At 74.1% G+C, this 56,098-nt stretch carries 52 protein-coding genes and 1 riboswitch (1 of these 53 cut by a window edge); of the genes, 38 read left to right on the plus strand and 14 right to left on the minus strand.

Annotated elements, in window-relative coordinates; genetic code table 11:
- Window positions 1-1,412 (plus strand): dicarboxylate/amino acid:cation symporter (locus ABKW28_RS01805; RefSeq protein ID WP_348605950.1); only part of this gene is annotated, 1,412 nt, incomplete at its 5' end.
- A gap of 52 nt (window positions 1,413-1,464) precedes the next feature.
- On the opposite strand, the gene ABKW28_RS01810 is transcribed toward ABKW28_RS01805, so the two are convergent.
- The gene (locus ABKW28_RS01810; protein WP_348605952.1) at window positions 1,465-2,247 is read right to left on the minus strand and encodes a DNA-formamidopyrimidine glycosylase family protein; all 783 of its coding nucleotides are present in this window, start codon (window positions 2,245-2,247) and stop codon (window positions 1,465-1,467) included.
- A 104-nt stretch (window positions 2,248-2,351) separates the two neighbouring features.
- Here ABKW28_RS01810 and ligD (ABKW28_RS01815) point away from each other — a divergent pair, with 104 nt between their 5' ends.
- Both ligD (ABKW28_RS01815) and ligD (ABKW28_RS01820) read left to right on the plus strand, forming a co-directional pair.
- Window positions 2,352-3,308, plus strand: a complete 957-nt coding sequence (gene ligD, locus ABKW28_RS01815; RefSeq protein WP_348605954.1) for a non-homologous end-joining DNA ligase — start codon at window positions 2,352-2,354, stop codon at window positions 3,306-3,308.
- Window positions 3,305-4,207 (plus strand): non-homologous end-joining DNA ligase, encoded by a 903-nt coding sequence (ligD, locus tag ABKW28_RS01820; protein ID WP_348605956.1) that lies wholly within the window; start codon window positions 3,305-3,307, stop codon window positions 4,205-4,207. Before ligD (ABKW28_RS01815) ends, ligD (ABKW28_RS01820) begins: the two co-directional genes overlap by 4 nt.
- 3 nt (window positions 4,208-4,210) lie before the next feature.
- Here ligD (ABKW28_RS01820) and ABKW28_RS01825 read toward each other — a convergent pair whose 3' ends face one another.
- Window positions 4,211-4,804: a DNA polymerase ligase N-terminal domain-containing protein gene (locus ABKW28_RS01825; RefSeq protein WP_348605958.1), complete on the minus strand. Its 594-nt coding sequence runs from the start codon at window positions 4,802-4,804 to the stop codon at window positions 4,211-4,213.
- A gap of 92 nt (window positions 4,805-4,896) precedes the next feature.
- Here ABKW28_RS01825 and ABKW28_RS01830 point away from each other — a divergent pair, with 92 nt between their 5' ends.
- Window positions 4,897-5,367 carry a hypothetical protein gene (locus ABKW28_RS01830; RefSeq protein ID WP_348605960.1) on the plus strand — a complete coding sequence of 157 codons (471 nt, stop codon included), beginning with the start codon at window positions 4,897-4,899 and terminating at the stop codon, window positions 5,365-5,367.
- 13 nt (window positions 5,368-5,380) lie between these two features.
- Here ABKW28_RS01830 and ABKW28_RS01835 read toward each other — a convergent pair whose 3' ends face one another.
- Window positions 5,381-6,445 carry an NAD(P)-dependent alcohol dehydrogenase gene (locus ABKW28_RS01835; protein ID WP_348605962.1) on the minus strand — a complete coding sequence of 355 codons (1,065 nt, stop codon included), beginning with the start codon at window positions 6,443-6,445 and terminating at the stop codon, window positions 5,381-5,383.
- A 173-nt stretch (window positions 6,446-6,618) separates the two neighbouring features.
- On the opposite strand from ABKW28_RS01835, the gene ABKW28_RS01840 reads away from it, so the two are divergent.
- From ABKW28_RS01840 to gcvP, 22 genes are all read left to right on the plus strand, one after another.
- Window positions 6,619-7,515, plus strand: a complete 897-nt coding sequence (locus ABKW28_RS01840) for a universal stress protein (protein ID WP_348605964.1) — start codon at window positions 6,619-6,621, stop codon at window positions 7,513-7,515.
- A gap of 9 nt (window positions 7,516-7,524) precedes the next feature.
- Window positions 7,525-8,439, plus strand: a complete 915-nt coding sequence (locus ABKW28_RS01845; RefSeq protein ID WP_348605966.1) for a universal stress protein — start codon at window positions 7,525-7,527, stop codon at window positions 8,437-8,439.
- Window positions 8,436-8,693 carry a hypothetical protein gene (locus ABKW28_RS01850; RefSeq protein ID WP_193668732.1) on the plus strand — a complete coding sequence of 86 codons (258 nt, stop codon included), beginning with the start codon at window positions 8,436-8,438 and terminating at the stop codon, window positions 8,691-8,693. Before ABKW28_RS01845 ends, ABKW28_RS01850 begins: the two co-directional genes overlap by 4 nt.
- Window positions 8,694-8,736: 43 nt before the next feature.
- Complete coding sequence (locus tag ABKW28_RS01855) at window positions 8,737-10,011, plus strand: alpha/beta fold hydrolase (RefSeq protein WP_348605968.1); 1,275 nt, start codon at window positions 8,737-8,739, stop codon at window positions 10,009-10,011.
- A 31-nt stretch (window positions 10,012-10,042) separates the two neighbouring features.
- On the plus strand, window positions 10,043-10,672 hold the full coding sequence (locus ABKW28_RS01860) for a SatD family protein (protein ID WP_348605970.1): 630 nt from the start codon (window positions 10,043-10,045) through the stop codon (window positions 10,670-10,672).
- On the plus strand, window positions 10,669-11,367 hold the full coding sequence (locus tag ABKW28_RS01865) for a hypothetical protein (protein ID WP_348605972.1): 699 nt from the start codon (window positions 10,669-10,671) through the stop codon (window positions 11,365-11,367). The genes ABKW28_RS01860 and ABKW28_RS01865 overlap by 4 nt, the downstream gene beginning before the upstream one ends.
- A 33-nt stretch (window positions 11,368-11,400) precedes the next feature.
- Window positions 11,401-12,657 (plus strand): NADH:flavin oxidoreductase, encoded by a 1,257-nt coding sequence (locus tag ABKW28_RS01870; protein WP_348605974.1) that lies wholly within the window; start codon window positions 11,401-11,403, stop codon window positions 12,655-12,657.
- Between the two features lie 49 nt (window positions 12,658-12,706).
- On the plus strand, window positions 12,707-13,564 hold the full coding sequence (locus tag ABKW28_RS01875) for an alpha/beta hydrolase (protein WP_348605978.1): 858 nt from the start codon (window positions 12,707-12,709) through the stop codon (window positions 13,562-13,564).
- Window positions 13,561-14,193 (plus strand): hypothetical protein, encoded by a 633-nt coding sequence (locus ABKW28_RS01880; RefSeq protein WP_348605979.1) that lies wholly within the window; start codon window positions 13,561-13,563, stop codon window positions 14,191-14,193. The genes ABKW28_RS01875 and ABKW28_RS01880 overlap by 4 nt, the downstream gene beginning before the upstream one ends.
- A complete protein-coding gene (locus ABKW28_RS01885; protein WP_348605981.1) occupies window positions 14,190-14,984 on the plus strand; it encodes a fused MFS/spermidine synthase in 795 nt (264 codons plus the stop codon). The genes ABKW28_RS01880 and ABKW28_RS01885 overlap by 4 nt, the downstream gene beginning before the upstream one ends.
- A gap of 140 nt (window positions 14,985-15,124) precedes the next feature.
- A complete protein-coding gene (locus tag ABKW28_RS01890; RefSeq protein ID WP_193668739.1) occupies window positions 15,125-16,522 on the plus strand; it encodes a hemolysin family protein in 1,398 nt (465 codons plus the stop codon).
- Window positions 16,515-17,582 carry a hemolysin family protein gene (locus ABKW28_RS01895; RefSeq protein ID WP_193668740.1) on the plus strand — a complete coding sequence of 356 codons (1,068 nt, stop codon included), beginning with the start codon at window positions 16,515-16,517 and terminating at the stop codon, window positions 17,580-17,582. Before ABKW28_RS01890 ends, ABKW28_RS01895 begins: the two co-directional genes overlap by 8 nt.
- Window positions 17,583-17,662: 80 nt before the next feature.
- The gene (locus tag ABKW28_RS01900) at window positions 17,663-18,262 is read left to right on the plus strand and encodes a CDP-alcohol phosphatidyltransferase family protein (RefSeq protein ID WP_348605983.1); all 600 of its coding nucleotides are present in this window, start codon (window positions 17,663-17,665) and stop codon (window positions 18,260-18,262) included.
- Complete coding sequence (locus ABKW28_RS01905; protein ID WP_348605984.1) at window positions 18,255-19,151, plus strand: DUF881 domain-containing protein; 897 nt, start codon at window positions 18,255-18,257, stop codon at window positions 19,149-19,151. Before ABKW28_RS01900 ends, ABKW28_RS01905 begins: the two co-directional genes overlap by 8 nt.
- On the plus strand, window positions 19,148-19,480 hold the full coding sequence (locus ABKW28_RS01910) for a small basic family protein (RefSeq protein WP_193668743.1): 333 nt from the start codon (window positions 19,148-19,150) through the stop codon (window positions 19,478-19,480). Before ABKW28_RS01905 ends, ABKW28_RS01910 begins: the two co-directional genes overlap by 4 nt.
- A complete protein-coding gene (locus ABKW28_RS01915) occupies window positions 19,473-20,228 on the plus strand; it encodes a DUF881 domain-containing protein (RefSeq protein ID WP_193668744.1) in 756 nt (251 codons plus the stop codon). Before ABKW28_RS01910 ends, ABKW28_RS01915 begins: the two co-directional genes overlap by 8 nt.
- Window positions 20,229-20,259: 31 nt before the next feature.
- Complete coding sequence (gene gcvH / locus ABKW28_RS01920) at window positions 20,260-20,646, plus strand: glycine cleavage system protein GcvH (RefSeq protein WP_193668745.1); 387 nt, start codon at window positions 20,260-20,262, stop codon at window positions 20,644-20,646.
- Between the two features lie 111 nt (window positions 20,647-20,757).
- Complete coding sequence (locus tag ABKW28_RS01925; RefSeq protein WP_193668746.1) at window positions 20,758-21,318, plus strand: FHA domain-containing protein; 561 nt, start codon at window positions 20,758-20,760, stop codon at window positions 21,316-21,318.
- A gap of 57 nt (window positions 21,319-21,375) precedes the next feature.
- Window positions 21,376-22,068, plus strand: a complete 693-nt coding sequence (locus tag ABKW28_RS01930) for a MerR family transcriptional regulator (RefSeq protein ID WP_193668925.1) — start codon at window positions 21,376-21,378, stop codon at window positions 22,066-22,068.
- A 69-nt stretch (window positions 22,069-22,137) separates the two neighbouring features.
- Window positions 22,138-22,611, plus strand: coding sequence for a bifunctional nuclease family protein (locus ABKW28_RS01935; RefSeq protein WP_193668747.1), 474 nt, complete (start codon window positions 22,138-22,140; stop codon window positions 22,609-22,611).
- 205 nt (window positions 22,612-22,816) lie between these two features.
- A complete protein-coding gene (locus ABKW28_RS01940) occupies window positions 22,817-23,398 on the plus strand; it encodes a MerR family transcriptional regulator (RefSeq protein ID WP_227491680.1) in 582 nt (193 codons plus the stop codon).
- Between the two features lie 90 nt (window positions 23,399-23,488).
- Window positions 23,489-23,598, plus strand: a riboswitch (glycine riboswitch).
- Window positions 23,599-23,671: 73 nt separating this feature from the next.
- Entirely contained in the window at window positions 23,672-26,563 is a 2,892-nt protein-coding gene (gcvP, locus tag ABKW28_RS01945; protein WP_348605986.1) for an aminomethyl-transferring glycine dehydrogenase, read from the plus strand.
- 3 nt (window positions 26,564-26,566) lie between these two features.
- Here gcvP and ABKW28_RS01950 read toward each other — a convergent pair whose 3' ends face one another.
- Entirely contained in the window at window positions 26,567-27,091 is a 525-nt protein-coding gene (locus ABKW28_RS01950; RefSeq protein ID WP_193668750.1) for a hypothetical protein, read from the minus strand.
- Window positions 27,092-27,225: 134 nt separating this feature from the next.
- Here ABKW28_RS01950 and ABKW28_RS01955 point away from each other — a divergent pair, with 134 nt between their 5' ends.
- Window positions 27,226-28,740, plus strand: a complete 1,515-nt coding sequence (locus tag ABKW28_RS01955; RefSeq protein WP_348605988.1) for a CYTH and CHAD domain-containing protein — start codon at window positions 27,226-27,228, stop codon at window positions 28,738-28,740.
- A 387-nt stretch (window positions 28,741-29,127) separates the two neighbouring features.
- On the opposite strand, the gene ABKW28_RS01960 is transcribed toward ABKW28_RS01955, so the two are convergent.
- Genes ABKW28_RS01960 through ABKW28_RS01975 form a run of 4 tightly spaced genes read right to left on the minus strand, consistent with a single transcriptional unit; the run spans window position 29,128 to window position 36,398 of the window.
- Complete coding sequence (locus tag ABKW28_RS01960) at window positions 29,128-30,543, minus strand: metallopeptidase TldD-related protein (protein ID WP_348605989.1); 1,416 nt, start codon at window positions 30,541-30,543, stop codon at window positions 29,128-29,130.
- Complete coding sequence (locus tag ABKW28_RS01965) at window positions 30,543-32,081, minus strand: TldD/PmbA family protein (RefSeq protein ID WP_348605990.1); 1,539 nt, start codon at window positions 32,079-32,081, stop codon at window positions 30,543-30,545. The genes ABKW28_RS01960 and ABKW28_RS01965 overlap by 1 nt, the downstream gene beginning before the upstream one ends.
- Before the next feature lie 10 nt (window positions 32,082-32,091).
- On the minus strand, window positions 32,092-35,211 hold the full coding sequence (locus ABKW28_RS01970) for an SMC family ATPase (protein WP_348605991.1): 3,120 nt from the start codon (window positions 35,209-35,211) through the stop codon (window positions 32,092-32,094).
- Complete coding sequence (locus tag ABKW28_RS01975; RefSeq protein ID WP_348605992.1) at window positions 35,211-36,398, minus strand: exonuclease SbcCD subunit D; 1,188 nt, start codon at window positions 36,396-36,398, stop codon at window positions 35,211-35,213. The genes ABKW28_RS01970 and ABKW28_RS01975 overlap by 1 nt, the downstream gene beginning before the upstream one ends.
- Before the next feature lie 72 nt (window positions 36,399-36,470).
- Between ABKW28_RS01975 and ABKW28_RS01980 the strand changes: the two genes are divergently transcribed.
- The 3 genes from ABKW28_RS01980 to katG all read left to right on the plus strand — a co-directional run bounded on the left by ABKW28_RS01980 (window position 36,471) and on the right by katG (window position 40,287).
- Complete coding sequence (locus ABKW28_RS01980) at window positions 36,471-37,445, plus strand: FAD-dependent oxidoreductase (protein WP_193668760.1); 975 nt, start codon at window positions 36,471-36,473, stop codon at window positions 37,443-37,445.
- Between the two features lie 142 nt (window positions 37,446-37,587).
- Window positions 37,588-37,983: a Fur family transcriptional regulator gene (locus tag ABKW28_RS01985; RefSeq protein WP_193668926.1), complete on the plus strand. Its 396-nt coding sequence runs from the start codon at window positions 37,588-37,590 to the stop codon at window positions 37,981-37,983.
- 78 nt (window positions 37,984-38,061) lie between these two features.
- Window positions 38,062-40,287 carry a catalase/peroxidase HPI gene (katG, locus tag ABKW28_RS01990; RefSeq protein ID WP_307822728.1) on the plus strand — a complete coding sequence of 742 codons (2,226 nt, stop codon included), beginning with the start codon at window positions 38,062-38,064 and terminating at the stop codon, window positions 40,285-40,287.
- A gap of 85 nt (window positions 40,288-40,372) precedes the next feature.
- Here katG and ABKW28_RS01995 read toward each other — a convergent pair whose 3' ends face one another.
- Entirely contained in the window at window positions 40,373-41,206 is an 834-nt protein-coding gene (locus ABKW28_RS01995; RefSeq protein WP_348605994.1) for a formate dehydrogenase accessory sulfurtransferase FdhD, read from the minus strand.
- A 2-nt stretch (window positions 41,207-41,208) separates the two neighbouring features.
- Window positions 41,209-43,707 carry an aminopeptidase N gene (pepN, locus tag ABKW28_RS02000; protein ID WP_348605995.1) on the minus strand — a complete coding sequence of 833 codons (2,499 nt, stop codon included), beginning with the start codon at window positions 43,705-43,707 and terminating at the stop codon, window positions 41,209-41,211.
- Window positions 43,708-43,853: 146 nt separating this feature from the next.
- On the opposite strand from pepN, the gene ABKW28_RS02005 reads away from it, so the two are divergent.
- Complete coding sequence (locus ABKW28_RS02005) at window positions 43,854-45,635, plus strand: hypothetical protein (RefSeq protein ID WP_348605997.1); 1,782 nt, start codon at window positions 43,854-43,856, stop codon at window positions 45,633-45,635.
- Window positions 45,636-45,702: 67 nt separating this feature from the next.
- A complete protein-coding gene (locus ABKW28_RS02010; RefSeq protein ID WP_348605999.1) occupies window positions 45,703-47,418 on the plus strand; it encodes an aminotransferase class V-fold PLP-dependent enzyme in 1,716 nt (571 codons plus the stop codon).
- A 9-nt stretch (window positions 47,419-47,427) separates the two neighbouring features.
- Here the strand turns inward: ABKW28_RS02010 and ABKW28_RS02015 are convergent, their stop codons facing one another.
- Complete coding sequence (locus tag ABKW28_RS02015) at window positions 47,428-48,426, minus strand: NADP-dependent oxidoreductase (protein WP_348606000.1); 999 nt, start codon at window positions 48,424-48,426, stop codon at window positions 47,428-47,430.
- A 210-nt stretch (window positions 48,427-48,636) separates the two neighbouring features.
- On the opposite strand from ABKW28_RS02015, the gene ABKW28_RS02020 reads away from it, so the two are divergent.
- The 5 genes from ABKW28_RS02020 (at window position 48,637) to ABKW28_RS02040 (ending at window position 53,687) form a co-directional block, all read left to right on the plus strand.
- Entirely contained in the window at window positions 48,637-48,780 is a 144-nt protein-coding gene (locus ABKW28_RS02020) for a hypothetical protein (protein ID WP_193668767.1), read from the plus strand.
- A 554-nt stretch (window positions 48,781-49,334) separates the two neighbouring features.
- Entirely contained in the window at window positions 49,335-50,978 is a 1,644-nt protein-coding gene (locus ABKW28_RS02025; protein WP_348606002.1) for a hypothetical protein, read from the plus strand.
- Complete coding sequence (locus ABKW28_RS02030; RefSeq protein ID WP_348606003.1) at window positions 50,975-52,624, plus strand: 3'-5' exonuclease; 1,650 nt, start codon at window positions 50,975-50,977, stop codon at window positions 52,622-52,624. The genes ABKW28_RS02025 and ABKW28_RS02030 overlap by 4 nt, the downstream gene beginning before the upstream one ends.
- A gap of 101 nt (window positions 52,625-52,725) precedes the next feature.
- Complete coding sequence (locus ABKW28_RS02035) at window positions 52,726-53,085, plus strand: metalloregulator ArsR/SmtB family transcription factor (protein ID WP_068123217.1); 360 nt, start codon at window positions 52,726-52,728, stop codon at window positions 53,083-53,085.
- Complete coding sequence (locus ABKW28_RS02040; protein WP_302706351.1) at window positions 53,082-53,687, plus strand: cadmium resistance transporter; 606 nt, start codon at window positions 53,082-53,084, stop codon at window positions 53,685-53,687. Before ABKW28_RS02035 ends, ABKW28_RS02040 begins: the two co-directional genes overlap by 4 nt.
- A 322-nt stretch (window positions 53,688-54,009) precedes the next feature.
- Here ABKW28_RS02040 and ABKW28_RS02045 read toward each other — a convergent pair whose 3' ends face one another.
- Window positions 54,010-54,294 carry a Fe-S cluster assembly protein HesB gene (locus ABKW28_RS02045; protein WP_193668768.1) on the minus strand — a complete coding sequence of 95 codons (285 nt, stop codon included), beginning with the start codon at window positions 54,292-54,294 and terminating at the stop codon, window positions 54,010-54,012.
- Between the two features lie 113 nt (window positions 54,295-54,407).
- On the opposite strand from ABKW28_RS02045, the gene ABKW28_RS02050 reads away from it, so the two are divergent.
- On the plus strand, window positions 54,408-54,884 hold the full coding sequence (locus ABKW28_RS02050) for an OsmC family protein (RefSeq protein ID WP_348606005.1): 477 nt from the start codon (window positions 54,408-54,410) through the stop codon (window positions 54,882-54,884).
- A gap of 4 nt (window positions 54,885-54,888) precedes the next feature.
- Here the strand turns inward: ABKW28_RS02050 and ABKW28_RS02055 are convergent, their stop codons facing one another.
- Window positions 54,889-55,623 carry a peptidylprolyl isomerase gene (locus ABKW28_RS02055; RefSeq protein ID WP_193668770.1) on the minus strand — a complete coding sequence of 245 codons (735 nt, stop codon included), beginning with the start codon at window positions 55,621-55,623 and terminating at the stop codon, window positions 54,889-54,891.
- A gap of 69 nt (window positions 55,624-55,692) precedes the next feature.
- A protein-coding gene (locus ABKW28_RS02060) for an alanine racemase (protein WP_348606006.1) crosses the window boundary here: on the minus strand, window positions 55,693-56,098 show its final stretch. It continues 680 nt past the right edge of the window; 406 of the gene's 1,086 nt are visible here — the last part of the coding sequence; its start codon lies beyond the right edge, outside the window; the stop codon is at window positions 55,693-55,695.

Raw genomic sequence — 56,098 nt, forward strand, 5'->3', positions numbered from 1 at the left:
CTCCCACCCCCACCCGCCGCCTGCGGATGCCCTCCTTCGGTGTCCAGGTGCTCCTCGGCCTCGTCCTGGGCGTCGTCCTCGGCCTCGTGGCCCGCTCGATGGGCCCCGACGGCGCCTCCGCCACCGGTGAGGTCGACCCCAACTGGCTGACCGAGACCCTCACCACCGTCGGCGGCACCTTCGTCACCCTGCTCAAGGCGGTCGTACCGGCCCTGGTCTTCCTGGCGATCGTCGCCTCGATCGCCAACCTCCGCGACGTCGCGGGGGCCGCCAGGCTGGCCTGGAAGACGTTGGCGTGGTTCGCCGGCACCGCGCTGATCGCCGTCTCCATCGGCATCACGCTCGGGCTGGTGCTCCAGCCCGGCTCGCGCACCAGCGTCTCCGCGGACGCGGCCTCGGAGCCCGCGAGCAGCGGGTCGTGGCTGGACTTCCTCAACGGCCTGGTGCCCGCCAACGTGCTGGGCCTGCAGGCCAGCGGCGGCGACGACGGCAGCGTCGCGCTCTCCTTCAACGTGCTGCAGATCCTGGTCGTCGCGATCGCCGTCGGCATCGCCACGCTCAAGGTCGGCGAGGCCGCGGAGCCCTTCCTGGTCGTGGTGCGCTCGGCGCTGGCCGTGGTGCAGAAGGTGCTCTGGTGGATCATCCTGCTGGCCCCGGTCGCCACGGTGGGCCTGCTCGGCAAGGCGGTCGCGACGTACGGCTGGGACGCGCTGGGCTCCCTCGGCGTCTTCACCGGCGCGATCTACGCCGGGCTGCTGCTGGTGCTGCTCGTGGTCTACCCCGTGCTGCTGCGTGTCAACGGTCTCTCGGTGCGCCAGTTCTTCTCCGGCGCGTGGCCGGCCATCTCGCTGGCCTTCGTCTCGCGCTCCTCGGTCGGCACGATGCCGGTCACCGAGTCGGTCACCGAGCGCAACCTGGGCGTTCCGCGCGCCTACTCCTCGTTCGCGGTGCCGCTCGGCGCGACCACCAAGATGGACGGCTGCGCCTCGATCTACCCGGCGATCTCCGCGATCTTCGTGGCTCAGTTCTTCGGGGTCGACCTGGCGGTCACCGACTACCTGCTCATCGTGGTGGTCTCGGTGATCGGCTCGGCCGCCACGGCCGGGGTCACCGGCGCCACGGTGATGCTCACGCTGACCCTCTCGACGCTGGGCCTGCCCCTCGAGGGCGTCGGCCTGCTGCTGGCGATCGACCCGATCCTCGACATGGGCCGCACCGCGGTCAACGTCACCGGCCAGGCGCTGGTGCCGACCCTGGTGGCCAAGCGTGAGGGCATCCTCGACCACGAGGTGTACGACGCTCCGCGCACCGGGGGCTGGGTCCGCGCCGCGGCGGTCGAGGAGGACCGGCCGGCGGCGACCGTGTCGACCGTGTCGACCGGCCCGTCGCTCGAGCCGTCCGCCCGCGTCTGAGCCCGCTCGCCGGGCCCCGTCACCTGCTTCGGCGGGCTCGGCGGGGCCGGGCTCAGGCCCCGCGGGGCTGACAGGCCGGGCAGCGGAACCCGTGCCGGCCGGCGGCGGTGAAGCGCTCGACCGGTCCGCCGCAACGTGGGCACCGGGCGCCGTCGTCGCGTCTGTGCAGCAACCACCCGCGCGGGAAGTCGCGGACCTCTCCCGCGACCGCCCGCTCGATCACCCGGCGCAGCTGGCGGTGCAGCCGTCGTGCCTCGCCGCGCGAGACCTCCGCGGCCGGGGCCCGTGGGTCGAGGCGGGCCTGGAAGAGGACCTCGTCGCTGTAGATGTTGCCCAGGCCCGCCATGCGGCCCTGGTCCATCAGCGTCGGCTTCAGCGCCCCACGGCTCCGGGCCAGCACCGCCCGCAGGCCCGCCAGGTCGAGGTCGAGCGCGTCCGGTCCGAGGTCGCGCTGCGCCACGTCGTCGTCGACGCACCCCACGAGGCCGACCTCGCCCAGCTTGCGCTGGTCGACCAGCAGCAGCCGACGCCCCTGCGAGAGGGCCAGGACGACCCGCGTGTGCCGGGGCAGCTCCTCGTCGGCGGCCCCCGTGGCCAGGTGCCCGGTCATCCCGAAGTGCAGCCGCAGCCGGGGGCCGTCGCCGAGGCCGACGTAGAGCTGCTTGCCGTGCCGGCGGGTGCCGGTCACCCGGCTGCCGGCCAGGGCCCGGTCGAGCTCGGCCGAGGTGGTCGCCAGGACGTCGCCGTCCAGCACGTCGACCCCCTCGATGCGGCGATCGGTCGTGGCCTCGACCAGGCGACGGCGGAAGACCTCGACGTCGGGCAGCTCCGGCATGCCCGACCGGTACCCCACGGGGGCGTCGCCCACACGCATGACTGCGGTTCTTACCGGGTACCAGGAGCGCGACACCAGATCGACCCCGACAGGCAGGAGCACCGATGGCAGGCGTCCCGAGCCCGGCTCTCGCCACGCTGAGCCACGAGCGCTCCTGGCGCGAGGGGTGGATCTACGAGCGCAAGCTCGACGGCCAGCGGGTGCTGGCGGTGCGCGACGGGTCGGGCGCCCGCCTCTACTCCCGGTCGGGACGCGACGTCACGGCAGCGTTCCCCGAGGTCGCCGAGGCGCTCGCCGCACAAGAGGCGCCCGAGTTCGTGGTGGACGGCGAGGTGGTGGCCTTCGAGGGCTCGCGCACCAGCTTCGCGCGGCTCCAGCCACGCATCCACCTCTCGGACCCCGAGCGGGCCCGCCGCACCGGTGTGGCGGTCTGGTTCTACGTCTTCGACGTGCTCGAGATCGGCGAGCGCGACCTGCGGGGCGAGCCGCTGCTCGAGCGCAAGCGTGCGCTGCGGGGCCTCCTGACGTGGCGGCGCCCCCTGCGCAGCACCCCGCACCGGGTACGGGGCGGCGAGGACTGGTTCGCCGAGGTCTGCCGGCGCGGCTGGGAGGGCCTGATCGCCAAGCGCGCCGACGCGGCGTACCCCTCGGGACGCACGGACGCCTGGTTGAAGTTCAAGTGCGAGGCCGGTCAGGAGCTCGTCGTGGTGGGCTGGAGCGAGCCGACCGGCTCACGCGTCGCCCTGGGGGCGCTCCTGCTGGGCTACCACGACGGTGACGACCTGGTCTACGCCGGCAAGGTCGGCACCGGCTTCTCCGAGAGGGTGCTGCGCGACCTCCACGAGCGGCTCACCGACCTCGAGGTGCCCACGTCGCCGTGCACCCGCGGCGCGCTGCCCGGGGCCGGGAGGCGGCGTGGCGGGGTGCACTGGGCACGACCGGTGCTGGTCGCGGAGGTCGCCTTCACGGAGTGGACCTCGGCGGGCCAGCTGCGGCACCCGCGCTTCCTCGGGCTGCGGCACGACAAGCCGGCCGGCGACGTGGTGAGGGAGGCCCGATGAGTGAGGAGGCCGAGGTGGCGGGCGTCCGGGTGACCAAGCCCGCCAAGGTCCTGGTGCCCGGAGCAGGGGAGGCGCCGGAGGTCACCAAGGTCGACCTGGCGCGCTACCACCAGGCGGTCGCCGACCTGGTGCTGCCGCACCTGCGAGACCGTCCCATCTCGATGCAGCGCTTCCCCGACGGCCTCGGCGGGGCGTCGTTCTACGAGAAGAAGGTCCCGGCGCACTTCCCCGACTTCGTGCGCACCGTCGAGGTCGCCACGGGGGAGAGGCCCCAGCGCCAGGTGGTGGTCTCCGACACCCGGACCCTGGTCCTCCTGGCCCAGCAGGCGTGCCTGACCCCGCACGCGTGGCTGAGCAGGGCCGACCGGCTCGAGCGCCCCGACCAGCTGGTCTTCGACCTCGATCCCTCGGTGCCGGGCCTGGCCGCGGTGCGCAGGGCCACCACCCTGGTCGGCGAGCTGCTCGACGATCTCGGCCTCACCTCCGTGGTCAAGACCAGCGGGTCGCGGGGCTACCACGTGGTGGTGCCGCTGCGTCGGCTCCAGGGCTTCGACGAGGTGCGCGACTTCGCCCGCCAGGTCGCGCAGGTGCTCGTCGAGCGCGAGCCCGACCTGCTCACGCTCGAGGCGCGCAAGGACCGCAGGGGCGAGCGGGTGCTCGTGGACGTGATGCGCAACGGCTACGGGCAGACCCTGGTGCCGCCGTACGCCGTGCGCGCCCGGCCCGGGGCGCCGGTCTCGGCCCCGATCACCTGGGCCGAGCTGGGCAGTGTCGAGCCCGACCAGGTGCGGCTGCACGACCTCGACCGACGCCTGCAGCGCGCGGGCGACCCGTGGTCCGAGCTGCCACGCGGCCAGGGCCTCGGCGCGGCCCGGCGGCGGCTGGCCCGAGAGTCGTAGCCCTCACGAGGGGTCGCGCGCGAGATCCTCGTTGGTGCGTCCGCTGAGGACCGACTCGTTCTGCGTCGACGTCGGGCGCCGCCGGCGGTCGGCGCCCTCGTCGTCGACCTTGACCAGCATCCAGGCCGCGTCGTCGCCGCCCATCCGGGTGTGGGTCAGGGCGAAGGCGCCGCTCAGCTTCTCGCCGTGCAGACGGACCTTGAGGTGCCCGGCGTCCAGGGCGTCCTGAGCCTCCTGCGGCTCGCCGTCCCTCTCGGTCAGGTTCTCGTAGGTCCCGGCGTCCCACACCACGACGGTGCCGGCGCCGTAGCCCTCGTCGATGCGGCCCTCGAAGCCGGCGTAGTCCAACGGGTGGTCCTCGGTACGCCGCGCCAGGCGCTTGTCGGAGGGGTCCACCGACGGTCCCTTGGGCACCGCCCACGAGACGAGTACGCCCTCGATCTCGAGCCGCAGGTCGAAGTGCAGGCTCGAGGCGTCGTGGCGCTGGACCACGAACACCGGCTCGTGCCCCGCACCGGCGGGACCGCTGCTGCCCGCCGGCTCGGGGCTGGTGCTCGATCGTCTGTCGCGGTACTCCTCGAGCCTGTCCTGTGCCATGCATGCCCTGTACCCGTCGCGCGGTCCGACGATGCCTCGCGGCCTCGCGCGATACGCCTGCGCGGCCACCCGCCGCAGGGCATGCTGGGGGCATGACGACCACGCGCACGGCCCGTTCCTCCGCGCTCCTGGCCGCGGCCGTGCTCAGCCTGCCGCTGGCGCTGGGCGCTTGCAGCTCCGGCGACGACGTGGAGGCCTACTGCGCCGAGCTGGCCGACTCCGTGGACGAGCTGGGCGCGCTCGGCAGCGGCGGCGACGTCAGCTTCGGCGAGGTCGCCGACGCCTTCGACCAGCTCGGTGACGCCGCCCCCGACGAGGTCGCCGAGCAGTGGCAGACGCTCAACGAGGGCTTGGCCGAGGTCGAGGACCGGCTCGACGAGGCGGGCCTGAGCATGGACGAGCTCGACACCATGATGAGCGGCGAGGGCGACCCGGAGGCCGACCTCGAGAAGCTGGAGGCCATGGGCAGCGCGCTCGAGGGCCTCGAGGGCGAGGAGCTGGACGCCGCGGGCGAGGAGATCGAGGAGCACGCCCTGGCGGAGTGCGACATCACGCTGGAGTGAGGGGCCGGCCGGGTCAGGGCCGGAACCCGTCGTTCGGCACCACCACGGCCCGTCCCGAGACCGTGCCGCTGGCCAGGTCGCGGTAGGCCTGGGCCGCGTCGGCGAGCGTGTACAGCGTGGTGTGCGACCGGAGCAGCCCGCGAGCCCCGAGGTCGAGCACGTCGACGAGCTCGCGGCGGTTGCCCCAGTAGGTCGACTGCACGCTCGCCTCGTAGGGCACCCCGAAGAAGGAGACCGGCAGGGTCCCGCCGCCGAGGCCCACGATGGTCAGGTCGCCGAGCTGGCGCAGGCACGCCGCGCCGGTCGCCAGGGTCTCGTCGGAGCCGACCATGTCGAGCACGACGTCGACGCCGACCCCCTGGGTGGCCTCCCGCACCTCGGCGACCAGGTCGTCACCGGGCGCAAGAGCGAGGTCGGCTCCGCACTCCAGGGCCAGGTCGCGGGCCGAGCCGCGCGGGTCGACGGCCACGACCCGTGCCGCGGTGGTCGCGCGGAGCACCTGCACGCACAGGTGGCCCAGGCCGCCGACCCCGATCACCAGCGCGGTCGCGGTCGGGCCGAGCTTGGGCCACGAGCGGCGTACGGCGTGGTAGGGCGTCAGGCCCGCGTCGGTCAGCGGCGCGGCGTCGGTCGGCTCGAGGCCCTCAGGCAGCGCGACCACGTGCCGGGCGGCCGGCACCAGGAGGAACTCCGCCATCCCGCCGTCGAGGCCCAGGCCGCCGCCGCCCCCCGGCACCGGCGCCAGGTCGGGGCGCTCGCAGTAGGTCTCGAGGCCGTCCAGGCAGCGCCGGCAGGTCCCGCAGCCCCACGCCCCGACGACCGCGACGGGCTGCCCCGGCTCGAGCCCGCGCACGCCGGAGCCCAGCGTGTGCACCCAGCCGGCGTTCTCGTGGCCGAGCGTGAACGGAGGTCCCCACGGCAGGGCCCCCGCCTCGAACTCGTGCATCAGGTGCAGGTCGGAGTGGCAGGCGCCGGAGGCTCCCACCTGCACCAGCACCTCACCGGGGCCCGGCTCGGGCACCGCCACCTCCTCCAGCTCGGGCTCGCTGTGCCACTGCTTGAGACGTAGTGCCTGCATGCCGGTCCTCCCCGCGTGCGTCCTGGTCGCGACCCCTCCACCCTGGTGCCGAGCCGGGCCGGCCACCCAGGGCCCAAGGCACGCGCAGCCGTGGACCTTGGTCCCTGTGGCGGGCGCCGGAGGACCGTGAGGCTGGAGCCGGACCCAGCCGGGTCGGACCCCAGGAGGCCCCGATGAGCCAGCCCACCCCTCACCCCGTCGTCGTCGCCCTGGGCGAGCAGCCGGCCGACGCGGCCCTGGCCTTCGCCGTGGACGAGGCACGGCGACGAGGGTGCGGCGTGCACCTGCTGCACGTCGTGCACGCCCTCCCGCAGGGGCCCGAGATGGTGCTGGTGCAGTCGGTCGACGTCGAGGCGATCGGCCGCCGGAGCCTGCGCGAGGCCCTCGACCTGTGCCGTGGCATGGCGGGAGAGACGATCCCGGTCACCGGGCGGCTGCTGCTGGGCACCGTCGTGCACGAGCTCGTCGACGCCGTCGCCGACCTCGAGGCGGCCCGGATGGTGGTGCTCCAGCACCGTGACCTCTCGCGCGTACGTCGCCTGGTGTCGCGCTCGACCACCAGCGGGCTGGCCGCGCGCCTGCACGTGCCGCTGGTCTCGGTGCCGACGGGCTGGGTCGCGCCGCCCGACGACGCGGCGCCCGGCCTGGTGACCGCGGGCGTGGACGTGCCGCACCGCAGCGACGCGGTGCTGCGCGCCGCCGTCGACGCGGCCCGCGCGAGGGGGGCTCGCCTGGAGCTGGTGCACTCGTGGTCGCTGCCCGGGCTGCACGACGACCCCTCGCTGGCCCGGGTGCACGGGGAGAGCATCGCGGTGCAGGAGGCCGAGGAGATCCGCGACCGGCTGGTCGAGCTGGGCCTGGACCTCGACGGCCTCGAGGTCGAGGTGCGCACCCCGCAGTCGCCGGCCGCCGAGCGGCTGGTCGAGGCCAGCGAGGCGTCGAGCCTGCTGGTCGTGGGCAAGCACGACCCGATGGTGCCGCTCGGATCCCACGTGGGCCCGGTCGCCGGGGCCGTGCTGCGCGAGGCGCAGTGCCCGGTGATGCTCGTCGACCCGCACCGGCCGGGCTGAGGGGGAGTCGTGGACGAGACGAGCCCGCCGCCCGTCGTCGTGGCGGTCGGCAGCGACGGTGCCGGTCGTGCGGCCCTCGACTTCGCCGTGGACGAGGCGGTGCGGGCGGGCTGCGGCGTACACCTGCTGCACGTCGCGCCGGCCTTCGTGCACGGCCCCGACAGCATCCTGGTCACCTCGCCCGAGGTGCAGGAGCGCGGCCGCCGCGTGCTCGACGAGGCGTTCCAGGTGGCCAGGCGGGTGGTCCCGCCCACGACCGCGCTGACCGCCGACCTGGGGGTCGGGCCGGTCGTGGAGTCGTTGCGCGAGACCACCCGGGGGGCTCGGATGGTCGTCGTGCAGCACCGCGACCTGTCCCGGGTGCACCGGCTGGTCTCACGATCGGTGACCAACAGCCTCGGCGCCCACCTGCGGGTGCCGGTCGTGGCGGTCCCGTCGACGTGGAGCCCGGGGCACGCTCCCGGCCAGGAGCCGCGGGTCACCGTCGGCGTCGACGTGCCGGTGCGTTCCGAACGGGTGCTGCGCGCCGCCGTCGCCGAGGCGGCCGGGCGCGGCGCGAGCCTGCACGCCCTGCACGCCTGGCGGCTGACGGGGATGTACGACGGGGGCGTCACCTCGCGGGCGCAGGTGCAGGAGCTGGCCGAGCGGGCGGCCGACGAGATCCGCCAGGCCCTGGGGGCCGCCGGCGTCGACGCGATGCAGGTGCGGGCCACGGTGGAGACCCGGCGCGGCTCGCCCGCGGAGGTCCTGGTCGAGGCCAGCGGCAGCTCCGACCTGCTGGTCCTGGGCCGCCACGACCCCCTGGTGCCGCTCGGCTCCCACCTCGGTCCGGTGGCCCGCGGGGTGCTGCACGAGGCCCGCTGCCCGGTGCTGCTCGTCGACCCGCACGACTCCACGCACCGTCGTGGCAGGCTCGGGACGTGATCCTGCTCGCCTCGTTCGTCCTGCTCGTCGTCGCGTCCGCCGTCGGCTTCGCGATCGGCAGGTCCGGCGCGCCGCGAGCGCCCGACCCGGCCACCACCACCGCGGTGCGTCGCCGCGACGCCTTCATCGAGCACCTGCGCGAGGTCGCCTGGCGCGATCGCGACATCGCTCCCGAGCTGTCCACCGTGCTGCTCGACGACATCCGCCGCTTCACCGCCGACCCCGACGGCTGGGACCCCCGCTCGCTGGGGTGAGGCCCGGCCGGCCGGGGACTCCTGCAGTGGCTAGGGTGCAGCGGTGACCCGCTCCGAGAAGTTCACCTTCCCCGGCTCCGGCGGCCACGACCTGGCTGGGCGCCTCGACCTGCCCGAGCAGCGACCGCGCGCGCTGGCGCTCTTCGCCCACTGCTTCACCTGCGGCAAGGACGTGGTCGCGGCCTCGCGGATCAGCCGGCGGCTGGTCGAGCGGGGGTTCGGGGTGCTGCGCTTCGACTTCACCGGGCTCGGCGGCAGCGACGGCGAGTTCGCCAACACCGACTTCACCTCCAACGTCGAGGACCTCGTCGCGGCCGCGTCGGCGCTCGAGGAGCGCCACGCGGCGCCGTCGCTGCTGATCGGGCACAGCCTCGGCGGGGCCGCGGTGGTCGCGGCCGCGGCACGCATCGAGTCGGTCACCGCGGTGGCCACCATCGGCGCACCGGCCGACCCCGGCCACGTCGCCCAGGTCTTCGACGACGACGACCGGGCGCGCATCCGTCGTGAGGGCCGGGCCGAGGTGGTCCTGGCCGGCCGGCGCTTCACCGTCGGGGCAGGTCTGCTCGAGGACGTCGAGACCCAGCGGCTCGAGGCCGCGCTGGGCGGGCTGGAGCGGGCGCTGCTGGTGATGCACGCCCCCGGCGACCAGCAGGTCGACATCGACAACGCCCGTCGGCTCTACGAGTGGGCGCGCCACCCCAAGAGCTTCGTCACCCTCGACGGCGCCGACCACCTGCTCACCGTGCCTCGCGACGCCGAGTACGTCGCCGACGTGCTCTCGGTCTGGGCGGCGCGCTACCTGCCCGAGCCGGCGCCCGCGACGGCCCAGGACCCCGAGCACCCCGACGAGCCCGACGAGAGCGCCGGCTCGGTCCTGGTCGAGGAGACCCACGAGGGGCGCCTGGTGCAGTCGGTGCAGGCGGGCCGGCACACCTGGCGGGCCGACGAGCCGCTGGGCGTGGGCGACGACACCGGGCCGACGCCCTACGACCTGCTGCTCTCGGCGCTGGGCACCTGCACCTCGATGACGTTGCGGATGTACGCCGACCGCAAGCGGCTCGCGCTCGAGCACGTCGCCGTGCGCCTGTCCCACCGGCGCAACCACCCCGACGACTGCGCCGCCGTCGACGGTCCCGACGGTCCTGATGGTCCCGGCGGCCCGTGCCGGGTGGAGGCGATCCACCGCGAGATCACCCTGGTCGGCGACCTCGACGACGCGGAGCGCGAGCGGCTGCTGCAGATCGCCGACCGGTGCCCGGTGCACCGTACGGTCACCGGCGACGTCCACATCGTGAGCGTGCTCGCGCCCAGGCCTTAACTCTGCTCGAGTTAACCCATATGCTGAACTCATGGTGGTCCTGGTCACGCTGATCGGCGACATGGTCGGCTCTCGACAGCTCCCCGACCGGGCCGCGGTGCAGCGCCGGCTCGCTGACGTGCTCGCCGAGGTGACCGACCTGCTCGAGCCCGCCCAGCGCCTCGAGACGACGGTCGGCGACGAGTTCCAGGGCGCGTTCCGCGACGTCGGCACCGCGACGCTGGCGGCGCTGCTGGTGCGGCTCGCGATGCTGCCCGAGGTCGACGTGCGCTGCGGGCTGGGCCACGGTGACGTCACCGTGCACGACGCCACGCGCTCACCCCTGCTGCAGGACGGACCCGGCTGGTGGGCGGCCCGGGCCGCGCTCGAGGAGCTCGCCCGCCCCCGCCGCTCGGCGGCCCGCACCTGGTTCGAGGGACCCGGCCAGGGCGGTGTCAACGCGTTCCTGCTGACCCGCGACGCCCTGGTCGACCGGCTCGGCGAGCGCGGGCTGCGGCTGCTCGCCGCGTCGCTGCGCGGCGCCACCCAGAGCGACATCGCCGCCAGCGAGTCGATCTCGCGGTCCGCGGTCAGCCAGCAGTTCGCCCGCGGTGTCGGCGCGGTGCGCGATGCTCAGGCCCTGATGTCCCCGCCGGGGGCCGGGGGAGGGGACGACGAGTGAGCCTGGCCCTGCTCGGCACCTGGCTGGCCGCCGTGGGTGCCGGCGACCTCGCGCGGGCGTCGTACGACGTCGTCTCGCCGCGGCGCGCCGCCGCCTGCATCGCGGTGGGCCTGGGCGTGCTGCTGGCCGGCCTGCTGGTGCTCGACCTCGAGCCCGCGCGGGTGCTCCTGCTCTGGGTGCTGCTGGGCTCCCTGCAGGCGGTGTGGCTGCTGGGCTCGGCGCTGGCGGTCGGTCCCGACCGCACCGGCCCGTGGCGCGACCGGGCCCGGGCCCTGGCCCTGCTGGCGCTCGGCGCCGGCGCCGTCGCGGCCGTGCTCGGCGCGGCCCTGCTGACGACCGAGCCCACGCTGCCGGCCCGGCTGGCCGGCACGGTCCTGGGCCGCTGGCCGGTCTCCGACGTCGTCGTCGCGACCGGTGTCGTGCTCGTGCAGCTGGCTAGCGCCAACGTGGCGGTGCGCCTGGTGCTCGGGCCGATGGAGCGGCTCTTCATCGTCGGGCTCGGCGCCGTCGGCGAGCTGACCGCCGCGGCCGTGGTGATCGCCGCCAAGGGCCTGCTGCGCTTCCCCGAGCTGCAGCGCGCCCAGCAGCAGCGCCCACCCGCCGGGCCGAGCGACGTGACCGAGTACTTCCTCGTCGGCAGCTTCGCCAGCTGGCTCGTCGCCCTCGGGGGCGCCGCGCTGATCCACCTCGCCTGACCCGCCCAGCCCGCCTCGTCCCCAGGAGTCCCCGTGCCCGACCTCGCCGACCCGCTCGTCCTGCCCAGCGGCCTGCGCCTGCCCAACCGCCTGGTCAAGGCCGCGATGACCGAGAACCTGGCGGACGCCCGCAACCAGCCCACCACCGCCCACGAGCGGCTCTACCGGCGCTGGGCCGCGGGCGGCTCGGGGCTGCTGGTGACCGGCAACCTGATGGTCGACCGGCGTTTCCTCGAGCGCAGCCGCAACATCGTGGCCGACGCCCACCTCGACGTCGAGCGCCTCGCCCGGGTGCGCCGCGCCGCCGCCGGGGTGCCGCTGGTGGCCCAGCTCAGCCACCCGGGGCGCCAGACCAACCGCTTCGTCTCCCGCGAGCCGGTGGCCCCCAGCGACGGCGGGGCCGTGGCGATGATGGGGCTCTTCCGCCGCCCCCGGGCGCTCAGCGCCGCCGAGGTCGACGACGTCGTGCGCGGCTTCGGCGCCGCCGCGGCGCGCTGCGAGGAGGCCGGTCTCGACGGCGTGCAGGTGCACGCCGCGCACGGCTACCTGCTGGCCCAGTTCCTCTCCCCGCACGTCAACCGGCGCACCGACCGCTGGGGAGGCGACGTGGCCGGCCGGGCCGCGGCGCTGCTGTCCACGGTGCGTGCGGTGCGCGAGCGCACCCGCGACGGCTTCACCGTCGCGGTGAAGCTCAACTCCTCCGACTTCCGCCACGGTGGCTTCACCGAGGACGACGCCGAGGAGGTCGTGCGGCTGCTGGTGCAGGAGGGAGTCGACCTCGTCGAGGTCTCCGGCGGCACCTACGAGAACCCGGCGCTCTTCGGTGTGGGCGTCGACGCCGCGACGGCGGCGACCACGGTCAAGGAGGCCTACTTCGCCGCGTTCGCAGCCCGGGCCCGGGCGGCGGCGCCGGGGGTGCCGATCATGCTCACCGGCGGCATCCGCACCCGCGCCGCGATGCAGGCCCTGCTCGACTCGGGCGCGGTCGACCTGGTGGGCCTGGGCCGGCCGCTGGCCATCGACCCCGAGCTGCCCGGCAAGCTGCTGGCCGGCGACCCCGGCGCCGAGCTGCCGGCCTACCGGCTGCCGACCGTGGCCGGGGTGGCGGGGGAGTCGGAGTGGTACGAGACCCAGCTGCGCCGCATCGGCGCCGGCCGTGACGTGCACCCCGGGCTGAGCGCCGTGCGCGCGGCCTCGGGGTTCGTCACCGGGGAGGCCGTGCGCGGCCTGCGCGAGCGTCGCCGTCGCCTGGCGCTGGCCGCGACGGCGGGGCCCCCGTCGGGCTCCTAGGACACCGTCGACGGGGGACGAGGCCCCTCGGTCCTGGCATGCTGCGCCCATGGGCCACCTCGAGCTGCCACGCGCCACCCGCTTCGGCGACCTCGTCCTCGACGTCCGCACCTGGGGCCCCGACGACGGCGTGCCCGTGGTGCTGCTGCACGGCTTCCCCCAGAGCGCGGCCAGCTGGGCACCGGTGGCCGGGCTGCTCGACGGCACCGGCCTGCGACTGGTGGCCCCCGACCAGCGCGGCTACTCCGCGCGGGCCCGCCCCGACGACGTGGCGGCGTACGCCGTCGAGGAGCTCGCCGGCGACGTGCTGGCCCTCGTCGACGCCCTGGTCGAGGGGTTGGGCCACGAGCGCGTGCACCTGGTCGGCCACGACTGGGGAGCCTCGGTGGCGTGGTGGGTCGCCGCGCACCACCCCGAGCGGCTGCACACCCTCACCGCGCTCTCCGTGCCGCACCTCGCGGCCTTCGGGCGCGCGCTGGTGAGCGACCCCGAGCAGCGCGAGCGCTCGGCGTACCTCAAGGTCTTCCGCCGTCCGGGCGCCGCCGAGGAGCAGCTGCTGGCCGACGGCGAGGCCGGGCTGCGGGCCGTCTACGCCGGGCGGGTCCCGCCCGAGGCCGTGGAGCGCGACGTGGCGCTGATGCGCGACGGGGCGCTCGGCCCTGCGCTGGGCTGGTACCGCGCGATGACCGACATGTCCGACCTGCCGCCCGTGCGGGTGCCCACGACGTTCGTCTGGGGCGAGGACGACCAGGCCACGGCTCCCGCCGCCGCGCACGGCTGCGGCGAGCACGTCGACGCCGACTACCGCTTCGTGGCGCTCGAGGGCGTCTCGCACTGGTCGCTCGACGAGGTGCCCGAGGTCGTCGCGGCCGAGGTCCGGCGGCGGGTCGGGACGCCGGGCGGGTGACGTCGACGCTGCGGGTGCGGGCCATGGGGCCCGCCGACCTCGCCGCGGCCGCCGACCTGCTGGCCGACGCGTTCGCCGAGGGCACCAACCTCGCCTCCTTCGTGCCCGAGCGCGGGCGCCGCGAGCGGCTGCGGCGCTTCTTCACCGTCGCCGGCGAGGTCGACGTGCTCGTCCACGGCGTGGCCGAGGTCGCGGTGAGCGGCGTGGGCGCCCACGAGCGGCTGCTCGCCGTGGCCTGGTGGCACCCGCCCCGGGCCGTGGAGGCGGCCGCGCCGGTGTCGTGGTCGTGGCGCGAGGTGCCCAGCGCCCTGGCCGTCTTCGGCGTACGCCGCCTGCTCGCGGTCGCGCGCTCCCGGCGGGCCTCCGAGCGGGCCCGCCCCGCCGCCGCGCACTGGCACCTGGCCTACCTGGCCTCGCGCCCCGAGCCCGCAGCCAGGGGAGCGGCCTCCGCGCTGCTGGTGCACCGGCTCGCGCAGGCCGACGCCCAGGGGGTCGGCTCGCACCTCGAGTCGTCGTCGGTGGCCACCATCGGCTTCTACGAGCGGTTCGGCTGGCGCGTCAGCGGCCTCGTGGACGGGCCGGACGGTCGACGCACCACCGCCATGTGGCGCCCGGCCGGGGGAGCATGAGCACGGGGGCGGGCGACGAGGTCGAGGTGGTCGCCACCGAGCGTCCCGACGCCTACCTCGTGCGGGTCGGGGGCCGCGACCAGTCCCTGGTCGACCTCGCGGACCCGCACCACCTGGCCTTCGACTACGTGCGTCGCATCGCCGACGTGGTCGACGACCACGCGGTGCCGGGCGAGCCGCTGCGGGTGCTGCACGTGGGTGGTGCCGGGCTCACCCTGCCCCGCTACGTGCACGCCACCCGCCCCGGGTCCTGGCAGGTCGTCCTCGAGCCCGACGCGGCCCTCACCGAGCGGGTGCGCGAGGAGCTGCCGCTGCCGCGTCGCAGCGGGATCAGGGTGCGGGCCCAGGACGGACGCACCGGCCTGGCGGGGGTGCGCGACGACGCCGTCGACCTCGTGGTGGTCGACGCCTTCGTCGACGGGGAGGTCCCGGGCGACCTGGTCACGCTGGAGGCCGTCGCCGAGGTCGCCCGCGTGCTGGCCCCGGGCGGCCTGCTGCTGGCCAACCTCAGCGACCGGGCCCCGTTCCCGCTCGCCCGTGACCTGGTCGCGGCGCTGCGCGAGCACCTGCCGCACGTGCTGGTCTCCGCCGAGCCGGCCACGCTGCGGGCCCGCCGGGCCGGCAACCTGCTGGTCGTGGCGGGCGCCGCGGGGGTCCCGCGCGCGGCCCTGGCCGCCCGCGCCCGCAGCGCCGGGGCGCCGTACCGGGTGCTCGACGACGTGGCGGTCGCGAGCTCGTTCGGGGGCGGGCGGGTGCGTCGCGACCCGGGAGGAGGGCCCGGCGGCTCCTGAGCGCTAGACTCGGCGCTCGATCTGGCCCTGACCTGCAAAGGACCCTGAACACCCCCGATGGACGGCTCCCAAAGTCGCCCGCTCTCCTCGAGCCCGCACCGGTGTGACCACCGCGCCGCGGCCGCCCCCGGAGAGCGCCTGTGACCGCCACCCTGCTGCTCCTCGCAGCCCTGTTCCTCGTGATCGCCTGCGGCGTGTTCGTCGCCGCGGAGTTCGCGCTCGTCACCGTCGACCGCACCAAGGTCGAGCAGGCCGCAGCCGACGGTGACGCCGCGGCGATCGGCGTGCAGAGCGCGCTGCGCTCGTTGTCGACCCAGCTCTCCGGGGCCCAGGTCGGCATCACGCTGACCAACCTGGGCATCGGCTTCCTCTCCGAGCCCGCGATCGCCGACCTCATCGACGGCCCGCTCGGCTCGGCCGGGCTGCCCGACAGCGCGGTCACGCCGGTGGCGCTCGCGGTCGCGCTGTCGCTGAGCACGATCGTGACCATGCTCTTCGGCGAGCTGGTGCCCAAGAACCTCGCCATCGCGCTGCCGCTGGCCACCGCCCGCGCCACCCAGGCCCCGATGCGCTTCTTCACCGCGGCCAACAAGGGCCCGATCCGGGTCCTCAACGGCGCCGCCAACGCGCTGGTGCGCCGGCTGGGCGTCGAGCCGCAGGAGGAGCTGCGCTCGGCGCGCAGCTCCACCGAGCTGGCCTCGCTCATCGCGCGCTCGGCCGACGAGGGCACCCTCGACGCCGACACCGCCGAGCTGATGGAGCGCTCGGTGGAGTTCGCGACCCGCACCGCGGGCGAGATCATGACCCCGCGGGTGCGCACCCGCTCCCTCGAGCTCAACGACCGCGCCGCGGCCGTGATCGAGCTGACCCGTCAGTCGGGGCACTCCCGGTTCCCGGTGCTCGACGACGACGACGTGGTGGTCGGCACCGTGCACGTCAAGAACGCGGTCGCGCTGCCCGTGCACGAGCGGGCCACGACCAAGGTCAAGCACCTGATGGCCAAGCCGATCGTGGTGCCCGACTCGCTGCGCCTCGACCCGCTCCTGCAGCTGCTGCGCGAGGACGGCTTCCAGATGGCCGTGGTGCTCGACGAGTACGGCGGCCACGCGGGCATCGTGACCCTCGAGGACGTCGTCGAGGAGATCGTCGGCGACATCGCCGACGAGCACGACCGGCTCGGCTCGCGTGCCCGTCAGCGCCGCGACGGCAGCTGGGTGCTCTCGGGCCTCCTGCGCCCCGACGAGGTCGAGGACATCACCGGCATCGAGCTGCCCGAGGACGAGGCCTACGACACCATCGCCGGTCTCGTGCTGCAGGTGCTGGGCCGGGTCCCGGTCGCCGGCGACCTGGCCGAGGTGCCGGTGCCCGACCGCTCCGACCCCGACGAGCCGCGCGAGCGCCTGGCGGTGCTCAGCGTCGAGCACATGGACGGCCTGCGGGTCGACCGGCTGACGCTGCGCCTGCTCGAGGGCGACACCGCGGAGAGCGGCGAGGAGCCGGGCACGAGGACCGACCGGTCGGAGGACGACGATGAGTGACCTGACCGGAGTGCTGGTCGCGATCGGCCTGCTGGCCTTCAACGCCTTCTTCGTGGGTGCGGAGTTCGCGCTGATCTCGGCGCGCCGCAGCCAGATCGAGCCGCGTGCCCAGGCGGGCTCGCGGGTGGCGCGCACCACCCTGCGCGCCATGGAGAACGTCTCGCTGATGATGGCCGGCGCCCAGCTGGGCATCACCATCTGCTCGGTCGGCCTGGGCGCCGTCGGCGAGCCGGCGGTCGCCCACCTCATCGAGCCGCTCTTCGAGAGCGCCGGCGTGCCCGAGGCGCTGGTGCACCCGGTGGCGTTCGTGATCGCCCTGGCCGTCGTGGTGTTCCTGCACGTCGTGCTCGGCGAGATGGTGCCCAAGAACATCGCCATCGCCGGCCCCGAGCGCTCGGCGCTGGTGCTCGGCCCCCCGATGTTCTTCGTGGTCACCCTGCTGCGCCCGATCATCGTGGCCCTCAACGCCGTGGCCAACACGACGCTGCGGCTGCTGCGCGTCGAGCCGAAGGACGAGATCAGCTCGGCCTTCACCCGCGAGGAGGTCGCGGCGCTCGTCGAGGAGTCGCGCGGCGAGGGCCTCATCGAGGCCGACGAGTACGACCGGCTGGCGGGCGCGCTCGGCTTCACCGAGAAGGCGGTCACCTCGGTGCTGATGCCGGCCTCCTCGCTGACGACGGTGCGTCGCGGATCGACCCCGGCCGAGGTCGAGGCGCTCTGCGCCGCGACCGGCTTCAGCCGGTTCCCGGTCGAGGCCGACGACGGCGAGCTCCTGGGCTACCTGCACATCAAGGACGTGCTCGAGCCCGACGAGGAGCGCCGCTCGCGGCCCCTCGAGGACAAGTGGATCCGTCCCTTCGCGCCGGTCACCCCCGACGACGCCCTGCACGACGCGCTCGAGCAGCTGCAGCGACGCGGCGCGCACATGGCCCGGGTCGTGACCACCGAGGGCACCACCCTGGGCCTGGCCACCCTCGAGGACGTGCTCGAGGAGCTCGTCGGCGAGATCCGCGACGCCGCCCACCACGACGACGGGGCGTCCGCCGACACCGGTGCCTGACCTCGTCTAGGGTGTGCTCGCCGGGCCCGCCCGGTGACGAGGACGCGACCGACGAGCCAGACGGTGGAGTGCAGGCAGCTGTGGTGGACGACGTGGAGCGCAGCACCCGGGTCTGGACGCTCCCCAACATGCTCAGCGCGCTCCGGCTGGCCGGCGTGCCGGTGTTCCTGTGGCTGGTGCTGGGCCCCGAGGCCGACGGCTGGGCCCTGGGCCTGCTGGTCGTCTCGGGCATCACCGACTTCCTCGACGGCTGGCTCGCGCGGCGCTGGGGGCAGACCTCCGTCCTGGGCCAGGTGCTCGACCCGGTCGCCGACCGCCTCTACATCCTGGCCGTCGTCGTCGGCCTGGCGCTGCGCGACGTCATCCCGTGGTGGATGGCGGTCTCCCTGCCGCTGCGCGACGCCCTGATGTGGGGCCTGGTGCCGCTGCTGCGCACCCGTGGCTACAGCTCGCTGCCGGTGCACTTCCTGGGCAAGGCGGCCACCTTCAACCTGCTCTACGCCTTCCCGCTGCTGCTCCTGGGCGACGGCGAGGGCGCCGTGGCCACCCTGGCCCAGGTCTTCGGCTGGTCCTTCGCCCTGTGGGGCATCGGGCTCTACTGGTGGGCGGGGGTCCTGTACGCCTGGCAGGTCAGGCGGCTGCTGGCCACCACCGAGCGCCGGAGCCTGAGGCATGCCTGAGCGACCCGCCGCCCCGCAGCCGCAGGAGGACGCCGGGCGGGCCCCCCTGCCGCCGCAGGTCACCACGCCGCTGCTGACGCTGATCACCCAGCAGTCGATGGACGAGGACTACCTCCACGTCGCCGAGCGCCGCGGTCGCGGCCAGCTCCCGTCCCCGGGTTCGCGCTCGCGCCCGCACCGCACCGCCGCCGTGGTCGTGGCCGTCTTCGGCGTCCTGGTCACCACCGCGGCCGTGCAGACCGCCCAGGACGCAGACGAGAACAGGGCCGGTCGCGCCACGCTCGTCGAGCGGGTCAACGACCGTCGCGCCACCGTCTCCGACCTCCAGGACCGCATCGTGGAGCTGCGCGAGCAGAACGAGCTGGCCACCCAGAACGTCGCCCGGCTCACCGAGACCGCCGTCGAGGCCCAGAGCCGGCTGCGCCGGCTGCAGGTCGCCACCGGCTACCTGCCCGTGCAGGGGGAGGGGGTGCGCCTGACGCTGGAGAACCCCGTGGCGGGCGACAACCTGATCCGCGACATCGACCTGCAGAAGGCGGCCAACGGGCTGTGGCTCGCCGGCGCCGAGGCGGTGGCGGTCAACGGGCAGCGCCTGACCGCGGTCAGCGCGATCCGCAACTCCGGGGTGGTCGTCAACGTCAACTCGGTGCCCATCGCCGCGCCGTACGTCGTGACGGCGATCGGCGACAGCCGCAGCCTGCTCGCGCGGTTCCAGGAGACCGCCAGCGGCAGCGCGCTCATCAACGTGGCGCAGGCGCTGGGCTTCGCCTACCGCCAGGAGACCCTGACCTCCGTGAAGCTGCCCGCGGCCCGACGTCGTACGCTCCTGTCGGCCGCACCACTGACCACCGACGAGCCGCGCGCGGAGAACGAGGAGGGCGCCCGATGATCGCCGCCCTCGGCCTGCTGCTGGGCATCGTGCTCGGCCTCGTGCTCCAGCCCGACGTGCCGACGTCGATGGAGGCCTACCTGCCGATCGCGGTCGTCGCCGCGCTCGACGCCGTCTTCGGCGGGCTGCGCGCCTACCTCGACGGGATCTTCGACGACAAGGTCTTCGTGATCTCGTTCGTCAGCAACGTCGTCATCGCGGCGGCCATCGTGTTCATGGGCGACAAGCTCGGCGTGGGCAACCAGCTCACGACCGGTGTCATCGTGGTGCTCGGGATCCGCATCTTCTCCAACGCCGCCGCCATCCGGCGCCACCTCTTCCATGCCTGAGCCCGACCCGCAGCGCCAGGGCGAGCCCCAGTCGGGCCGCAACCGGCTGCTGCACGCACTGAGGACGCCGAGCCGCAACCAGGTGGTCGTCGCCGTGCTCCTGGCCCTGGTGGCGTTCGCCGCCGTCGTGCAGGTGCGCTCGACCGAGGCCGACGACACCTACGCCGGCTACCGCGACGAGGACCTGATCGCGGTCCTCGACGGCCTGGCCGGCACCAGCCAGCGCGCCCGCGCCGAGATCGAGCGCCTCGAGACGACCCGCGACCAGCTGGCCTCCGACAGCGCCGACCAGCGCACGGCGCTGCAGCAGGCGCAGTCGGAGGCCGACACGCTCGCGATCCTCGCCGGGCTGGTGCCGGTGCGCGGGCCCGGGGTGCGCATCACCATCAGCGAGGTGACCGCCCCGGTCAACGCCGACACGGTCGTCGACATGATCCAGAGCCTGCGCGTGGCCGGCGCCGAGGCGATCCAGGTCAACGGCCAGGTGCGCCTGGTCGCCCAGAGCGCCTTCACCGACGTCACCGGCGGGCTCGAGGTCGACGGCCAGGTGCTCAGCGCGCCGTACGTCTTCGACGTGATCGGGCCGCCGTCGGCGCTGACCAACGCGATGACGATCCTCGAGGGCCCCCGTGTGGACCTGCAGGACGAGGGCGCGGAGGTCGAGATCACCGAGCAGGCCTCGATCGACATCGAGGCCGTGGCCGAACCGCTCGATCCGGACTTCGCCCGCCCCCAGGACGCGCAGTAGCCTGCGCGCACCGCCAGCCAGAGGAGACGCCATGTACCCCGACGACCTGTCCTACACCAGCGAGCACGAGTGGGTCCGCACGCCCGGCGAGCACGAGGGGGCGGTGCGGATCGGCATCACCCAGTACGCGCAGGACGCCCTCGGTGACATCGTCTACGTCTCGCTGCCCGAGATCGGCGAGAGCCTCGAGGCCGGCAGCACCTGCGGCGAGCTGGAGTCGACCAAGTCGGTCAGCGACATCTACGCCCCGCTCAGCGGCGAGGTCGTGGCCCGCAACGAGTCCCTCGACGCCACCCCCGAGCTGGTCAACAACGACCCCTACGGCGGCGGCTGGCTCTTCGAGGTCGTGCCCACCGACACCGGTGCGCTCGACGCCCTGATGGACGCCGCGGCGTACGAGGCCTCGCTCGAGGCATGAGCCCTCGCGGTCCGGCTTGCCGGACCCTGCCGGACTGATAGGTTCGGGGCCAACCTTCACCCTCCAGCCGGTGGTGAGGGTTGGCGCCCCGTCGTACAGGAGGAGACAGCGATGCCGTTCTGCACCGCGTGTGGCAGGAAGAACCCCGACGACGCACGCTTCTGCTCCCAGTGCGGCACCCGCCTGGTGACGGCCGACACCGACCAGCCCACCGAGCCCTCGGGCGAGGGGCCGGGGGAGTCGACGGCCACGATCTCGGTGCAGGCCGGCGCGATGGGCACCTCGGGCACGGGCGAGTCCAGCCGGGTCGAGACCTCCGACCGCCAGCTCAACGCGGTCGACGCGGCCGCGGTCGACGCGCTGCCGCCGGGCCACGCGCTGCTCGTGGTGCAGAAGGGCCCGGGCTCGGGCAGCAGGTTCCTGCTCGACGCCGACGTGGTCACCGCCGGGCGCCACCCCGACAGCGAGATCTTCCTCGACGACGTCACGGTCTCGCGCCGCCACGCCGAGTTCCACCGCAGCGGCCCCAGCTTCAGCGTCAGCGACGCCGGCAGCCTCAACGGCACCTACGTCAACCGCGACCGCATCGACCGGGTCCGGCTCAGCGACGGCGACGAGGTGCAGATCGGCAAGTACCGGCTGGTGTTCTTCTCGGGGCACGAGGGCGGCTGAGCCGTGGTCCCAGGTCCGGTCCCGGTCGACGCGGCCTCGGGCGGTGCGCGCGCCCGGATGAACATCGGGCAGGTCCTCGACCTGCTGCGTCCCGACTTCCCGCAGGTCACCATCCCCAAGATCCGGTTCCTGGAGGACAAGGGGCTGATCAAGCCCGAGCGCACGCCCGCGGGCTACCGCAAGTTCGCCGACGCCGACGTCGACCGGCTGCGCTACGTGCTGCGCATGCAGCGCGACCACTACCTGCCGCTGAAGGTGATCGGCGAGCACCTCGACGCGATCGACCGTGGTCTGGAGCCGCCGCCGATCGAGCCGGTGGTGCCCACGGTGCCCTCGGTCGCGCTGGCCGCCGACGGGCTGCCCAGCCCGGCCTCCTTCGCCCGGCGCGACGACCTGCGTCTCTCGCGCCGCGAGCTGCTGAAGGTCGCCGAGATCACCGAGGCGCTTCTCGACCAGCTCGAGCAGTTCGGCCTGCTGACCCCGCGCCCCGGCACGGGGCACTACGACACCGACGCGCTGGTCATCGCCCGCACCGCGCGCGAGCTGGCCGACTTCGGCTTCGAGCCGCGTCACCTGCGCGCCTTCAAGACCGCCGCCGACCGGGAGGTCGGGCTGGTCCAGCAGGTCGTCGCGCCGATGGAGCGGGGCCGCGACGCGGGCGCCAAGGGACGAGCGGCCGAGGCGGTCACCGAGATCGCGGCCCTGTCGGTGCGCCTGCACGCCACGCTCGTCAAGGCCGGGCTGCGCTGATCGGGCGCGGGCACGCCGGGACCACCCGGGGCCCGCGCGACCTCACTACCTGCGGCGTAAGGTGATCGTGTGCGCGAAGTCGATGTCATGGGTGTCCGGGTCGAGATGCCCTCGAACCAGCCGATCGTGCTGCTGCGCGAGGTGACGGGGGAGCGCTACCTCCCGATCTGGATCGGGGCCGTGGAGGCGACCGCGATCGCCTTCGCCCAGCAGGGGGTGACCCCGCCCCGGCCGCTGACCCACGACCTACTCAAGGACGTGCTGGGCGCGACCGGCAACGAGCTGGTCGAGGTGCGCATCACCGACGTGCGCGACGGCGTCTTCTACGCCACGCTCGTGCTCGGCTCCGGCGTCGAGGTCAGCGCCCGCCCCTCCGACTCGATCGCCCTTGCGCTGCGCACCGGCACCCGGATCGTGTGCTCCGAGGAGGTCCTCGACGAGGCCGGCCTCGCCGTGCCCGCCGAGCAGGAGGACGAGGTCGAGAAGTTCCGCGAGTTCCTCGACCACGTCACCCCCGAGGACTTCGACGGGCCGCAGGAGTAGCCACGACCTCACCCTCGACCTCAGGTTGAGGGTTGCGACACGCCGCGAGAGTCTTTGACCCCCGTCCCCCGGGGGCATACGTTGAGGATGTCTTCGTTGTAACTCCACCGTTGTGGTCGCCTCGGCAGCCACGGCTCCTTCCCTGGGGGTTACGTCCCAGCGGAGTAGACCCACGGAGGACCGCGTGAACGAGCACGAGCAGGAGCTGCGGGCGACCCGCGACGCCGCCGCAGCGGCCGAGGCCGCCGACGAGCAGGGACTCCTCTTCACCGACGACGTCTCACCCCTGCCCAGCGACACCGGCTACCGCGGGCCCACGGCCTGCAACGCCGCGGGCATCACCTACCGCCAGCTCGACTACTGGGCCCGCACCGGGCTCGTCGAGCCGACCGTGCGCGGGGCCAAGGGCTCCGGGTCGCAGCGGCTCTACTCCTTCCGCGACATCTTGATCCTCAAGGTGATCAAGCGCCTGCTCGACGCCGGCATCTCGCTGCAGCAGATCCGCACCGCGGTGCAGCACCTGCGAGCGCGCGGCACCGACGACCTGACCCGCGTCACGTTGATGAGCGACGGCGCCTCGGTCTACGAGTGCACGAGCAACGACGAGGTCATCGACCTGCTCCAGGGCGGCCAGGGCGTCTTCGGCATCGCCATCGGCGGCGTGTGGCGCGAGATCGAGGGCACGCTCGCCGAGCTGCCCAGCGAGCGCACCGCGGCCGACGACGAGGCCACCTCCGGCGCCGGCGACGAGCTCGCCGCCCGCCGCGCCGCCCGCAGCGCCGGCTGAGCCGCACCCCACAGCACCACCTCCACGACCCGCCCGGGCTCCCGGGCGGGTCGTGGTGCGCGTGGGGGGTAGTAGATTGGGCCGCGCTGACCATCCCGTGCGGGAGAGTCCCCGGCGCCGGCCACCACGGCGGCGTGCCGGGGCGCCGAAGGGGCAATTCCTCCCCGGAACCTCTCAGGCGCCAGGACCACGCGGGCCAGGCAACTCTGGAGCGCCCTGCGCGTGACAGAGGGGGAGGCACCCGGACGACCCACACCCGAGGAGCCCGCCACCGTGTCAGACCAGCCCACGCTCGCCCAGCTCGACTCCGCCTCGCCGTTCGTCGATCGCCACGTGGGCCTGCGCCCCGACGACGTCGCCACGATGCTCGAGCGGCTCGGCTTCGACTCCCTCGACGCGCTGATGGATGCGGCCGTGCCGGGCGGGATCCGCCAGGCGGGCGAGCTGGCGCTGCCGCCGGCCATCAGCGAGGCGGAGGCCTCGCGCGAGCTGCGCGCCCTCGCCTCGGCCAACCGGCCGGCCGAGGCGATGATCGGACTGGGCTACCACGCGACCATCACGCCGCCGGTCGTGCGCCGCAACGTGCTCGAGGACCCCTCCTGGTACACCGCCTACACGCCGTACCAGCCCGAGATCTCGCAGGGTCGGCTCGAGGCCCTGATCAACTTCCAGACCGTGGTGGGCGACCTCACCGGCCTGCCCACGGCCAACGCCTCGCTGCTCGACGAGGGCACCGCCGCCGCCGAGGCGATGACGCTGGTGCGTCGCGGCAACCGCAAAGCCAGCGGACCCTTCGTCGTCGACGCCGACGCCCTGCCCCAGACGATCGACGTCGTGCGCACCCGGGCCGAGGGCCTGGGCATCGAGGTCGTCGTGGCCGACCTGGCCGGTGGCCTGCCCGACGGCGAGCTGTGCGGGGTGCTGGTGCAGTACCCCGGTGCGTCGGGCCGGGTGCTCGACCCCCGCCCGCTCATCGACGCCACCCACGAGCGTGGCGCGCTCGCGGTGGTCGCGGCCGACCTGCTGGCCCTGACCCTGCTCGAGGCGCCCGGGGCGATGGGCGCCGATGTGGTGGTCGGCTCCTCGCAGCGCTTCGGCGTGCCGCTCTTCTACGGCGGCCCGCACGCCGGCTACATGTCGGTGGCCCAGGGCCTCGAGCGGCACCTGCCCGGGCGCCTGGTCGGCGTCTCGGTCGACGCCGAGGGCCGTCCGGCCTACCGGCTGGCGCTGCAGACCCGCGAGCAGCACATCCGCCGCGACAAGGCCACCTCCAACATCTGCACCGCCCAGGTGCTGCTCGCCGTGGTCGCCTCGATGTACGCCGTGCACCACGGGCCCGAGGGCCTGCGCGCGATCGCGACCCGCACCCACCGCTACGCGGCGGTCCTGGCCGCCGCGCTGCGCGACGCCGGTCACCCGGTGACCCACGAGCGGTTCTTCGACACCCTGAGCGTGCCGGTGCCGGGTCGTGCCGCCGAGGTCGTGGCGGCCGCGCGCGAGCTCGGGCTGCACCTGCGCCTGACCGACGACGACACCGTGGGGATCTCGACCTCCGAGACCACCACGGCCTCCACCCTGGTGCGGGTCCTGCAGGCCTTCTCCACGGGCACCGGCCGCACGGCCCTCGACGACGCCGGCATCGAGGCGCTCGACCGCGCCACCCCCGACGCGCTGCCCGACGACCTGCGCCGCAGCACGGACTACCTGACCCACGAGGTCTTCTCGCTGCACCGCAGCGAGACCCAGATGCTGCGCTACCTGCGCCGGCTCTCGGCGCGCGACTACGCCCTCGACCGCGGCATGATCCCGCTCGGCTCGTGCACGATGAAGCTCAACGCCACCACCGAGATGGAGCCGGTCTCGCTGCCCGGCTTCGCCGACCTGCACCCCTTCGCGCCGGCCCAGGACGCCCAGGGCTACCGCGAGCTCGTCGACCAGCTCGAGGAGTGGCTCGGCGAGGTCACCGGCTACGACCGGGTCTCCATCCAGCCCAACGCAGGCTCCCAGGGCGAGCTCGCGGGCCTGCTGGCCATCCGCGGCTACCACCGCGCCAACGGCGACACCGCCCGCGACGTGTGCCTGATCCCCAGCTCGGCGCACGGCACCAACGCGGCGTCCGCGGTGATGGCCGGCATGCGGGTCGTGGTCGTCAAGGCCGGCGACGACGGGTCGGTCGACCTCGACGACCTGCGCGCGCAGTGCGAGAAGCACGCCGACGACCTGGCCGCGATCATGGTCACCTACCCCTCGACCCACGGTGCCTACGAGGAGTCGATCACCGAGCTGTGCCGTGTCGTGCACGAGCACGGCGGGCAGGTCTACGTCGACGGGGCGAACCTCAACGCGCTGCTCGGCTACGCCAAGCCGGGCGAGTTCGGTGGCGACGTCTCGCACCTCAACCTGCACAAGACCTTCTGCATCCCGCACGGCGGCGGCGGCCCGGGCGTGGGCCCGGTCGCGGTGCGCGCCCACCTGGCGCCGTACCTGCCCTCGCACGCCCTGCACCCCGAGGCCGACAAGCGCGAGGGCATCGGCCCCATCTCGGCGGCGCCGTACGGCTCGGCGGGGATCCTCCCGATCTCGTGGGCCTACGTGCGGATGATGGGCGCCGAGGGGCTGACCCGGGCGACCGCGTCGGCCGTGCTCTCGGCCAACTACGTCGCGGCGCGCCTGGGCGAGCACTTCCCCGTGCTCTACCGCGGCCACAGCGACCTGGTGGCCCACGAGTGCATCCTCGACGTGCGCGGGCTGACCAAGGACACCGGCGTGAGCGTCGACGACGTCGCCAAGCGCCTGGTCGACTACGGCTTCCACGCGCCCACCATGTCGTTCCCGGTCGCCGGCACCTTGATGGTCGAGCCGACCGAGTCGGAGGACCTGGCCGAGATCGACCGGTTCTGCGAGGCGATGATCGCCATCAAGGGCGAGATCGACCGGGTCGGTGCGGGGGAGTGGAGCGCCGAGCGGTCGCCGTTGCGCGGCGCCCCGCACACCGCGCGCTGCCTGGTGGGCGAGTGGGACCGCGACTACGACCGCGAGCTCGGTGTCTTCCCCACCGGCATCGACCCCGACAAGTACTGGCCGCCGGTCGCGCGCATCGACCAGGCCTACGGCGACCGCAACCTGGTCTGCGCCTGCCCGCCGCTGGAGGCCTTCGCCGAGTAGCGCTCAGGCCGGGGTCGTCGTGACCTGCAGGTCGTAGGCGAACCCGGTGCACTCCAGCGGTGCACCACGACCACGCCAGACCAGCGCGAGGTCGACGTCGAGCATCCGGTGCACGCCGTCGACGACCACGTGCTGGCCGGCGTCGTCGTGCTCCTCGTGGACCGTGCTGCGCACCCCGGTGCGGGACACGGTGCCGCTGAGCCGGGCCGGGCGCCCGCCGAGGTCGAGGGTGGCGCGCACCCGGCCGTCGCGGATGAAGCGGCGCTCCTGGGTCCGGGCGGCGCCCACCTCGCGGCGGCCCTCCCCGACCTGCACGGAGACCTCGTTGACGACCCCGCGGTTCTCGTAGACCGACGCGAGGACCGGACGCTGCATCCACGTGCCGGTGCACTCGAGCAGGCGGCCGACCTCGCGGTGGGTGGTGGCCCCGGGTCCCGGGTCGTCCGACGCCGCGGCCAGACCGGCGGTGGCGGTGGACAGGACGGCCGCGGCGGCCAGGGTGGACAGGGTGGTGGTGACGGGTCGCATGGTGCGTCCTCTCGGTGCTGCCCCGCAGGGGCGGTGGTGGTTGTCAGGTGGAGTACGCGCGAGCGGGCCGCACGGTTGCACCGCACCCGCACGGTGGTGGTCAGGGGACAGGTGCGTCCGGTAGACCGGGGGACGTGAGCGAGCACCACGAGATCGAGCGGACCTTCGGCCCCGTCCCGCCGGACCTCGCGCTGCCGGGCCTCGTCGGGGTGGCCGGCGTGGCCGAGCTGGGAGAGGCGCAGGAGTCGCTGCTCGAAGCGACGTACGTCGACACCGCCGACCTGCGGCTGGTCCGGGCGGGGATCACGCTGCGCCGCCGCACCGGCGGAGCCGACGCGGGCTGGCACCTCAAGCTGCCGGCCGGCGAGGGCCGGGACGAGGTGCACGCGCCGCTGGGTCGACGCACCGACCACGTGCCCGTCGCGCTGCGCCGCCTCGTGCTGGCCCGCACCCGCGGCGCCGAGCTGGCCCCCGTCGCCACCGTGGTGACGCGGCGCAGCACGACCGACCTCCTGGACGACCAGGGCCGGCGGCTGGCGGAGGTCGCCGACGACTGCGTCGAGGGTCAGGCGCCGGGCGAGGACGGCACGGACCGGCAGAGCGCCTGGCGGGAGTGGGAGGTCGAGCTGGTCGACGGCGACCCCGCCCTGCTGGACGCGGTGGAGGAGCACCTGCGTGCGAGCGGCGTCGCCCGGTCGCCGGTGCAGCGCAAGGTCGTGCAGGTGCTGGGCGAGCGGGCAGACCCGCCCGAGGCGCCACCCCGGCCCACGTGGACGGGGCCCGCGTCGCAGGTGCTGCACGCACGGCTGGCCACCCTGGTCGACACGCTGCAGCGCCAGGACGTGGCGATCCGGCGTGGTGACCCCGAGGGGGTGCACCGGGCCAGGATCGCCTGCCGGCGGATGCGCACGGCGCTGGCGACCTTCCGGCCCCTGGTCGAGTGCGAGGTGACCGACCCGCTGCGCGACGAGCTGAGGTGGCTGGGCCGCGAGCTCGCGCCGGCGCGCGACGCGCAGGTGGCCCGCGACCACCTGCTGCAACGGCTCGACGAGCAGCCCCGCGAAGCCCTGGTGGGTCCGGTGCGCCAGCGGGTGCGCCGAGAGCTCGACGCGGACGCGCGCGACGCCCTCCGCGCGGCGCAGGCCACGCTCGAGTCGGAGCGCTACCTCGCGCTCGTCGACCGGCTCGTGCAGCTGGCGTCGGCACCGCCCTGGACCGCCACGGCTCACCGCAAGGCCCGGAAGCGGCTGCCGCGCCGAGTGCGCAAGGACGTCGCACGCCTGCTTGACCGGCTCGCCGCGGCGGAGGCGGCCACCGGCGACGGACGTGACGAGGCCTGGCACGCGGCCCGCAAGGCAGCCAAGCGGCTGCGCTACACCGCGGAGGCCCTGGAGCCAGCGGCGGGCAAGCCCGCCCGCCGGCTGCGCAAGGCGGCCAAGCAGGTCACCACGGCGCTCGGCGCCCGGCAGGACACGGTCGTGGCGCGCGAGCAGCTGGTCCGGCTCGCCGCGCTGGCCCGCGAGGACGGCGAGAGCGACTTCACCTACGGCCTGCTCGTGGGTCAGGAGCAGGCGCGGGCCGCGGAGGCCGAGCGCGACGCGCTCGGGGCCCGGGGGCGGGTGGAGAAGCGGTGCGACGACTGGGGCTGAGCCGACCTCGCAGGGCCGGGATCTCACCGGGCCCGTCCTCCTGGGTGTGTCCCTGTGGCACGACCGGGTTTCGCAGGCACCGTGCGAGGCATGTCGTACCCGAGTGAGCGTGACCGCTTCTGCCTACTACCTTCGCGGGCGTCTCCAGTGCCGCTGGTCGAACGAGAACGGTTCGAAGGTCGACGTCGAGACGTTCCCGCTCCACACGCGCGGGTGTTGTGACTACGCCGGGCCAGCACGCACATGGCCTCAGTTCGCAAAGTGTGGAGTCTGCGATCAATCAGGTTGATCCAGGACTCCACACTTTGCTGTCCCGGCTCGCGTACCCAGCGAGCCGCTCGCTCATGGCAGGTGAGTGCGATTCGGTCTCACTAGGGACACACCCGGTTACAGGGCCTGCGACACGCTCGACATGTTGAAGTCGGGCACCCGCAGCGCTGGGGTGGCGGTGCGGCTGAAGTAGTCGTCGCCCCACTCGCGGCTGAAGCTGGGCACCGTCGCCGAGGCTGCCGAGAAGCGCTGCAGCAGGTCGACCGGGCTCTCGTTGAACCGGAAGTTGTTGACCAGGCCGCGCACCTCCCCGTCCTCGACCAGGTAGACGCCGTCGCGGGTCAGGCCGGTGAGCAGCAGCGACTGCGGGTCGACCTCGCGGATGTACCACAGGCAGGTCAGCAGCAGGCCGCGCTCGGTGCCGGCGACGAGGTCGTCGAGCCGCCCGGCACCGCCGTCGACGTCGAGCACCAGGTTGTCGACGTACGGCGTCACCGGTTGGTCGGTGAGCCCGGCCGAGTGCCGCGTCTGCGCCAACGCCTCGAGCCGGCCGTCACGGATCCAGTCGGTGCGCGCCAGGCCCAGGCCGTTGTCGAAGACCGAGGTCTCGTTGGAGGAGGAGGCGGCGGCCACGAAGGGCGCGCACTCCAGGCCCGGGTGGGCGGGATCGGAGTAGAGGTGCACCCCCGAGGAGGCCACCTGCTCGCCGATCCGGGTGCCGCCGCCGCGACCGCTGAAGACCGACTGGCCCTCGTGGGCCACCCGCGCGCCGGCGGCCCAGTAGGTCGAGACCAGCAGGTCGGCGACCGACGACGGCGGGAGGATCGTGTCGTAGCGCCCCGCTGGCAGGTCGTGGCGCCCGCGCGCGCCCCAGGCGAGACGCTCGGCGACGGCGGCGTCCATGGCGAGCGCGTCGACGTCGCTGACGTCGCGGGTGGCGCCCCCGACCCAGGCGCTCTGCGTGAGGGCGGCGTCCTTGCCGGTGCACCCGTAGTGGCCGGTGGGCTGGACGTGGCGCAGCCGCAGCCCGGTCGTCGAGCCCAGGTAGGTGGTGGCGACCTCGTGGCTGATGAAGCCGTAGAGCACCCGGGCCTCGGCGCGGGCGCGCCCGAAGGCCTCGCCGAGGGCGGGCGCGAAGGCCGAGTAGGTGTGCACGTCGGTGGTCACCGATGCCTCCTCCCAGTCGGGGGAGACGCGGTCGCGCACCAGCTCGGCGGCGTCCTCGGCCGGGTCGGCGCTGCGGGCCGCGGCGTCGGCGGCGCGCACCAGCTCGGTGACCTGCGCCTGGGTGGTCGCGGTCGAAGAGACTGTGCCGGTGCCGACGCCGTCGGCCCCGCGCACGAACGAGACGACGCTGACCTGCACCCCGTGGGCGACGCCGTTGGTGGTCAGGGTGTTGTTGGCCCAGCGCAGGTTGGCGCTGGTGGTGTCGCGCACGATCACGACGCAGTCGTCGGCCACGCTCGCGGCCAGGCCCTGCTCGACCAGCGACTGCGGGGTGGTGCGGTGCGTGGCGTGGCTCGGGGAGGTCATCAGTGACCCGCCTCCTCGGTGGTGTTCAGGATCCGCACGTCGCGGAAGAGCGAGGTCGGGCAGCCGTGGCTGACCGAGGCGACCTGGCCGGGCTGGGCCTTGCCGCAGTTGAAGGCGCCACCCACGACGTAGGTCTGCGGGCCGCCGACCGCCTCGAGGGAGCCCCAGAAGTCGGTCGTGGTGGCCTGGTAGGCCACGTCGCGCACCTGGCCGGCGAGCTCGCCGTCGACGATGCGGTGGAAGCGCTGACCCGTGAACTGGAAGTTGAAGCGCTGCATGTCGATCGACCACGACCGGTCGCCCACCACGTAGATGCCGCGCTCGACCCTGCTGATCAGCTCCTCGGTGCTCGGGCCGTCGGGGGCGGGCTGCAGCGACACGTTGGCCATCCGCTGGATCGGCACGTGGCCGGGGGAGTCGGCGTACGCGCAGCCGTTGGAGCGGCCCTGCGGGTGGTCGGGGCCGGCCAGCTCGGGCTTCATCGCGGCCATCGAGCGGTCGAGCTGGTAGCCGACGAGCACGCCCTCGGAGACGATGTCCCACGACTGGGCCGCGACCCCCTCGTCGTCGTAGCCGACCGTGGCCAGTCCGTGCGGGGTGGTGCGGTCCCCAGTCACGTGCATCACCGTGGAGCCGTAGCGCAGCGAGCCCAGCTGGTCGTAGGTGGCGAAGGAGGTGCCGGCGTAGTTGGCCTCGTAGCCCAGCGCCCGGTCGAGCTCGGTGGCGTGCCCGATCGACTCGTGGATGGTCAGCCACAGGTTCGAGGGGTGCACCACCAGGTCGTAGCGCCCCGCCTCGACGCTGGGGACCGCCAGCTTCTCGGCCAGCAGGCCCGGCACCTCGGCCACCTCGGCGTCGAAGTCCCAGGCGACCGCGGGGCAGCCCACGACATACTCCCAGCCCCGGCCCACCGGCGGAGCGAGGGAGGCCATGGAGTCGAAGAGCTCGCCGCGCGAGCCCATCGCCTCGAAGCCGGGCTGCAGCCGGACCCGCTGCTGGGTGGTGCGGGTGCCGTGCAGGTCGGCGTAGTACTTGTTCTCGCGCACAGCGGCGAGGAACGACGCGGCGTGCTCGACCCCGGGGTGCTCGCGCAGCCGCCGGGTCCACCCGACGAGCACCTCGGCCTTCTCGGCGGTCGGCACCTCGATCGGGTCGATCTCGTGGTCGGAGATCCAGGTGACGTCGTCGTACGTCGGCTCGGGCGCGAGCTCGACGGGGGTGCTGGTCATGGTCGCGGCGACCTCGGCGAGCGCGACCGCCTGCTCGGCGACCCGGCGGGCCTCGTCGTCGGCGAGCAGCACGCCGGAGGCGAAGCCCCAGGCGCCGCGGTGGACGACCCGCACGGCGAAGCCCACGTCGACGGAGTCGTCGGCGGCCTGCAGCACGCCGTCGCGGGCGGTCAGGTCCTGGTAGCGCACCCGCTCGAAGCGGAAGTCGGCGTGGCTGACGCCGAGCTCGGCGGCCCGGGCCAGGGCGACCTCGCCGAGTCGACGGTGCGGCAGGGCCTGGAAGGTCGGGTCGAGGCGGGGTCCGCTCATGGAGGTGAACCTACAGACCGGCCGCCGCGACCACGAGGCTCGACCCGCTGCGCGACTTGTGCACCCGCAGCTGGGTGGGGATCCGGTCGCGCATCTCGGCGACGTGGCTGACCACGCCGACGACCCGGCCACCCTCGCGCAGCGAGTCGAGGACGTCCATCACGTCCTCGAGGGTCTCGGCGTCGAGGGACCCGAAGCCCTCGTCGACGAAGAGCGTGTCGAGCTCGGCGCCACCGGCCTCGGCGGTGATGACGTCGGCGAGGCCCAGCGCGAGGGCCAGGGACACCACGAACGTCTCGCCGCCCGACAGCGTCGCGGGGTCGCGGGCCTCGCCGGACCAGTCGTCGCGCACCCGCAGGCTCAGCCCGCCCCGGGTCTCGCCGGCTCCGCGCTGGGCGGTGTGCTCGAGGCTGTAGCGGTGCTCCGACATGCGGGCCAGGCGCTCGTTGGCGGCCGCGACCACCTGGGAGAGCCGGTAGGCCAGGACGTAGGCGGACAGGCGCATCTGCAGGTGGTTGTCGGCCGAGCGGCCCTCGACGAAGGTGCCCAGCCGGGTCGCCAGCGCGAGGTCGGCGCGCAGCGGGGCCCAGGCCCGCAGCCGTTCCGCGAGCCCGGCCGCCAGCCCCTCGAGCCTCTCGTGGCGCGCCGCGAGCGTGGCGACCTCGGCGCCGACCTCCTCGGCGTGGCGGCGGGCGGACCGGTGCGCCTCCTCCAGACCTGCCAGACCGTCCAGACCGGGCGGGCCGTTCGGACCGGGCAGGTCGGGCAGCTCCTCGAGCCGCCGGGCCACCTCGGCGAGCACCTGCTCGACGCGGTCGAGGCGGCGCTGGTGCTCGCTGGTGCGCTGCTCGAGGGAGCGCACCCCCGCCTCGTCGAGGTAGGCCGCCTCCGCGGCCTCGACGTCGGCGAGCCCCTGCTGGTGGGCGGCCTGCTCCGCGGCGTGCCCGGCCTCCCGGGCGGCCTGCCGGGCGGCGTCGAGCGCGTCCAGGGCCGTGCACAGCTCCTCGGCGGCGCGGGAGCGGGCGCGGTGGTGCTCGAGCAGCGACTCGAGCCGCCGGGCCAGGGCGTCGGCGTGGGTCTCCTGCTCGTCGTCGGCCGCGGCCCGGGCCTCGGCCCCCTCGAGCGCGTCGACGACCTCGCCCCGGGTCGAGGCCACCTCCTGGTCCAGCGCAGCGATGTGGGCCTCGCGGCCGGCCCGCTCCGCCAGCAGGGCGGTGTGGTGCCGCGAGGCGTCGGCCATGGCCTTCTCGAGGTCGGCGAGCCGGTCGGCGGCGCTGGAGCGGGCGGTGCGCGCCTCGGCGGCCTCGGCCAGCCGGGCGCGCAGGCGGGCGGCCTCCTCGACGAGCTCGGCGCGGTCCTGGCCGCCGGTGCGCTCGCGCTCCACCTCGAGCCGCACGAGCAGGTCGCGGTGGCGGGTGTCGAGCAGGTGCTCGTGGGCCTTCGCGTCGTCGAGGCCGCGCTGGGCGGCGCGCTCGGCGCCGGCATCGGCGGCGCCGGCCGCGGCGACGGCCTTGGCAGGGTGCTCGGCGGAGCCGCAGACGGGGCAGCAGCCGCCGGCGGCCAGGCCGCCGGCGAGCTCGGCGGCCATGGACTCGATGCGGGCCTCGCGGACACCGAGCAGGTGCTCGTGGGCGAGCATCGCCGCCTCCCGGGCCTCGAGCCACTCCAGGCGCGCCTGGGCGGCGGTGGTCGTCAGGGTCGCGACCTGGTCGTGGGCGCCGACCCGGGCGAGCACGACCTCGAGCCGCTCCTCGAGGTCGTCGGCGCGCTCGGCCCGGGCGAGCAGCCCTGCGTGGTGCTCGCGCGCCCCGCGCACCGCGTCGGGCAGGCGGGCCAGCTCGGCCTCGAGCTCGTCGACCTGGTGCAGGTCGCGCTCGTGGACGCGGCGCAGGTCGTCGAGGCGCACCGCGGCCTCGTGGAGCCGACGCAGCCGCGGGCGCACCGCCTCGAGGGTGCTGAGGGTGGCGCGGGCCTCGCGGTGGGCGGCAGCGAGGGCGGTCGGGTCGTCGAGGAGGTGCTGGTCGTCGAGGACGGCCGTCGCGACCTCCCGGCACGCCTCGACCCGGGCGGCGGCGCTCGCCGCCCGGTCGTCGGCTCGCCGGGCCAGTCGCGCCAGGGGCACCACCACGGCCGCCCGGCGCGCGCCCGCCAGCCGCTCGAGGTCGGCGCGCTGGCGGGTCGCTGCCGCGGCCAGGCCGTCCTGCTCGACGAGGGCCAGGCGGTGGCGCTCGTGCAGGGCGCTGCGCTCGCGGGCCAGGTCGAGGACCTGCGCAGCCTCGGCCTCGGCGGCCACGGCCTGCTCGAGGTCGACCCGGCGACTGGTCAGGGCCCGCGCGGTCGAGGCGGTGAGGTCGTCGGCCCACGCCTGGAGGCTGCCGTCGTCGGCCAGCAGCCCCAGGTCGGGGGCTGCAGTGTCGTCGCCGTCGCCGTCGCCGTCGGCGGTGCTTGCACCGGGCAGGTCGGCGCGCGCGGCCTCGCTCAGCCGGCTGGTGAGGTCGGCGACCTGCTCCTCGGCCTCCTGCGAACGCCGCCGCAGCCGCACCCGGCGATCCTTGAGCCAGGCCTCCACCTGCTCGAAGCGCCCGGTGCGGAAGAGCTGCTGGAGCAGCCGGTGGCGCTCGTCGGAGCGGGCGCGCAGGAAGGCCTGGAAGCGGCCCTGGGGGAGGAGTGCCACCTGGGTGAACTGGACCAGGTTCATGCCGAGCAGGTCACCGACGAGGTAGCCGGTCTCGTCGAGCCGGGTGGACAGGGTCTGCCACGCCTCGTCGCGTCGCTCGGCCAGCACCACGTGGGCGGGCTCGGTGGTCGTGCCGGTGCCGCGCTTCTTGGGCCGCTCCCAGGCCGGGGAGCGGACCACCCGGAAGCGCCGGCCGGAGATGGTCAGCTCGAGCTCGACACGGGGGGCCACGCCGGGGGCGGCCTGGTCGCAGCGCAGCCGCTTGGCGCTCGAGCGCTCGCCGGGCACGTCGCCGTAGAGCGCGAAGCACACGGCGTCGAGGACGCTGGTCTTGCCGGCGCCGGTGGGGCCGGTGAGCAGGAACAGCCCGCTCTCGCTGAGCCGGTCGAGGTCGACCTCGACGGTGTCGGGGAAGGGGCCGAAGGCGGTGATCTCGAGGCGGTGCAGGCGCATCAGCCGGCCTCGCGCTCTGGGGACGTGGCGACCGGGTCGGCGGTGGAGTCCTCGCAGCACGACTCGACGGCCTCGCGCAGCAGGGCGCTCTCGGCGTCGCTGGGGCCGGTGCCCCGCACGGTGCGCACGAAGTCGGCGACCACGTCGTGGTCGCTGCGTCCGGTGCTCGGGCGCGCGGGCAGGGCGCCGAGACCGGGGACGCGGCCCTCGAAGGAGAGCACCATCGTGTGCGGGAAGCGGCGCCGCAGCCGGTCCATGGCCTGCACCGGGCGCTCGTCGTCGGTGAGGCTCACCTGCACCCAGGAGTGCTCGTGACGCTCGAGCGCCGGGTCGCTGAGCAGCGCCTCGATCGTGCCGCGCAGCCGGGCCAGCGGGCGTGGCACCGGTGCCTCGACGAACTCGGCGGCCCGGACGCCGTCGGGGCCCAGGTCGACCAGCCAGGATCCCTTGCGGTGCTCGGCCTCGGAGAAGGAGTAGGCCAGCGGGGAGCCGGAGTAGCGCACGGTCTCGGACAGCACGTGGCGCCCGTGCAGGTGGCCCAGGGCGGTGTAGTCGACGCCCTCGAAGAGCGAGGTCGGCACCAGCGAGACGCCGCCGACGCTGATGTCGCGCTCGGAGTCGCTGGGACGCACCGTGTCGACGGAGCCGCCGACGAAGGCGTGCGCCATCACGACCGACCGGGCCCGCGGGCGGGTGGCCAGGTCGGCGCGCACGCGCCGCATCGCCTCGCCGAGCGCCGCCTCGTGGGAGCGGGAGCCCAGCCCCCACGGCTCGCGCACCGCGTCGGGGTCGAGGTAGGGCAGCGCGTGCACCGCGACCTCGCCGTGCTCGTCGCCGAGCAGCACGGGCACGCCCACGCCCGCCGGGTCGGTGCGCAGGTGGACCCCCGCGGCGTCGATGAGCCGTGAGCTGAAGCCCAGGCGGCGCGCGGAGTCGTGGTTGCCGCTGCTGATCACCACCCGGGCGCGCGACGCGGCGAGCCGCGACAGCGTCTCGTCGGCCAGGCGGACGGCGTCGACCTGGGGCAGGGCCCGGTCGTAGACGTCGCCGGCGACCAGCACCACGTCGACCTGCTCGCTCTCGACGACCTCGAGCAGGTGGTCGAGGTAGGCGGCCTGGTGCGTGAGCATCCCCTCACGGTGGAAGGACCGGCCCAGGTGCCAGTCGGAGGTGTGCAGGATGCGCATGCCCCAGACGCTAGGAGGGGCCACCGACAACGAGGTGGTCCCACGCCGCGGGGGTGCTGGCAGGCTGGTCACATGGGAGCGCGCGAGGTCGTCGTGGTGGGTGCCGGGATCAGCGGTGTGGCGTGCGCGCGCGAGCTCCGGTCGGCGGGCGTGGACGTGCGCCTGCTCGACCGCGGCCGACGCCCGGGCGGGCGGATGGCCAGCCGCCGCTTCGACGGTCGCCCCGCCGACATCGGCGCGTCCTACCTGACGGTGAGCGACGACGACTTCGCCGCCGTCGTCGAGCAGTGGCGCGCCGCCGGCCTGGCCCGTCCCTGGACCGACACGTTCACCGCGCTCACGCCCGGCGCCGAGCCCGAGAGCAAGCAGGGGCCGGTGCGCTGGGGCACCCCGGGCGGCATCCGGACCCTGGTCGAGGCCCTCGCCGACGGGCTCGACGTCGTGCCCGGTCACGAGGTGGGCCGGGTGGCCCGAGGCCGCGACGGCGCTCTCGAGGTCGACGGCGAGCCCGCCCGCGCGGTCGTGCTCGCCATGCCCGACCCCCAGGCGGCGCGGTTGCTCGACCCCGCCGCCCACGCGAGCGCGCACACCGCGCTCGACGTGGAGTTCGAGCCGGTGCTGGCGCTGACCGCGACGTACGCCGGCCGGTGCTGGCGCGACCTGCCGCACGGCGCGTTCGTCAACGACGACCCCGCGCTGTCCTGGATCGCCGACGACGGCCGTCGGCGCGGCGACGAGGCGCCGGTGCTGGTCGCCCACTCGACCCCCGGCCTGGCCGCCCGGCACCTCGACGACCCCGCGGCGGCCGGCCCCGAGCTGGTGGAGGCGCTGGGCCGCCTGGTCGGCGCGACCCAGCACCCGGAGCAGGCCCACGTGCACCGGTGGAGCCTGGCGCGCCCGGCCCGCGGCCGCGAGCACGCGACGTACCTGCTCACCGACGACCTGCTGGGGGTCTGCGGCGACGCCTGGTCGGCCAGGCCGCGCGTCGAGGGGGCCTGGCTCAGCGGTCGTGACCTGGGGCGCGAGCTGGTGCGGCGCATCGGCTGAGCGCGCCGCGACACGCCCGCACCCGATCTTGTCTTGAACCGTTCCAGACAAGTCGGGCATACTGGTCGATATGACGACCAGCGACGCCGCGCCTCTGTCCGAGGACGTGCCCGCCGGCACGGGCGCCGGCACCTTCGAGGCGATGCTGCGTGCTGCCTCGTTGCGGGTGACCCGTCCCCGGGTCGCGGTGCTGACCGCTGTGCAGGAACGACCGCACAGCGACACCGACACGATCCTGCGCAGCGTGCGCGCCGACCTGGGCGAGGTCTCGCACCAGGCCGTGTACGACGTGCTGCGGGCGCTCACCGCGGCCGGGCTGGTGCGCCGCATCCAGCCCGCCGGCTCGGTGGCGCGCTACGAGACCCGTGTCGGCGACAACCACCACCACCTGGTGTGCCGCGGCTGCGGCGCGATCGTCGACGTCGCGTGCGCCGTCGGCGAGGCTCCGTGCCTCGACGCCAGCGAGCACCACGGCTTCGACATCGACGAGGCCGAGGTCGTCTACTGGGGCACCTGCCCCGCCTGCACGACCGCCTGACCAGCACCACCGACCGAAGCCCAGCGCGCAAGCCGTACGGAAAGGCAGAGAATGACCAACGACCAGGAGCGTTGCCCCGTGAGCCACGCGGCCGAGGAGAGCGCCACCCAGAAGCACGGCGGCACCGAGAGCGAGAACCCGGGCATCCCGGGCCCGACCCCCCGCGAGGGCGTCACCCCGCGCAGCAACCAGGACTGGTGGCCCAACCGGCTCGACCTGTCCCCGCTGCGCGTGCACTCCTCGAAGGGCGACCCGCTCGGGCCCGACTTCGACTACCAGCGCGAGCTCGAGGGCCTCGACGTCGACGCGCTCAAGGCCGACGTCGTCGACGTGCTGCGCACCTCCCAGGACTGGTGGCCGGCCGACTTCGGCCACTACGGCGGCCTGATGATCCGCCTGAGCTGGCACGCCGCCGGCACCTACCGGCTCTTCGACGGCCGTGGCGGCGCCGGTCAGGGCATGCAGCGCTACGCCCCGCTCAACTCCTGGCCCGACAACGCGAACCTCGACAAGGCCCGCCGCCTCCTGTGGCCGGTCAAGCAGAAGTACGGCCAGAAGGTCTCGTGGGCCGACCTGCTCGTGCTCGCCGGCAACGTGGCGCTCGAGGACATGGGCTTCGACACCTTCGGCTTCGCGTTCGGCCGCTCCGACGTCTGGGAGCCCGAGGAGGTCTTCTGGGGCTCCGAGGAGGAGTGGCTGGCCGACGGCCGCTACACCGGCGACGGCACCATGGTCGAGGACCTCGGTGCCACCGAGATGGGCCTGATCTACGTCAACCCCGAGGGCCCGCAGGGCGAGCCCGACCCGTTGAAGGCGGCGCACTACATCCGCGAGACCTTCGCGCGGATGGCGATGAACGACGAGGAGACCGTCGCGCTCATCGCCGGTGGCCACACCTTCGGCAAGACCCACGGCGCGGCGATCGCCGACGACCACGTGGGCCCCGAGCCCGAGGCCGCCGAGCTGACCGAGCAGGGCCTGGGCTGGACCAGCAGCTACGGCAGCGGCAAGGGTGCCGACGCCATCACGTCGGGCCTCGAGGTCACCTGGACGCCCACCCCCACCCAGTGGGGCAACGGCTTCTTCGACATGCTCTTCGGCCACGAGTGGGAGCTCGTCAAGAGCCCCGGCGGCGCGTGGCAGTGGGAGGCCAAGGACGCCGAGGACATCATCCCCGGCCCGACCGAGGACTCGCCGAAGCGCAAGCCGACCATGCTCACCACCGACCTCGCGCTGCGCACGGACCCGGCGTACGAGAAGATCTCGCGCCGCTTCCACGAGAACCTCGACGAGTTCGCCGACGCCTTCGCGCGCGCCTGGTACAAGCTGCTGCACCGAGACATGGGGCCGGTCGAGCGGCTGCGGGGTCCCTGGGTCCCCGAGGCCCAGCTGTGGCAGGACCCGGTGCCGGCGCTCGACCACGACCTCGTGGACGACGCCGACATCGCCGGCCTCAAGACCACGCTGCTCGAGTCGGGCCTCAGCGCCCAGCGCCTGATCAGCACCGCGTGGGCCTCCGCCGCGTCGTTCCGCAAGACCGACCTGCGCGGCGGCGCCAACGGTGCCCGCATCCGCCTGGCCCCGCAGAAGGACTGGGAGGCCAACGAGCCCGAGGAGCTCGCGAGCGCCCTGGCCACCCTCGAGCGGGTGCAGCAGGAGTTCAACGACGCCCAGTCGGGCGGCAAGCGGGTCTCGCTGGCCGACCTGATCGTCCTCGGTGGCGTCGCCGCCGTGGAGCAGGCCGCCCGCGAGGGTGGCGTCGAGGTCACCGTGCCGTTCCGCCCCGGTCGCACCGACGCGACGGCCGAGCAGACCGACGCCGACTCGTTCCGCTTCCTCGAGCCCCGCGCCGACGCCTTCCGCGGCTACCTGCGCAGCGGCGAGAAGATCCCGGCCGAGGCGCTGATGGTCGACCGTGCCTACATGCTCGACCTCACCGCCCCCGAGCTGACCGTCCTGCTCGGCGGCATGCGCAGCCTCGGGGCGACGGTCGGCGGGTCGCGCCACGGCGTGCTCACCGACCGCCCGGGCGTGCTCTCGACCGACTTCTTCGTCAACCTGCTCACGCCCGGCAACCGGGTGCGTGCCTCGCGCGACGACGAGAACGTCTACGAGATCCAGGACGCCGTGAGCGGCGAGACGCGCTGGACCGCCACCGCTGCCGACCTGGCCTTCGGCTCGAACTCCGAGCTGCGGGCCCTCGCCGAGGTCTACGCCAGCGACGACGCGCGCGAGAAGTTCGTGCACGACTTCGTCGCCGCCTGGGACAAGGTGATGGAGGCCGACCGCTTCGACCGCGGCTGAGCCACCAGCAGTACCGCACCAGCACCGGACCCCCGTCGCCTTCAGGCGGCGGGGGTCCGGTGCGTCCGGGGACGAGACGTCGGCTTCAGCAGTAGCGCACGGCGCGGTGGCCGCGCACGAAGCCCCACAGTCCCAGGCCCCGCTCGGCGGCCAGGCGCGCCGACAGCGAGGTGGGGGCGCCGACGGCGACCAGCGAGCCGACGCCGGCCGAGACGGCCTTCTGCACCAGCTCGAAGCCGGCGCGCCCGCTGACGACCAGGCAGGCCTCGGCGACCGGATCGCCCGCGAGCAGCCGTGCGCCGGTCACCTTGTCGACGGCGTTGTGGCGGCCGATGTCCTCGCGCACCACGAGCAGCTCGCCGTCGGCGCGGGCCAGCGCCGCCGCGTGCACGCCACCGGTGCGGTCGAAGACCCGCTGCGCCTGGCGCACCAGGTCGGGCAGGCGGCGTACGACGTCGGGCGTGGGCAGCGGGCCTGCCCAGGGCTCGGCGGGGGTCACCGAGAGCGCGTCGGCCACGCTGTCGGCGCCGCAGACGCCGCAGGCCGAGGAGCCTGCTGAGAGCCCCTCGTGGCGGTGCCCGGGCTCACGGGCGGGCGCGGAGTCCAGCGCCACCGTGACGACGTTGAACTCCTGCTCGCGGGTCAGGTCGGCGTCGGTGCAGTAGGCCACGCCGGCGAGCCCGGTGCCGGCGCCGAGCAGGCCCTCGTGGCGCACCCAGCCGGCGGCCAGCTCGAAGTCGTGCCCGGGGGTGCGCATGGTCACCCAGACGCGGCGGGCCGGCGCTCCCGGCCAGGTGAGCCGGACCTCGAGCGGCTCCTCGGTGGCCAGGCGGTCCTCGTGGCGGCGCACCTGGTCGCCCACGTGCTCCTCGACCCGGGTGCGCACGGTGGGGCCGGGGCGGCGGGGGAGACCGGTCATGCTCAGGCCTCCCGGTAGGCCCGGACGACCGCGAGGCGGTGCTCGAGCTCGTCGGTGGTGTCGACGACCCGCCGTCGCAGCGACGAGTCGAGGTCGTCGCGGGCGAGCAGCGCGTGGGCCCGGCGCACGGTGGTCTCGTCGAGGCTGCTCAGCGGGAAGAACGCCTCGGCGACGTCGGCGAGCACCCAGCCGCTGTGCACCTCGGCCGTGCCGGGCAGCTCGTCGAAGTAGCGCTCGACGTAGGGCGCCAGCAGCTCCTCCTGGCCCGCGCGCCACATGCCCTCGCCGGCCGCCTCGAGCTCGTAGTTGGGCGCCGTGGCAGCGCCGTTGAAGCGCTCCCAGGCCCAGGCCTTCGCCTCGGCGGTGGGCAGCGAGGCGACGGCGCGGGTGTGCTCCACGCGGGAGACCGCGGTGGGCTCGGCCTCGAGGTGCGCGTCGAGCGACTCCCGGTCGACGGCCCCGAGCACGGCCAGGCGCACCAGCACCCGCCAGCGCAGCGCCAGGTCGAGCTCGACGCCCGGCGGCAGGTCGCGGCCCATCAGCCAGCCCTCGAGCACCTCGGTCGAGGCGCACGACGAGACGGCAGCCTGGTAGGCGGCCAGCTGCAGGGTCGAGCCGGCATCGGCGGTGCGAGCGGCCGCCAGGGCGGCGACGTGCACCCGCGCCGACGCGGCGGCGGGGTCGGCGGCCAGCGGCACGACCTTCGCCAGCACCCAGCCCAGCGTGAACTGCACGGCGGCGTCCTGGTCCTCCACGACCAGCCACGGCTCGAGCAGGTCGAGCACCGCGCCCGGCGCGACGCGGGCGTGGTGGAAGGCGCTGCGCACCGAGTTCCACATGCCGGCGCGCAGCATCGGGTCGTCCGTCGAGCCGACCAGGTCGGGCAGCCGCGACATCGTCACCGGGTCGGGCTCGGTGACCGCCCAGGTGTCCTCGAAGGGGTCGAGGAGCACCGCCTCGCCGGCGCCGACGTCGTACGCCGTCTCGGCGGCGTCGACGACCAGCTCGCGCACCTGCCAGGCGGCGTCGTCGGGGCCCCGGGTGGCGGCGCGCAGCGTGTGGGACCGGTCGGCCGGGTGGCCCTCCGGCGGGGTGCGCAGCAGCCGCGCCTCGCCCGGTGCGTCGCCGGTGCCGCGGTCGAGCACGATGCGGTCGGGCCCGGCGGTGACCAGCCAGCTGTCGGCGAAGGCGTCGAGGTCGCCCGCGCCGGCGCGGGTCCAGCTGTCGAGCAGGTCGTGCATCGTGGCGTTGCCGTAGAAGTGCCCGTGCAGGTGGTCGCGCACGCCGGCCAGGAAGACCTCGTCGCCCATCGTGGCGTTGAGCTGCTTGAGGATGCTGGAGCCCTTGGCGTAGGAGATGCCGTCGAAGTTCTGCAGCGCCGCGGTCGCGTCGTCCTCGCCGTTGCCGGCCACCGGGTGGGTGCTGGGGCGCTGGTCGGCCAGCAGCCCCCACTGGCGCCGGGCGTAGGCGTTCTGCACCCAGGCGTCGTCGTACTCGGTGACGGCCGCGGTGACCCGGTTGCCCATGTACTCGGCGAAGGACTCGTTGAGCCACAGGTCGTCCCACCACAGCGGCGTGGTGATGTTGCCGAACCACTGGTGGGCCATCTCGTGGGCGACGGTGGTGGCCCGTGAGATGCGCTGGCCGCGGGTGACGCGGCTGGTGAAGACCAGCGGGTCGCGGAACGTCACGCAGCCGGGGTTCTCCATCGCGCCGGCGTTGAACTCGGGCACGAAGGCCTGGTGGTAGTCGCCGAACGGGTAGCGGATCCCGAAGAGCCGGTGCATCTCGTCGAAGGACTGCCTGGTCAGCGTGAGCAGCTCGTCGGCGTCGGCCTCGAGGTCGGCCGCGATCGACTGGCGGCACGACAGCCCGAGCGGGATGCCGTCGTGCTCGTCGCGCAGCAGGTGGTAGGGCCCGGCGACCAGGGTCACGAAGTAGGTCGACAGCGGCTTGCTGGGCCCGAGCTCCCACACGCCCGGCTCGGGGTTGGTGCCGGGGGAGTTGCCCACGACGACCCAGTCCTCGGGCGCACGCACGTGGAAGGTGTAGGGCGCCTTGAGGTCGGGCTGGTCGAAGCAGGCGAAGATGCTGGGCGCGGCGTCCATGAACGACATGCCGTAGACGTAGTGGCGGCCGTCGGCGGGGTCGACCGAGCGGTGCAGGCCCTCGCCGTCGTTGCGGAAGGCCATCACCGCGTCGACGACCAGCTGGTTGGGGCCCTCGATGGTCTCCAGCGGCACCCGTCCGCGCTGCAGCAGGTCGACGTCGACCGGCCGTCCGTTGAGGTGGATGCTGCGCACCGAGCGCGGCTTGAGGTCGACGAAGGTCGACCCGCCGCGCGAGGTGAAGTCGAGCCGGGTGGTCGAGGCGAAGGTCTCCTCCGACGAGGCGAGGTCGAGCGTCACGTCGTACGACGTCACCTCGAGCAGCTCGGCGCGGGCGAGGGCCTCGCTGCGCTGCAGTCCACGGGCGGCGGTGGCGGGGTGCTGGTGGGTCACCCGCACACCCTAGGCCGGGCATCATTTTACTTTTGGTAACGGTTCGGGAGCAGCGCGGAGCGGCGGCAACCATTTCCGGGTGCGCGGCGTCAACATGACAGCGGGGCGTCCTCTTCGCCCCCACCTCACGGGAGGAACCACACGCGATGAAGCGTTCACACACGCGCCAGGGAAAGGCCCTGGCGTCCACCACCGCCGCGCTCGGACTGATGATCTCGGGGCTCGCCCTCTCCTCCGGGCCCGCTCAGTCCGCACCGGCGAACGACTGCGCCGCCCCGGTCGACGTCTCGACGCTCGCCGAGGGCGACACCCTGACCGCGCTCAGCGTGGTCAGGGGCACCACTCCCCAGGAGTTCACCGGCACCGTCATCGGCACCATCGACGACGGCATCGCCGTCGGGCTCGACATGCTGGTCGTCGACTTCGAGGACCCCGACGCCGCCTCGGCGATGTCGAAGGCCGGAGGCATCTGGCAGGGCATGTCGGGCTCGCCGGTCTACGTCGGCGACCCCGCCGACGGCAACCTCGTCGGCGCGATCGCCTACGGCCTGTCGTGGGGACCCTCGCCGGTCGCCGGCGTCACCCCCTTCAGCGAGATGGACGACTACCTCGACGCCCAGGCGCCGCGGCGGGTGCGCGTGGACGGCACCCAGGCCCGCGACATCGCCCGCGAGACCAGCACGACGCGGGCCCAGGTCCAGGAGGGCTTCTCCCAGCTGCGGCTCCCGGTGGGCGTCAGCGGCATCTCCGGCAGCCGGCTGCAGCAGGCCCGCGAGGCCGCGGTCGAGCGTGGGGCCCGCTACTTCCGCGGCAACGAGATGGCCGCTGTGCGCGGCGGGCGCGACGACGCCTCCCGCGCCACCGACGACGACCTGGTGGCCGGCGGCAACATGGGCGCCTCGTTCTCCTACGGCGACATCACCTACGCCGGCGTCGGCACCGTCACCTCGGTGTGCGGTGGCCAGGTGGTCGGCTTCGGGCACCCGATGGGCTTCCTGGGCGAGACCACCCTGGGCCTGCACCCGGCCGACGCGCTCTTCGTGCAGCCCGACTCCTTGGGTGCGCCCTTCAAGGTCGCCAACATCAGCCCGGCCGTGGGCACCGTCACCGACGACCGCCTGGCCGGCATCACCGGCGTGCTCGGCCCGCTGCCCGAGGCGATGACCGTCACCTCCGACGTGCAGTACGGCGCCCGCGAGCGCACCGGCTCCACCGACGTGCACGTGTCGGAGTGGGCCGCGGAGGTCGCGTTCTCGCAGCACCTGGCCAACCACGACCGCGTGCTCGACGGCATCATCGGCGGCACCTCGGCGATGGGCATCGTCGTGGAGGGCACCGACGAGGCGGGCGAGCCGTTCACCCTCGACGCCTCCGACCTCTTCGTCGACGACCAGGACATCACCTGGGCCGCCGCGTGGGACATCGGTGACCTGGTCTGGGCGCTCTCGCGGATCCCCGAGGCCAGCGTCGACTCGGTCGACCTCGACTCGGTGGTCACCGACGCGACCGACACCCTGCGCGTCGCCGGTCTCGAGCAGCGCCGGGGCGGCGAGTGGACCAAGGTCAGCAACCGTCGCCAGGGCGTCGTCGCCCAGGCGGGCAAGGTGCTGCGCCTGCGCGCCGTGCTGCGCGCCGAGGACGACTCGCTCAGCTACGTCCCCTTCCGCACCCGGATCGCCGACAAGGCCCGCTCGGGCTACCTCTCGGTGATGGGCGGCTCGTCCGCCTGGACCAACCTCTACCGCGCGAAGACCGTGGCCAAGGTGGTCGAGGCCGTCGAGTCCTCGCCGCGCAACGACGAGGTCCTCTTCGAGCTGCGCCTGCGCCGCAACGGTGGCCGTCTCGAGCAGACCGCCGGGCCGCAGAGCACCGTGGTGCAGGGCCGCAAGGGGTTCTTCGTGCGGGTGGCCGGCGGCCGACGCGGGTAGTCGCTCGGGCGGGGGGGGGGGGGCCCCCCCCCCCCCCCCCCCCCCCCGCCGTTCCTATGCTGGGGCCATGGCAGCAGGGGAGTGCGCACGCGAGGACCGGGACCGGCTGCTGGAGACGGTGCGGACCTCCGTCATCGGCGAGGACCAGGTGATGGCCACGCCCTACGGCCCGCGCCGGGTCACCTACGCCGACTACACCGCCTCGGGGCGCGCGCTGTCCTTCATCGAGGACTTCGTGCGCGACCAGGTGCTGCCGGCCTACGCCAACACCCACACCGAGTCCTCGGGCACGGGCCTGCAGACCACCCGGCTGCGCGAGGAGGCCCGCGAGACGATCCGCCAGGCGTGCGGCGGCGACGCGTCGAGCGTGGTGCTCTTCGCCGGCTCCGGCAGCACCGGGGCCATCGCCAAGCTGATCGGGGTGCTCGGGCTGCGTGTGCCCTCGGTCCTCGACGACCTGCACCGCCTCAGCGACCACATCCCCGCCGACCAGCGCCCGGTTGTCTTCGTCGGGCCCTACGAGCACCACTCCAACGAGGTGCCCTGGCGCGAGACGATCGCCGACGTCGTGGTGATCGCCGAGGACGCCGACGGCCACATCGACCAGGACCTCCTGCGGCGCCGGCTCGAGGAGCACGCCGACCGGCCGCTGCTGATCGGCTCGTTCTCGGCCGCCAGCAACGTGACCGGCATCCTCTCCGACACCGCCGGCATCGCGGAGGTCCTCCACGAGCACGGCGCGCTGTCGCTGTGGGACTTCGCCGCGGCGGCGCCGTACGTCGACATCGAGATGGGTGCGCTCGAGGGCCGGCCGCTGTCCTACAAGGACGCGGTCTTCTTCTCCCCGCACAAGTTCATCGGCGGCCCCTCGACCCCGGGGGTGCTGGTGGCGCGCCGCGAGCTCTTCGCCAACCGGGTGCCCGACGTGCCCGGCGGCGGCACGGTGGCCTACGTCAACGACGACGACCACCGCTACCTGGCCGACCCCACGCACCGCGAGGAGGGCGGCACCCCCGCCATCATCGAGTCGATCCGCGCCGGGCTGGTCGTCGGGCTCAAGCAGGCCGTGGGCACCGACACGATCCGCGAGCAGGAGGAGCGCCACCTCTCCCGCGCCGTCGCGGCGTGGCGCGAGGAGCCCGCGCTCGAGCTGCTGGGCAGCCTCGACGCGCAGCGGCTCTCCATCGTCTCGTTCGTGGTCCGCTCGCCCTCGGGCCGCTACCTGCACCACAACTTCGTGGTCGCGCTGCTCAACGACCTCTTCGGGATCCAGTCGCGCGGCGGCTGCTCGTGCGCCGGGCCCTACGGCCACCGGCTGCTGGGCATCGACCTCGAGCGCTCCCACGAGTTCGAGCGCGAGATCGCCGGCGGCTGCGAGGGGATCAAGCCCGGGTGGGTGCGGGTGAACTTCAACTACTTCGTCTCCGACACGGTCGTGGACTACCTCGTCGAGGCGGTGCGGATGGTCGCCCGCGACGGGTGGCGGCTGCTGGGCGACTACCGCTTCGAGGTCGCCACGGGGCTCTGGCGCCACCGCGAGGGGCTCGTCGAGCCCCCGCTGTCGCTGCGCCAGGTCTCGTACGCCGGCGGGGTGCCGCACATGCCCCAGCACCGCGAGCGCGGCGGCGAGGAGATGCTCGCCGAGCACCTGCTCGAGGCCAGGAGGGTGCTCGAGGACGCGCAGGTCACGACGATGCCCGACCTCGAGGAGCACCCGGGCCAGGTCTCGCCCGACTTCGAGCACCTGCGCTGGTTCGACCTGCCCCGGGCCTGCCTGGCCTGACGCCCGCGATCAGAGGCGCACGATCATCTTGCCGGTGTTGCGGCCCGAGAGCAGGCCGAGGAAGGCGTCGACGGTGCTGTCGAGCCCGTCGCTGACGGTCTCGCGGGCCACCAGCTCGCCGTCGGCGACCCACTGGCCGGCGCGGCGGTAGAACTCGCCGGCAGCCTCGGCGTGGTCGCTGACGATGAAGCCGCGCAGCACCAGCCGCTTCTGCACCAGCATCATCATGTTGCGCGGGCCGGCCGGGGCCTCGGTGGCGTTGTAGGAGGCGATCGCGCCGCAGGCCGCGACCCGGCCGAAGTCGTTGAGGTTGCTGATCGCGGCCTCGAGGTGCTCGCCGCCGACGTTGTCGAAGTAGACATCGATGGGGCCGTGCTCGCGCAGCTGCTTGCCGACCGGGCCGTCGTGGTAGTCGAAGGCGGCGTCGAAGCCGAGCTCCTCGGTCAGCCAGCGCACCTTCTCGGGGGTGCCGGCCGAGCCGATCACCTTGGACGCGCCGAGGTGGCGCGCCATCTGGCCCGCGAGCGAGCCGACGGCGCCGGCCGCGCCGGAGACGAAGACGACGTCTCCCTCCTTCATCTCCGCGACGCGCGTCAGCCCGACGTACGCCGTCAGGCCGGGCATGCCGAGCACCCCGAGGTAGGCGGAGGCCGGGATCGCCGAGGTGTCGATCCGGCGGGCGGCCGAGGCGGGCAGCACGGCGTGCTCGCGCCAGCCGGCCATGTGGAGCACGGTGTCGCCGGGGGAGAGGGAGTCGTCGTTGCTCTCGACGACCTCGCCGACGGCGCCGCCCTCCATGGGCGCGTCGAGGGCGTAGGGCGGGACGTAGGACTTGGTGTCGTTCATCCGACCGCGCATGTAGGGGTCGACGGACAGGAAGGTGTTGCGCACCAGGACCTCCCCGGCGCCCGGCGCGGGCAGCTCGGTCTCGACGGTGCGGAAGTCGGTGGGCGCCGGCTCCCCGTGCGGGCGGGCGGTCAGCTGGATCTGTCGCGTGGGGGTGCTCATGGCCCCGATCCTGCCAGTGGGCCGATGGGGCCCCGACGGCCCCGTGGTGGCCGGGGAGGGGTGCCTGAGATCACAGCGCCGGTAAAGAGGGGCCGTGGTGTAGCGACCGCTACAGTGTAAGTGTCGTCGAAGGAGATGACTCATGACCACGAGGGTCATGGACCGGCACCACGAGACCTGGCCCGAGACGGGCCGAGAGGGATGAGAATCATGAGCACGCAGCTGGACCTGGCCAACGGCATCGCCGCCGGACGGCGTCGCCCGGACCAGGAGCACGCACTGCTGCGCAACGTCGAGCTGGCCGCGGAGGCCCCGCGCCCCAAGCGGCGCACCCGTCGGCTGCTGGGCCGCTGAGCGACCCCCTCACGCACGACGAAAGCCCCGGACCGTGACGGCCTGTTCGGCTTTTAGTGTGGTTTTGGGCGCGCCTTGTCCGGCCCTCCCGGTAACCTTGACCCTTCGGTCAGGGCCCGGGAGGGCCGGTTCGCGTTCGGAGGGGGTCGCTGGTGGTTGCCGCCCGCGACCTCGAGGACGGCACTGCCGGTGGGACCGGCGCCGGCACGCTGTCTGGCGGAGACGTCCCGCCAGGAGGACAACTGACCGACGCAGCAGCACCGCAGTGCCCGGACCCGTCACACGCGGGGAGCCGGGTGCGCCGCCGTGGGCTCAGGGCCTCCGCGGCCGGCACACGGCAGCGGTTCGAGTGCCTGCCCGAGACCGGAAAGCGGCACTTCTTCACCACCCCGGCCGCCGGAGCGGTCGAGGCTGGACGCTCACCGAGGCAGCGGTGCCCTGACCCGTGGCACGCCGACGCCCGGGTCCAGGGACGAGGCACGCGCACGACGAAGGCGGGCACCTGGCGGCGGTTCCGGTGCACCCGGCCCGACGGCAGCTCGCACTTCTTCCAGGTGCTCGCCTCGGCGGCCGGCACCCAGCTCACCTCGCTCGACCGCCCGCCGGGGTGCCCCGAGCACGCGGTCTCGAAGGTGACCCGGCAGGGCGTGTACGGCCGCGGCGCCACGAAGCGACAGCGCTACCGCTGTGTCCCCGCCGACGGCACGGCGCCACACACCTTCACCCCGCCACTGGCACGGGAGGCCGTCGAGGTCGGTGTCGAGAGCTGCACGACTTGCGACGAACTGCTCTCCCCGCACCGCGGCGCGCTCACCGGCGCCCGGCACACCCCGTGGACGCTCGCGTTGTACGCCCGGGCGCTGAACGAGCTCTCGATGGGCGCCAGCTACGCGGCGGTGTCGCTGATGATGCGCGAGTACCGCGACCGAGCCAGCCGCCACCTGCTCGAGCACCATGGCGGCGGCGCGCTGCTCGACGGGCAGGCGACCGGGGCCGCGCAGTCGTACACCGCCGCGCAGGGCAAGTCCGCCTGGCACCTCGCCGCCGACCTGGTGGAGCAGTACGCACCGCTGCTGTGGCGCCCCGTCGAGCAGCAGATGCGCGACCGCGACCGGCAGCAGCGCGCCGCGAACGACCAGCAGCTCGCCGCTGCACCGAACGCCGCGCTCGCCACCCCCATCACCTGGCTGCTCGACGAGCAGCCGGTCATTTTGTCCGGCCGTCGCCGGCGCGGCCAGCAGCGGCGCCTTGAGCGGAACCAGTGGAGCTTGCTGGTGGTCGTCGAGGTCCGCTGGCACCCGGCCGAGGACCCGATGAGCTACCCGCGTCGGGAGTACCGGCTCCGGCTGGCGCGCGCCTACCCGCGCGCGAACGAACAGGCGTGGCGGCTGGTGCTGGACGAGCTCGGCGAACGCCCGGACTTCATCGTCGCCGACAACGCCGAAGCCATCAGCAACGCGGTGACGAAGCAGTACGGCGCAGGGGTCGTCGGACTGGTCCCGAGCCTGTTCCACATCCAGCGCAACCTCCGCGACGCACTGAGGAAGCTGCCAGGGGCGACCACCAAGCTCGAGGGGCGCACCGTGCTGGTCCCCGAACTGGCCAAGCACCTCGACGTGCTCGCTCGCGACGAGCTGCTCAACCTCGGCCCCGCCGACTGGACACGGTGGTGGGACGACCTCATCGGCGCCGTCGCCACGCTGCCGGCGCCCGTGACCGGAGTGCTGGAGCAGCGCCGCATCTACGAACCCCGGGTCGCGGCCGCGCTGCCCATCCTGGCCCGACAGCCGCAGCTGCCGGCGTCCAACGCCGCGGTCGAGAACCGGATCCGGCACGCGCTTGAGCCGTTCCTGGACAACCGCAAGCAGCTGTACCGCAACCTCGCCCGGACGAACTTCCTGCTCGATCTCGCGGTCGCCCGGGCCCAGGGCGCGTTCACCGACCTCGACGAGGTCACCCGGCTGCTGCGCGAAGACAACGAGGCCGCCGGCGGGTGGGCACCCGCCCCGCGCACCCTCGCCGACGCTCAACCGCCACCGCGCGCCGAGGGTGAGCCGCCACCGGTGTACTCCTCGCTGTTGAACCCGCTGCTGGTCGCCGCGCTCGCCGAGCAGCGGCTCACCCAACCACCCGTTCGGCAGCAGGACGGGCAGCAGGACGGGCAGCAGGGCGGGCAGCAGAGCGGAGGGCGACCGTGACGCTCACCGACGCCGGCTTCGAGCTGTTCCAGCACCTCACCGCCCGCACCTTCCTCGTGCTCGACACCGAGTACACCCGCGACCCCGACGGGGATGGCGACCGCATCATCTCCCTGGCCATCACCCCGGTTGTCGGCGGGAAACGGGTTCGCGACGGCGAGCTGTACGTCGAGATGAACCCCGGCGTGCCCGTTGACCCCCGCTCCACCGCGGTGCACGGCTTCACCACCGAGGCCGTGGCCCGCAAGCGCCGCTTCGGCTACTACGCGCCCGCGGTGCTCGACGCCCTCACCGTCCCCGACGCGGTGCTGGTCTGCCACACCGGCAGCGACATCCGGGTGCTGCGCCGCGAGTTGGAGCGGCTCGACGAGGCGAGGGCAACCGGGGACGCGACGGTGCCCGTCGGCCTCGAGCAGCTGCCCGAGCTGCCCATCATCGACACCAGCACCCTGCCGCGACTGCTCCGGCTGCCCGGCGTCGGTCAGCGCGGCGTCGTCAGCCTCGCCACCTTGTGCCAGCTCGTCGGGGTCGCCAACGCCGAGGCGCACCACGCCCGCGCGGACGCCCGCGCCACCGCCGACGCCCTGGTCAAGCTGCTCCTTCACGCCGCCGGGGCGTTCGCCTACGACAGCCTCGAGGCGCTGCTCGAAGATCACGCCCGGGGCACTACCCACGACCCGAAGCTTCCTGGCTACATCCGCAGCCGCCGCGAAGCGCCCGTCGTCCCGACCGAGCACCTGGTCCGCCACGACTCCCCGCTCACCCACGCGGGCACTCCGGCCGAGCAGCAGGCGTGGTTGGAGCTGGCCGTGGAGTGCGTGCGGCTGCGCTGCCCGCACCTGCGCACCGAAGCCACCCTCGCCGCCCAGGAGAACGGCGCCGCGCTGTTCGACCCACTCGTCGCGCTGCTGGCCACCGTCACCGAGCCCGGCCAGGCAGGCACCCTGCTCGGCGCCGTCGCCGCACTCATCACCGCCTCCAGCCCTGGTGCCGACCCGCCCGCGGCCGCGCCCGCGCTCGCGCACACCCGGGCGCTGCGCTGGTGGGCCAAGCAGCGGCCCCAGGTCGAAGCCTCCACCCCGTGCGAGCCGTCCGGGTCTCGCTCCTGCCCCGACTGCTGGGAAGGTCACGGTTGCCCCCGCGACACGCTGTACCAGCCGGTGACCCGGATCGCGGTGCTCGGCGAGCAGGGCAGGCTCACCAAGACCGGCATCCGAGACCGCCTCTTCGGCAAGCGCGAGGACCGTCGCATCAACCGCTGGTCACCGACCCACCCGCGCGAGACCGCGTACATGGCTTGGATGGTGTTCACCTTCACCGTCGAGGAGGACCGGGTCCTCGCCGCGAACGACTACCTCGCCGCCGCGATGAGCAAGGACCTCCACCTGCACGAGCCGCGGCTGGCCCGGATCGCGTGCCAGTCGATCGCGGAGACCCGCGGGCTGACCGCAGCGAAGGAGGCCGCGGGGACGGTGCTCGCCGGCCGCACGACCGACCCGGCCTACGATGAGCTCGAACTGTGGATGACCTGGCACGAGCAGGCCGCGGTCGCCACCGCCCGGGCCCAGCAGCCGCGCACCATCACCCACCGGCGCCTCGCCCGCCCCGAAGGGCGCGTGAACCCGAACCCCTACCTGCCGCGCTGATGGACGAACCAGTCGGACATCCCAGCCGGCGTTGAAGCGCGCGCCCCCGTTCTCCCACCGCGATGAAAGCAATGTTCAGCGCACGCTGTACTATTCAGCACATGCTGACCACTGCTAGCCGTCTTGACGTGATGAACAGGTTGGGTCGGGCGATGGCCGACCCCACGCGCTCCCGCCTACTCATGGCCCTTCTGGAGGGCCCCGCCTACCCCGGCGACCTCGCCCGCGACCTAGACCTGACCCGGTCCAACGTGTCGAACCACCTCGCGTGCCTGCGCGACTGCGGCATCGTCGTAGCCGAACCCGAAGGCCGACACACGCGCTACGCCGTCGCTGACCCGCACCTCACCCGGGCTCTCACTGCGCTCATCGACGTCACCCTCGCCGTCGACGAGAGCGCACCCTGCATCGACCAGCAATGTGTCCTGCCCGGGTGTGGCACCCAAGGGGCCGGCGCCTGATGCTGACCTCCGCAGCGCAGGCCATCGGCCTGTTCATCGCCACCAACATCGACGACATCATCGTGCTGTCGCTGTTCTTCGCCCGAGGAGCTGGACGGCCCGGAACCACGTCGCGCATCCTGGCTGGGCAGTACCTGGGGTTCGCCGGCATCCTCGCCGCGGCAGTGCTCGTGTCGCTCGGCGCCGGAGCCTTCCTGCCCGAGGCCGCGATCCCCTACTTCGGCCTCATCCCGCTCGTCCTCGGCCTCTGGGCTGCATGGCAGGCATGGCGCGATGATGATGATGATGATGACGACGACGACGCCAAAGTCGCCGGCAAGGCCGTCGCAGTGTGGACCGTCGCCGCCGTCACCTTCGCCAACGGCGGCGACAACATCGGCGTCTACGTCCCCGTCTTCTTGAACGTGGGCCCCGCCGCGACAGCCGCCTACTGCGTCGTCTTCCTCGTCCTCGTCGCCGCCTTGGTGGTCGCAGCCAGGTTCGTCGCCACCCGACCAGGAATCGACGAAGTCCTCGAACGCTGGGAGCACATCCTGTTCCCGGTCGTCCTCATCGGCCTGGGCCTGGTCATCCTCTACAGCGGCGGAGCCTTCGGGCTCTGATGCTTCGCCTGGCCAGCGGTCGAGCACGTGCAGGTAGCGCGGGCCTAGTCGCCGTCACCCTCGACAGGAGAACGCTCCTCCGCGCGCCGGTCACGCTCGAGTAGCGCTCGCCGACACGCCGCCCGACCGCTACCTGCCCCCGAGCTCCGCCCATCGCGTGCAGGCTGGAGCCATCGGCTCGGAGGCGCAGACGCGAAAGCGCCCCCCGGTCCGATCGGACCGGGGGGCGCTTCGATGCGCCACAGGCGCGCCGTGAACCCACACTAAAAGCCGAACAGGCCGTGACGGTCCGGGGCTCTCGTGGCGTTCTGGGGCGCGAGGCCTACTGCTGCAGGCCCAGCGCGAACTCGACCTTGCCGCTGGGGTCGACGGCGGCGTCGAGCACCTTGTCGTCGAGCATGGTGGCGGCGGACTCGTCGAGGTAGACGGTCGCACCGGCCTGCTCGACCACCTGGTCGCCGGGCTGGCCCGCGTCGGCGGCGGTGACGGCGAAGCTGGGGTCGGACTCGGACTCCGAGGTGATCCGGAGGCCGGCGGTCTCGGGGAGGCCCTCCTGGGAGGCGATCTCCTTGACGATGAGGCTGGCGTTCTCGGTGAGGGTGAGCATGTGGACTCGCTTTCCTCGGATGGGGTGCAGAAGTCCTCCACACAACCCGACACGTCGCCCAGGTTCAACTCGGCGCGGTCCCCGGGCGTGTCGCTCGTGCGAGGCTGGGCCCCATGAACCCGAGCATCCCAGGCACCAGTGACCCGAGCCTGCGCAGTGTCGACCTGGTCAAGATCGGCCCCGAGCGCTTCAAGGCCACCAACGGCCGGGGCGGGGTGCTGCCCATCGGCTCGGGCGACGACCCCGACTTCACCCCCGTGGAGCTGATGCTGGCCGCCGTGGCCGGCTGCGGGGCGATCGACCTGACCCTGATCACCGGCAAGCGGGCCGAGCCGACCGCGTTCGGCGCCCACGTCGAGGGCCACAAGGTCCGCGACGAGCACGGCAGCCGGATCACCGGGATCACGGTGACCTTCGAGGTCGAGTTCCCCGAGGGCGAGGCCGGGGACGCCGCCCGCGCGGTGGTGCCGCGCACGCTGCGCCAGGTCGAGGAGCGGCTGTGCACCGTGGGGCGCACCATCACCGTGGGCGACCAGGTGCGCTACCGCAGCGCCGACGAGGCCGCCGACGACCGGCCCGACCCGGCCTGAGGGCCTAGCCGACGGTGACGCCCTCGATGTCGACGGCCGTCTTGGGCGTGCCGTCGCCGGGGCCGTTGCGGTCGTCGGAGCCGGCCTCCGCCGCCTCGGCGACAGCCTCGACGCCCGCGGCGTCGACGGTGCCGAAGACGGTGTACTGCGGGGGCAGCGGGGTGTCCTCGTAGACGATGAAGAACTGCGAGCCGCCCGAGTCGGGGTAGGGCGTCTTGGCCATCGCCAGGGTGCCCGCGGGGTAGGACTCCTGCCCGCTGAGCTCGTCGGGGATCGTGTAGCCCGGACCGCCGGTGCCGGTGGCGGTGGGGTCGCCGCACTGCAGCACGAAGATGCCCTGCGTGGTGAGGCGGTGGCAGGTGGTGCCGGCGAAGTAGTCCTGCTCGGCCAGGGACACGAAGGAGCCCACGGTGCAGGGGGTGCTGGACGCGTCGAGCGTGGCGCTGAGCTCGCCGATGCTGGTGGCCATCGTGACGTCGACCTCGCCCTCGACGGTCGGGTCGGCGGGCGGCAGCTCGACCTCCTTGGCCGGGTTGCCGTCCTCGACGTAGGAGCACTCGCCGTCGGCCGCGGGCGAGAAGGAGCCGGTGTCGCCCGACTCGGTCGACTCGGTCGACCCGGGGCTCTGGGAGCTCTCCGAGGAGGCGTCGGAGGCGGTCTCGTCGTTCTCGGAGCCGCAGGCGGCGAGGGCGCCGACGCAGGCCAGGACGGCCGCGGCGGCGAGGGGTCGGGTCAGCATGGCGTGCATCGTAGGGGAGCCCCCTGAGCGGCTCCTGAGCGGCTCCTGAGCGCCCTTCGCGGCGGCCCGCTAGGCGTTGAGGCCGCGGGCGGTGACGGGCCACGGGCGCAGCCCCCCGGCCTCCTCCACCCACAGCTCGGAGGCGAGGTTCACCGCCGCGCAGACGTGGTTGGGCACCACGTCGACCTGGTCCCCGAGCCGGGGACGCCGCCCCGGGCCGGGCTCGACCACGGCGTGGTGCTCGGCGAGCGAGACGATGCGGGCCTCGGGGCGGTGCAGCAGCCGCCCGAACCCGCTGGCGTACGACGCCCGGTCGGCGCCCAGGACCTTGCTCCCGGTGTCGAGGACCATCCGGCCGCCGGCCAGGCTGACCACGGTGGCGCGGGCGGTCAGGGCGATGTCGTCGGGCGTGCAGGTGCCCAGCTCCCACTGCTGGGCGTCGCCGAAGACGTAGACGCCCGGGCGCAGCTCGACC

Source organism: Nocardioides sp. 31GB23, from assembly GCF_040012395.1.
Lineage (GTDB): Bacteria > Actinomycetota > Actinomycetes > Propionibacteriales > Nocardioidaceae > Nocardioides > Nocardioides salarius.

Bases quoted from the DNA above. Each gene is read 5' to 3' on its own strand.
- ABKW28_RS01985 (WP_193668926.1), top strand. From the start codon at position 37,588: ATGCTGCGTGCTGCCTCGTTGCGGGTGACCCGTCCCCGGGTCGCGGTG.
- ABKW28_RS02010 (WP_348605999.1), top strand. From the start codon at position 45,703: ATGGCAGCAGGGGAGTGCGCACGCGAGGACCGGGACCGGCTGCTGGAG.
- ABKW28_RS02020 (WP_193668767.1), top strand. From the start codon at position 48,637: ATGAGCACGCAGCTGGACCTGGCCAACGGCATCGCCGCCGGACGGCGT.
- ABKW28_RS01965 (WP_348605990.1), bottom strand. From the start codon at position 32,081: ATGAGCGGACCCCGCCTCGACCCGACCTTCCAGGCCCTGCCGCACCGT.
- ABKW28_RS01875 (WP_348605978.1), top strand. From the start codon at position 12,707: ATGGGCCACCTCGAGCTGCCACGCGCCACCCGCTTCGGCGACCTCGTC.
- ABKW28_RS01930 (WP_193668925.1), top strand. From the start codon at position 21,376: ATGAACATCGGGCAGGTCCTCGACCTGCTGCGTCCCGACTTCCCGCAG.
- ABKW28_RS01975 (WP_348605992.1), bottom strand. From the start codon at position 36,398: ATGCGCATCCTGCACACCTCCGACTGGCACCTGGGCCGGTCCTTCCAC.
- ligD (WP_348605954.1), top strand. From the start codon at position 2,352: ATGGCAGGCGTCCCGAGCCCGGCTCTCGCCACGCTGAGCCACGAGCGC.
- ABKW28_RS02050 (WP_348606005.1), top strand. From the start codon at position 54,408: ATGAACCCGAGCATCCCAGGCACCAGTGACCCGAGCCTGCGCAGTGTC.
- ABKW28_RS02035 (WP_068123217.1), top strand. From the start codon at position 52,726: ATGCTGACCACTGCTAGCCGTCTTGACGTGATGAACAGGTTGGGTCGG.
- ABKW28_RS01915 (WP_193668744.1), top strand. From the start codon at position 19,473: ATGCCTGAGCCCGACCCGCAGCGCCAGGGCGAGCCCCAGTCGGGCCGC.
- gcvH (WP_193668745.1), top strand. From the start codon at position 20,260: ATGTACCCCGACGACCTGTCCTACACCAGCGAGCACGAGTGGGTCCGC.
- ABKW28_RS02015 (WP_348606000.1), bottom strand. From the start codon at position 48,426: ATGAGCACCCCCACGCGACAGATCCAGCTGACCGCCCGCCCGCACGGG.
- ABKW28_RS01925 (WP_193668746.1), top strand. From the start codon at position 20,758: ATGCCGTTCTGCACCGCGTGTGGCAGGAAGAACCCCGACGACGCACGC.
- ABKW28_RS01895 (WP_193668740.1), top strand. From the start codon at position 16,515: ATGAGTGACCTGACCGGAGTGCTGGTCGCGATCGGCCTGCTGGCCTTC.
- ligD (WP_348605956.1), top strand. From the start codon at position 3,305: ATGAGTGAGGAGGCCGAGGTGGCGGGCGTCCGGGTGACCAAGCCCGCC.
- ABKW28_RS01830 (WP_348605960.1), top strand. From the start codon at position 4,897: ATGACGACCACGCGCACGGCCCGTTCCTCCGCGCTCCTGGCCGCGGCC.
- ABKW28_RS02045 (WP_193668768.1), bottom strand. From the start codon at position 54,294: ATGCTCACCCTCACCGAGAACGCCAGCCTCATCGTCAAGGAGATCGCC.
- ABKW28_RS01825 (WP_348605958.1), bottom strand. From the start codon at position 4,804: ATGGCACAGGACAGGCTCGAGGAGTACCGCGACAGACGATCGAGCACC.
- ABKW28_RS01885 (WP_348605981.1), top strand. From the start codon at position 14,190: ATGAGCACGGGGGCGGGCGACGAGGTCGAGGTGGTCGCCACCGAGCGT.
- ABKW28_RS01905 (WP_348605984.1), top strand. From the start codon at position 18,255: ATGCCTGAGCGACCCGCCGCCCCGCAGCCGCAGGAGGACGCCGGGCGG.
- ABKW28_RS01950 (WP_193668750.1), bottom strand. From the start codon at position 27,091: ATGCGACCCGTCACCACCACCCTGTCCACCCTGGCCGCCGCGGCCGTC.
- ABKW28_RS01980 (WP_193668760.1), top strand. From the start codon at position 36,471: ATGGGAGCGCGCGAGGTCGTCGTGGTGGGTGCCGGGATCAGCGGTGTG.
- ABKW28_RS01835 (WP_348605962.1), bottom strand. From the start codon at position 6,445: ATGCAGGCACTACGTCTCAAGCAGTGGCACAGCGAGCCCGAGCTGGAG.
- ABKW28_RS01960 (WP_348605989.1), bottom strand. From the start codon at position 30,543: ATGACCTCCCCGAGCCACGCCACGCACCGCACCACCCCGCAGTCGCTG.
- ABKW28_RS01970 (WP_348605991.1), bottom strand. From the start codon at position 35,211: ATGCGCCTGCACCGCCTCGAGATCACCGCCTTCGGCCCCTTCCCCGAC.
- ABKW28_RS02005 (WP_348605997.1), top strand. From the start codon at position 43,854: ATGAAGCGTTCACACACGCGCCAGGGAAAGGCCCTGGCGTCCACCACC.
- ABKW28_RS01860 (WP_348605970.1), top strand. From the start codon at position 10,043: ATGGTGGTCCTGGTCACGCTGATCGGCGACATGGTCGGCTCTCGACAG.
- ABKW28_RS01810 (WP_348605952.1), bottom strand. From the start codon at position 2,247: ATGCCGGAGCTGCCCGACGTCGAGGTCTTCCGCCGTCGCCTGGTCGAG.
- ABKW28_RS01840 (WP_348605964.1), top strand. From the start codon at position 6,619: ATGAGCCAGCCCACCCCTCACCCCGTCGTCGTCGCCCTGGGCGAGCAG.
- ABKW28_RS01910 (WP_193668743.1), top strand. From the start codon at position 19,148: ATGATCGCCGCCCTCGGCCTGCTGCTGGGCATCGTGCTCGGCCTCGTG.
- ABKW28_RS01995 (WP_348605994.1), bottom strand. From the start codon at position 41,206: ATGACCGGTCTCCCCCGCCGCCCCGGCCCCACCGTGCGCACCCGGGTC.
- ABKW28_RS02055 (WP_193668770.1), bottom strand. From the start codon at position 55,623: ATGCTGACCCGACCCCTCGCCGCCGCGGCCGTCCTGGCCTGCGTCGGC.